The 57,671-nt window shown below is 51.7% G+C and carries 53 protein-coding genes and 1 tRNA gene (2 of these 54 cut by a window edge); 20 read left to right on the plus strand and 34 right to left on the minus strand.

Going from position 1 to position 57,671, the window contains the following annotated elements:
* Positions 1-130: the 5' portion of a lipid-A-disaccharide synthase N-terminal domain-containing protein gene (locus DWU99_RS18020; RefSeq protein ID WP_115479478.1), read on the minus strand. Its footprint begins 203 nt before the window's first position; 130 of the gene's 333 nt are visible here — the first part of the coding sequence; it begins with the start codon at positions 128-130; its stop codon lies off the left edge, out of view.
* Positions 131-264: 134 nt separating this feature from the next.
* On the opposite strand from DWU99_RS18020, the gene DWU99_RS18025 reads away from it, so the two are divergent.
* Positions 265-339, plus strand: a tRNA-Val gene (locus DWU99_RS18025).
* 14 nt (positions 340-353) lie between these two features.
* Here the strand turns inward: DWU99_RS18025 and DWU99_RS18030 are convergent.
* Both DWU99_RS18030 and DWU99_RS18035 read right to left on the minus strand, forming a co-directional pair.
* Complete coding sequence (locus DWU99_RS18030) at positions 354-533, minus strand: hypothetical protein (protein WP_115479479.1); 180 nt, start codon at positions 531-533, stop codon at positions 354-356.
* Positions 534-1,259, minus strand: coding sequence for a hypothetical protein (locus DWU99_RS18035; protein WP_147292963.1), 726 nt, complete (start codon positions 1,257-1,259; stop codon positions 534-536).
* 339 nt (positions 1,260-1,598) lie between these two features.
* On the opposite strand from DWU99_RS18035, the gene DWU99_RS18040 reads away from it, so the two are divergent.
* Positions 1,599-2,495, plus strand: coding sequence for a hypothetical protein (locus DWU99_RS18040; RefSeq protein WP_115479481.1), 897 nt, complete (start codon positions 1,599-1,601; stop codon positions 2,493-2,495).
* Between the two features lie 404 nt (positions 2,496-2,899).
* Positions 2,900-3,322 carry an H-NS histone family protein gene (locus tag DWU99_RS18045; protein ID WP_115479482.1) on the plus strand — a complete coding sequence of 141 codons (423 nt, stop codon included), beginning with the start codon at positions 2,900-2,902 and terminating at the stop codon, positions 3,320-3,322.
* 272 nt (positions 3,323-3,594) lie between these two features.
* Here DWU99_RS18045 and DWU99_RS18050 read toward each other — a convergent pair whose 3' ends face one another.
* The 3 genes from DWU99_RS18050 to DWU99_RS18060 form a co-directional block, all read right to left on the minus strand.
* Entirely contained in the window at positions 3,595-4,341 is a 747-nt protein-coding gene (locus tag DWU99_RS18050; RefSeq protein ID WP_115479483.1) for an SDR family NAD(P)-dependent oxidoreductase, read from the minus strand.
* A 40-nt stretch (positions 4,342-4,381) separates the two neighbouring features.
* Complete coding sequence (locus tag DWU99_RS18055; protein WP_115479484.1) at positions 4,382-4,780, minus strand: DUF427 domain-containing protein; 399 nt, start codon at positions 4,778-4,780, stop codon at positions 4,382-4,384.
* 249 nt (positions 4,781-5,029) lie between these two features.
* On the minus strand, positions 5,030-5,878 hold the full coding sequence (locus DWU99_RS18060; RefSeq protein ID WP_115479485.1) for an alpha/beta fold hydrolase: 849 nt from the start codon (positions 5,876-5,878) through the stop codon (positions 5,030-5,032).
* Positions 5,879-6,304: 426 nt separating this feature from the next.
* On the opposite strand from DWU99_RS18060, the gene DWU99_RS18070 reads away from it, so the two are divergent.
* From DWU99_RS18070 to DWU99_RS18080, 3 genes are all read left to right on the plus strand, one after another.
* Positions 6,305-6,586, plus strand: a complete 282-nt coding sequence (locus DWU99_RS18070) for a hypothetical protein (protein ID WP_115479486.1) — start codon at positions 6,305-6,307, stop codon at positions 6,584-6,586.
* A 750-nt stretch (positions 6,587-7,336) separates the two neighbouring features.
* The gene (locus DWU99_RS18075) at positions 7,337-7,951 is read left to right on the plus strand and encodes a hypothetical protein (RefSeq protein ID WP_115479487.1); all 615 of its coding nucleotides are present in this window, start codon (positions 7,337-7,339) and stop codon (positions 7,949-7,951) included.
* Positions 7,952-8,059: 108 nt separating this feature from the next.
* Entirely contained in the window at positions 8,060-8,974 is a 915-nt protein-coding gene (locus tag DWU99_RS18080; RefSeq protein WP_115479488.1) for a hypothetical protein, read from the plus strand.
* A 56-nt stretch (positions 8,975-9,030) separates the two neighbouring features.
* Here the strand turns inward: DWU99_RS18080 and DWU99_RS18085 are convergent, their stop codons facing one another.
* The 3 genes from DWU99_RS18085 to DWU99_RS18095 are packed head-to-tail and all read right to left on the minus strand — an operon-like array spanning position 9,031 to position 10,571.
* Entirely contained in the window at positions 9,031-10,014 is a 984-nt protein-coding gene (locus DWU99_RS18085; protein WP_115479489.1) for a reverse transcriptase family protein, read from the minus strand.
* Positions 9,989-10,285 carry a helix-turn-helix domain-containing protein gene (locus tag DWU99_RS21465; protein WP_115479490.1) on the minus strand — a complete coding sequence of 99 codons (297 nt, stop codon included), beginning with the start codon at positions 10,283-10,285 and terminating at the stop codon, positions 9,989-9,991. The genes DWU99_RS18085 and DWU99_RS21465 overlap by 26 nt, the downstream gene beginning before the upstream one ends.
* A gap of 52 nt (positions 10,286-10,337) precedes the next feature.
* Positions 10,338-10,571 (minus strand): hypothetical protein, encoded by a 234-nt coding sequence (locus DWU99_RS18095; RefSeq protein ID WP_115479491.1) that lies wholly within the window; start codon positions 10,569-10,571, stop codon positions 10,338-10,340.
* A gap of 1,354 nt (positions 10,572-11,925) precedes the next feature.
* Between DWU99_RS18095 and DWU99_RS18100 the strand changes: the two genes are divergently transcribed.
* The 6 genes from DWU99_RS18100 (at position 11,926) to DWU99_RS18125 (ending at position 16,391) form a co-directional block, all read left to right on the plus strand.
* Positions 11,926-12,492: a recombinase family protein gene (locus tag DWU99_RS18100; protein WP_115479492.1), complete on the plus strand. Its 567-nt coding sequence runs from the start codon at positions 11,926-11,928 to the stop codon at positions 12,490-12,492.
* A gap of 92 nt (positions 12,493-12,584) precedes the next feature.
* Positions 12,585-13,505 (plus strand): restriction endonuclease, encoded by a 921-nt coding sequence (locus DWU99_RS18105; protein WP_115479493.1) that lies wholly within the window; start codon positions 12,585-12,587, stop codon positions 13,503-13,505.
* A gap of 105 nt (positions 13,506-13,610) precedes the next feature.
* A complete protein-coding gene (locus tag DWU99_RS20865; RefSeq protein ID WP_147292964.1) occupies positions 13,611-14,156 on the plus strand; it encodes a hypothetical protein in 546 nt (181 codons plus the stop codon).
* 26 nt (positions 14,157-14,182) lie between these two features.
* Positions 14,183-14,599, plus strand: a complete 417-nt coding sequence (locus DWU99_RS18115; protein WP_147292965.1) for a DUF6896 domain-containing protein — start codon at positions 14,183-14,185, stop codon at positions 14,597-14,599.
* 94 nt (positions 14,600-14,693) lie between these two features.
* Positions 14,694-15,161 carry a PDDEXK-like family protein gene (locus tag DWU99_RS18120; protein WP_115479496.1) on the plus strand — a complete coding sequence of 156 codons (468 nt, stop codon included), beginning with the start codon at positions 14,694-14,696 and terminating at the stop codon, positions 15,159-15,161.
* Between the two features lie 141 nt (positions 15,162-15,302).
* Positions 15,303-16,391, plus strand: a complete 1,089-nt coding sequence (locus tag DWU99_RS18125) for an RES family NAD+ phosphorylase (RefSeq protein WP_158543350.1) — start codon at positions 15,303-15,305, stop codon at positions 16,389-16,391.
* 127 nt (positions 16,392-16,518) lie between these two features.
* On the opposite strand, the gene DWU99_RS18130 is transcribed toward DWU99_RS18125, so the two are convergent.
* Genes DWU99_RS18130 through DWU99_RS18140 form a run of 3 tightly spaced genes read right to left on the minus strand, consistent with a single transcriptional unit; the run spans position 16,519 to position 18,381 of the window.
* Positions 16,519-17,349 (minus strand): energy transducer TonB, encoded by an 831-nt coding sequence (locus DWU99_RS18130; RefSeq protein ID WP_233511208.1) that lies wholly within the window; start codon positions 17,347-17,349, stop codon positions 16,519-16,521.
* Positions 17,350-17,384: 35 nt separating this feature from the next.
* Positions 17,385-17,888, minus strand: a complete 504-nt coding sequence (locus DWU99_RS18135; RefSeq protein WP_115479498.1) for a hypothetical protein — start codon at positions 17,886-17,888, stop codon at positions 17,385-17,387.
* Between the two features lie 43 nt (positions 17,889-17,931).
* Positions 17,932-18,381 (minus strand): hypothetical protein, encoded by a 450-nt coding sequence (locus DWU99_RS18140; RefSeq protein WP_115479499.1) that lies wholly within the window; start codon positions 18,379-18,381, stop codon positions 17,932-17,934.
* 434 nt (positions 18,382-18,815) lie between these two features.
* Here DWU99_RS18140 and DWU99_RS18145 point away from each other — a divergent pair, with 434 nt between their 5' ends.
* The 4 genes from DWU99_RS18145 (at position 18,816) to DWU99_RS20870 (ending at position 22,270) form a co-directional block, all read left to right on the plus strand.
* On the plus strand, positions 18,816-19,106 hold the full coding sequence (locus DWU99_RS18145; protein WP_115479598.1) for a helix-turn-helix domain-containing protein: 291 nt from the start codon (positions 18,816-18,818) through the stop codon (positions 19,104-19,106).
* Between the two features lie 1,098 nt (positions 19,107-20,204).
* Positions 20,205-20,516, plus strand: coding sequence for a helix-turn-helix transcriptional regulator (locus tag DWU99_RS21470; protein WP_115479500.1), 312 nt, complete (start codon positions 20,205-20,207; stop codon positions 20,514-20,516).
* 175 nt (positions 20,517-20,691) lie between these two features.
* Complete coding sequence (locus DWU99_RS18155) at positions 20,692-21,471, plus strand: hypothetical protein (protein ID WP_115479501.1); 780 nt, start codon at positions 20,692-20,694, stop codon at positions 21,469-21,471.
* Between the two features lie 151 nt (positions 21,472-21,622).
* Positions 21,623-22,270 (plus strand): hypothetical protein, encoded by a 648-nt coding sequence (locus tag DWU99_RS20870; RefSeq protein ID WP_147292966.1) that lies wholly within the window; start codon positions 21,623-21,625, stop codon positions 22,268-22,270.
* Between the two features lie 517 nt (positions 22,271-22,787).
* Here DWU99_RS20870 and DWU99_RS21365 read toward each other — a convergent pair.
* Entirely contained in the window at positions 22,788-22,922 is a 135-nt protein-coding gene (locus tag DWU99_RS21365) for a hypothetical protein (RefSeq protein WP_267897545.1), read from the minus strand.
* Positions 22,923-23,129: 207 nt separating this feature from the next.
* Between DWU99_RS21365 and DWU99_RS18165 the strand changes: the two genes are divergently transcribed.
* A complete protein-coding gene (locus DWU99_RS18165; protein WP_147292967.1) occupies positions 23,130-23,789 on the plus strand; it encodes a DUF6988 family protein in 660 nt (219 codons plus the stop codon).
* Positions 23,790-23,918: 129 nt separating this feature from the next.
* Here the strand turns inward: DWU99_RS18165 and DWU99_RS18170 are convergent, their stop codons facing one another.
* The 9 genes from DWU99_RS18170 to DWU99_RS18215 form a co-directional block, all read right to left on the minus strand.
* A complete protein-coding gene (locus DWU99_RS18170; protein ID WP_115479504.1) occupies positions 23,919-24,731 on the minus strand; it encodes a DUF6602 domain-containing protein in 813 nt (270 codons plus the stop codon).
* Positions 24,732-24,899: 168 nt separating this feature from the next.
* Positions 24,900-25,166, minus strand: coding sequence for a hypothetical protein (locus tag DWU99_RS18175; protein ID WP_147292968.1), 267 nt, complete (start codon positions 25,164-25,166; stop codon positions 24,900-24,902).
* A gap of 142 nt (positions 25,167-25,308) precedes the next feature.
* Positions 25,309-26,349, minus strand: coding sequence for a phosphate ABC transporter substrate-binding protein PstS (gene pstS, locus DWU99_RS18180; protein ID WP_115479506.1), 1,041 nt, complete (start codon positions 26,347-26,349; stop codon positions 25,309-25,311).
* Positions 26,350-27,064: 715 nt separating this feature from the next.
* Positions 27,065-27,760, minus strand: coding sequence for a sulfotransferase family protein (locus DWU99_RS18190; protein ID WP_115479508.1), 696 nt, complete (start codon positions 27,758-27,760; stop codon positions 27,065-27,067).
* Between the two features lie 420 nt (positions 27,761-28,180).
* On the minus strand, positions 28,181-28,924 hold the full coding sequence (locus DWU99_RS18195) for an alpha/beta fold hydrolase (RefSeq protein ID WP_199535858.1): 744 nt from the start codon (positions 28,922-28,924) through the stop codon (positions 28,181-28,183).
* A gap of 190 nt (positions 28,925-29,114) precedes the next feature.
* Positions 29,115-30,500, minus strand: coding sequence for an NAD(P)(+) transhydrogenase (Re/Si-specific) subunit beta (locus tag DWU99_RS18200; RefSeq protein ID WP_115479510.1), 1,386 nt, complete (start codon positions 30,498-30,500; stop codon positions 29,115-29,117).
* The gene (locus DWU99_RS18205) at positions 30,497-30,823 is read right to left on the minus strand and encodes an NAD(P) transhydrogenase subunit alpha part 2 (RefSeq protein WP_115479511.1); all 327 of its coding nucleotides are present in this window, start codon (positions 30,821-30,823) and stop codon (positions 30,497-30,499) included. Before DWU99_RS18205 ends, DWU99_RS18200 begins: the two co-directional genes overlap by 4 nt.
* Positions 30,820-31,953, minus strand: a complete 1,134-nt coding sequence (locus DWU99_RS18210) for a Rossmann-fold NAD(P)-binding domain-containing protein (RefSeq protein ID WP_199535859.1) — start codon at positions 31,951-31,953, stop codon at positions 30,820-30,822. Before DWU99_RS18210 ends, DWU99_RS18205 begins: the two co-directional genes overlap by 4 nt.
* A gap of 290 nt (positions 31,954-32,243) precedes the next feature.
* The gene (locus DWU99_RS18215) at positions 32,244-32,984 is read right to left on the minus strand and encodes an SDR family NAD(P)-dependent oxidoreductase (RefSeq protein ID WP_115479513.1); all 741 of its coding nucleotides are present in this window, start codon (positions 32,982-32,984) and stop codon (positions 32,244-32,246) included.
* Positions 32,985-33,361: 377 nt separating this feature from the next.
* On the opposite strand from DWU99_RS18215, the gene DWU99_RS18220 reads away from it, so the two are divergent.
* The gene (locus tag DWU99_RS18220; protein WP_115479514.1) at positions 33,362-34,273 is read left to right on the plus strand and encodes a LysR substrate-binding domain-containing protein; all 912 of its coding nucleotides are present in this window, start codon (positions 33,362-33,364) and stop codon (positions 34,271-34,273) included.
* Between the two features lie 323 nt (positions 34,274-34,596).
* Here the strand turns inward: DWU99_RS18220 and DWU99_RS18225 are convergent, their stop codons facing one another.
* The 12 genes from DWU99_RS18225 to DWU99_RS18280 all read right to left on the minus strand — a co-directional run bounded on the left by DWU99_RS18225 (position 34,597) and on the right by DWU99_RS18280 (position 54,217).
* The gene (locus tag DWU99_RS18225; protein WP_115479515.1) at positions 34,597-35,721 is read right to left on the minus strand and encodes an acyltransferase family protein; all 1,125 of its coding nucleotides are present in this window, start codon (positions 35,719-35,721) and stop codon (positions 34,597-34,599) included.
* Between the two features lie 71 nt (positions 35,722-35,792).
* Positions 35,793-37,142 carry an ABC transporter ATP-binding protein gene (locus DWU99_RS18230; RefSeq protein WP_115479516.1) on the minus strand — a complete coding sequence of 450 codons (1,350 nt, stop codon included), beginning with the start codon at positions 37,140-37,142 and terminating at the stop codon, positions 35,793-35,795.
* Positions 37,135-38,121: a glycosyltransferase family 2 protein gene (locus DWU99_RS18235; RefSeq protein ID WP_115479517.1), complete on the minus strand. Its 987-nt coding sequence runs from the start codon at positions 38,119-38,121 to the stop codon at positions 37,135-37,137. The genes DWU99_RS18230 and DWU99_RS18235 overlap by 8 nt, the downstream gene beginning before the upstream one ends.
* Complete coding sequence (locus DWU99_RS18240; RefSeq protein ID WP_325048480.1) at positions 38,118-38,564, minus strand: GtrA family protein; 447 nt, start codon at positions 38,562-38,564, stop codon at positions 38,118-38,120. Before DWU99_RS18240 ends, DWU99_RS18235 begins: the two co-directional genes overlap by 4 nt.
* Positions 38,528-40,951 (minus strand): hypothetical protein, encoded by a 2,424-nt coding sequence (locus DWU99_RS18245; RefSeq protein ID WP_147292969.1) that lies wholly within the window; start codon positions 40,949-40,951, stop codon positions 38,528-38,530. Before DWU99_RS18245 ends, DWU99_RS18240 begins: the two co-directional genes overlap by 37 nt.
* Before the next feature lie 80 nt (positions 40,952-41,031).
* Positions 41,032-42,216, minus strand: coding sequence for a non-hydrolyzing UDP-N-acetylglucosamine 2-epimerase (gene wecB / locus DWU99_RS18250; RefSeq protein ID WP_115479520.1), 1,185 nt, complete (start codon positions 42,214-42,216; stop codon positions 41,032-41,034).
* Positions 42,217-42,266: 50 nt separating this feature from the next.
* Complete coding sequence (locus tag DWU99_RS18255) at positions 42,267-45,641, minus strand: glycosyltransferase (protein ID WP_158543352.1); 3,375 nt, start codon at positions 45,639-45,641, stop codon at positions 42,267-42,269.
* Between the two features lie 156 nt (positions 45,642-45,797).
* Complete coding sequence (locus DWU99_RS18260) at positions 45,798-46,631, minus strand: ABC transporter permease (RefSeq protein ID WP_147292970.1); 834 nt, start codon at positions 46,629-46,631, stop codon at positions 45,798-45,800.
* Between the two features lie 137 nt (positions 46,632-46,768).
* Positions 46,769-47,521 (minus strand): sulfotransferase family 2 domain-containing protein, encoded by a 753-nt coding sequence (locus DWU99_RS18265; protein WP_115479523.1) that lies wholly within the window; start codon positions 47,519-47,521, stop codon positions 46,769-46,771.
* 248 nt (positions 47,522-47,769) lie between these two features.
* On the minus strand, positions 47,770-50,157 hold the full coding sequence (locus DWU99_RS18270) for a S53 family peptidase (protein WP_115479524.1): 2,388 nt from the start codon (positions 50,155-50,157) through the stop codon (positions 47,770-47,772).
* Between the two features lie 100 nt (positions 50,158-50,257).
* Positions 50,258-52,639 carry a S53 family peptidase gene (locus DWU99_RS18275; RefSeq protein ID WP_115479525.1) on the minus strand — a complete coding sequence of 794 codons (2,382 nt, stop codon included), beginning with the start codon at positions 52,637-52,639 and terminating at the stop codon, positions 50,258-50,260.
* Between the two features lie 447 nt (positions 52,640-53,086).
* A complete protein-coding gene (locus DWU99_RS18280; protein WP_115479526.1) occupies positions 53,087-54,217 on the minus strand; it encodes a helix-turn-helix domain-containing protein in 1,131 nt (376 codons plus the stop codon).
* Between the two features lie 838 nt (positions 54,218-55,055).
* Here DWU99_RS18280 and DWU99_RS18285 point away from each other — a divergent pair.
* Both DWU99_RS18285 and egtB read left to right on the plus strand, forming a co-directional pair.
* Positions 55,056-55,463: a hypothetical protein gene (locus DWU99_RS18285; RefSeq protein WP_233511209.1), complete on the plus strand. Its 408-nt coding sequence runs from the start codon at positions 55,056-55,058 to the stop codon at positions 55,461-55,463.
* A gap of 355 nt (positions 55,464-55,818) precedes the next feature.
* A protein-coding gene (gene egtB, locus DWU99_RS18290) for an ergothioneine biosynthesis protein EgtB (RefSeq protein WP_199535860.1) crosses the window boundary here: on the plus strand, positions 55,819-57,671 show its 5' portion. Its footprint extends 493 nt past the window's final position; only the first 1,853 of its 2,346 coding nucleotides appear in the window; it begins with the start codon at positions 55,819-55,821; its stop codon lies beyond the right edge, outside the window.

Raw genomic sequence — 57,671 nt, forward strand, 5'->3', positions numbered from 1 at the left:
TGCGCGTGTAGTAAAGCTGCACGAACCAACGGCCGGTGAACATCAGCGTGCCCAGGTAGCCGACAGCCTTCCACGGGGTCAGGTGGAACTGTTGCAGGGACTGCAGGATATGCGCGAGATCGAAGTGCATGGGGAAGGACTGCTCGGCGGGGGTTAACGGGACATTGTAACCACCCCTTACCAACGGGGTTGCCTAGCGAACGCCGGAATCCCTCAAGAGGTTGACCAATGCCCCGCCAATCCGTATAGTTTCGCGTTCCCGGCGGGCGGTTAGCTCAGCGGTAGAGCACTGCCTTCACACGGCAGGTGTCACAAGTTCGATCCTTGTACCGCCCACCAACGAATTCAACGACTTAGGCATTTTCCAGCGACATCGAAAATGCCGAGTACGGAAAAAATACGGAAAACCGCCCTGTAAAAAATGGCGGTTTTTTTGTTGGCCCGCAGATGAGGCTTTCGGCCATAAGCGCCCTCTGATACGCCAGATCGCTCAGAAGATATTCGCGTACATGCAACGCATGGGCATCACCCATCTATGCCGGCTCCAGGTCGAGCTGGTCAATATCGATAGAAACCAACAAAGGTTCGGAAACCTTATGATTGTCCGCACCACGCGGAAAGATCAGGCGTCGGTGAGGTATTAAAATGCCATTGTGATCGTGATAGCTGTCGACGTATTGCGCACCCACCGCGCCTCCGAGCACGTCGACCGCATAGTCATGCCGGCGCAGTAATCCGTCGGGCCCAAAGTAGCTAATTTGCTCGCGAGTGTGAGTAGCGATGTAGTCCGGAAATGTGACCTTCAACCGTCGCCACAATTCCCCCTCTTCGAACCAGGGCTCGATCTCCTCCGTTTGAACGTCAGGATACGTATAGAGAAACGGCTGAGTGAGATACGTCCACAGCGCGTAAGCATCGAAGTAGGCAGCATGAAAGACATCCCACGGCGTTTCATTCGTGTGCCCGGCAAATGCGTCCCGAGGTGCATCTCTAACCTGCAGGAGTTCCCCTGCATCGGTTTCCAGCGTCAGTCTATGCGGCGTGAACTGTATCCGATGATTCTGGCTACCCACTCCACTCAATATCGCACGCTGCGTATGTGTGTCAGCTAGATATCGGGAATCGGCAAACAAGCCGCTTTGCCCTTTGAAATCCCACAGCGCACCACCCACGGATAGACGCACCGATACACTTCGATAGGCATTCCATCGATCGAGTCCGCCATGGGCTGTAATGGCTGTCTTGAGTAGATCGTTCATATCTCTCTCTTTTGCGCGCTTAGCGGTTAACGTATTACAATTATGATCACAATCGTTTTGTTGATCATGACGGTTTACGTCCATCCACGTCAATTGCGTTTACCATTGTCTTATGAGGCAATGGTGAAAAGCGCTCCAAAATGAGGAGAGTGAGTTACGGAAGTTTCTAGACTGCAGGTCGTCGAAAATCGACAGGCCAACTGACCATTCGTTTACGACCCCAACTACGAGCGGATTTGGACTCAGGTCTAGTCAGGGCTTTATTAGGCTAGGCTGCGGATATCCTGCTCAGAACCGTAAAGCCAAACTTTGGCTCGATTGCTTATCAGAAGGGGAAGAATGAGCAACTATCTTTTTAAGATAACCGCCGCTGCAATTTGTCTAATCTGGGTAAGCTTGGTTTATTCGCAGCAGTCCTCGGGCGACGTTGTAGCAAAGTTAGCCGAGGATGCCGCTACAAACATCTGTGGAGAGGTTCCTGACTCCGGGTGGAAAGCGGGAGCTGAGCTATCTTCATCTGCGAGCATCGATCCAAACCTATCCCGCTTTATCAACAAAATAATTAAAGCCAACGTCGCCGGGACAGCGAAACTGGGGGGAGATGGATACTTTGGGCCCCTTCAAGTCGACTTAGCCAAGGTTCGAGCGGATACGCAGAACTGCAAGGTTGAAATCGCTATGAAATTGATCGAATACGTTGAAAAAACTCAGGCGGCTGCAAACGTTCCCAAAGAGGAAAGAATTCAAGCAAGTGAGCTGCACCTCGTTCCCGTTGAGCCAACTTATCCATCTATGAAGGCAGAGACCTACGCTAGAAGGTGGTTAACCTTGATTGAGGAAAGAGAATTTCACGCCGCATATGAACTCTACGACCCCGCCATTAACTCGATAGTTACCGAAAAGGAATGGGAGGAGCAGGCTAGCAAATCCTTTCAAGGTTGCCTTCCGGCTCTTAGCCGCAACATTGACATGAACGATACTGGTGAGGGTCCCAGCGTATCTCAGCCGGGACAGAACGAATGGTACATTGCGTTCAAGACTATCTTTAAAGGAGGAAAGACATATGTAAACGGCGACGAAAGCAACGAAAAAGTTGGTCTAGTGCTCATAAATGGAAAATGGGGAATCAGGGACTACAGCAACGCTTGTATGCAAGCCGGCAGTGAGAAGGAGCGTGCTTCCTCGGAGGTAAAGCCGCAACCTCCATTACCTGAGCCTGTCACCGTTGAGCATTAAGTACGCGGAGTTCTGCCCGAGTTATTTTCGAGCATGCCAAAACATTATGGCTCCAAGCCTTAAATCGGCGCTACGCGCCACCTATATACCTCGATCTACCAAACGAATTTCGTCGGTGAACCGGAACACCATCCGGAACGTCATACGTTATCTGAGTAATCTCGCTCAGCAGACGCCGGTCCAGAAGAATTTTCAGAATGAGAGCGGCTGTGTCTGGTGTAGGAATAATGCGATTGTTCCCATCGAAGGGAATACTCCAGTTCCGCGTAGCATTACGGTCTATCGTATGTCCCCTTGGTTGACTGGACTTACGTGAGATAGACCGGACCTGTACCATCGTTTCGCAACCGCTCAACGCTGTCCAGCTTTCCCCAAGCGACCGAAATTCATTATCAGGACCATCCATGGCAATAGATCTGAAATCCCTCTCCCCAAAAGAGCTTCAATCGCTCATCGCCAACGCCGAATCCCAGATGCAGGAAGCACGGGCCAACCAAGTTCACACGATCAGGGAAAAGATAGATGCCATACTCAAAAGTAGCGAACTGACCCTGGCTGATGTCTACCCGGCCCGCACTACGGGTAAAAGGGGGCCTAAGGCTGGCAAGGGTTCCGTAGCTCCTAAGTATCGGAACCCTGAGAACCCTTCGGAAACCTGGACAGGGCGTGGTCGGTCTCCGCTTTGGTACACAGCGGCCCTCAAGAAGCGCGGTGTGACCGTAGAGAGCCTGCTGATTGGCGGGGCACCGAAGGCCGCTGCCAAGACAGCCAAGAAGACCCCACAGAAGACCGCTAAGAAGGCAACTCGTAAAAAGGTCCGCCGTTAAACAGCGTCATTTTCGAACGGATGCCCCCAGGTTTCCCTCGGGGTCTCTTTGTTGTATTGCGTGCAGAGAAGGCTTGCAAAAGATTATCTCAGCGGAAAAATGAAGATGCGTGCGAAGAAATGAGCGGCCATGGCTTCCGAGCAATGGCTCGCACTCTATTGGATGAAATTCTTCCACTGGCTCATCGTTGGATTGGCTGTATTGATGCCCAAGGTGGCTGGGGGCGGAGCCGCGGATTTATTCGTATTTACAGTAGACATCTTCGCTTCCCTTTAGAGCCTCGACCCGCCATCCACCCGGAGAGTGTCGCCGGTGACCCAGCGCGCATCGTCTGACGCAAGAAAGGTGACCGCGCCTGCGATGTCATCGGGCTGTGCTACACGCTTGAGCGCTTGCATCCCCAGTGTCACCTCCCTTCCCTCTTTGGTCTTGGTGAAATTGGACATGTCTGTTTCCACCACGCCCGGCGCGATGGCGTTGACACGGATGCCGCGCTCTCCTAGCGACGCGGCAAAATGCTTGACCAACGTATCCACAGCACCTTTGGTCGCCGCATATGCGGATAGATTGGCAACGGCGGCGTGCGCGGCGAGCGATGAGGTGAAGATGATGTTGCTGCCCTTGCACATTGCGGGCAGCAACTGTTGGATCAGGAAATACGGCGCGCGCACATTGACGGCAAAGAGCCGGTCGAAGTCCTCAACAGTGGTCTCTTCAATCGATGCTGCTTTCGAGATACCTGCATTGGCGACAAGAATGTCGAGCCGAGCGCCGATGATGCTACGAACACGCTTGGCCAGTTCCTTCGGGCCATCCGGCACGCTCAAATCAGCGCCCACTTTCTCGGCTCGGCCGCCTGATTGGCGGATCTCATCCACCACGGCATCGGCATCCTTCTGCGCGCTGCTGTAGTGGACCAAGATTTGGGCACCGGCTTTGGCGAGTGCAAGTGCAGCGGCCCTGCCGATGCCACGTGACGCGCCTGTGACTAGGGCGGTTTTACCGCTGAGGTTGCTCATGAGGTTTCTCCGTTCGTATAGGAATTGAGTACAAGAAATGTCAGTGGTCGAGCTCTTCAATCGCCTCGACGCGATCCGGATAAAACGCAACGTGATCCTTGATCCGTGCGACAGCGTCATAGGGGTGCTCGTACGTCCATACCGCATTTGCGGCGTGCTCTCCGCCGACCGGCACGCTGAAGTAAGCGCATTCACCTTTGTAGGGACAGTAGGTGGCGTGGTTCGTGCGCTCCAGCAGCGTCATGTCCACATCCTGGCGAGGAATGTATTGAACTGCCGCGTAACTGGCCTCTTTCAGCGTCAGCGCGTTGAGTGTGTCGGCGACAACGCAGCCTGCGACTCTCACCACAACGCGTTGTGAGTTGCGTTCGATCGTGATGGGATGATCCGGTCCAGGTACTTTGATCGTCCTGGCGGTAGAAGATGGGGCCTGTGTCATTGTCGTATCTCCTTAAAGGATGGCGAAGGGAGTGCCGCCCTGCTTTGTAAAGCGATAACAAGGAACGGGGCGGAGTGAAGCTTGCCGTGAGTTGCTTCAGCACGGTCATTACCTGTGCGGGATGTCTTGGCGACCGGGACGCTACCTGCAACTGACTTTCGATATCACTGAGAGCAACCCACCACCCTTGTCACGGCCTTATTGCAATCAGAGCGCCGGAATCAACGCGAGCAAACGCCCCTGCGAGAATTATTTGGCATCAAGGAAGATCTTGGTGTGCCGAACAAACAGCTCGGGGTACTGATGGTGGGCTCCGTGGTTGGCATCCGGATATAGGATGAGCTGCGCGTTAGGGGCGTGCTGCTGTATCAGGTAGGAGTTGATGGTGGGGATGATGATGTCGTTGTTGCCATTGACGACCAGAGTCGGCTGATACAGCTCCTTCAGATGGGTGTAGGTTTCGTCCTTCTCCGCGCCATAGGCACCAATCGCGGTGGCTTGGGCTTGGACCGTCTCCGTCGAGACTGCCGCGTCGCGATCCTTACGGGCCATCATGCGTGCCAGATAGGCGCGGCCGGCGGCTTGGCTGGCCTCGGATGGAGTGAACAGGATCGGCAGCCACATCTCCTCCTGGTGTTCGTACTTTTCGAAGAAGAGGGCCCGCGTTTCCGGCGGCATCTCCCCGATGCCCACGCCACCGCGCGGCCCCGTGCCGACCAGGACCAGCCGGCGCACGAGCTTGGGCCGGTCGAAAGCCAGCTGCTGGCCCACTAGGCCGCCCATCGAATGGGCCAGCACGTCGATCGTCTTAAGGCCAAGGGCGTCAATGAATGCCGCTGCGTCGCGTGCGGCCTGTCGAATCGTGTCCGGGGTGGTGCCGGTGGAGGAAGCAACCCCGGCGTTGTTGAAGAGAATGACTTCACGGTCAACAGCGAACGCGTCCGTCAGCGCGGAGTCGTGGTCATCGAGGTTGCCCATGAAGTGCTGGAAGAAGACCAGGGGTACGCCACTCTTGGCACCGAAGCGGCGGTAGGCGAACCGGATCCCATTGGCGTCGATGAACTCAGTTGGGACTGTGTCGTGTGTGTAGTTGGTCATGTCAGAACTCTCAAGGGAAGGGTTTAGCGCAAATCAAACCGTGCGAGGGGAAACCTTTGGGGCACCGCTGCCGATCCGGGCCCCCTCGCCAGTGCGAAAAATTTAATCGTCTGCAACGCGCCTGGAAAAGACTTTGTAAGCTGGTGCCCCATGCCCAACAGGCATGGGAGGAGAAAAGAACCCGTGGAACTGCGCTATCTCCGTACTTCGTCGTAGTCACCGAAACGGGTAGCCTGACGGTGGTCGCCGAACGTCGACTGCACACGTCCCAGCCATCGCTGAGTCGGTAGATCAAGGACCTAGAAGATCAGGTCGGTGTGGACTTACTGATCTGTGGCGCGCACGGAGTAACGCTTATTCATCTCTTTGGCCACATTGGTCAGCGGCAGCGCATTTTCTGCGTCCTGTTCTTTACTCACGCAGGCCATGAAGGAACAAGCTCAACAGGCTTCCACAAAGGGAGATGCCGAGGGAGCATTGGAGTATGCGGCGATGACCGGTGACATCGCTGGTGTCCGTTCTGCTGCGAACACCGTTAAGCGGAAGGACGCATCGGATGCAGGAAGTTTGAGTGCCCAAAAAGCGCTGAACAAAGCGCTCTACGATGCGGCGATGACTAGCCAGGTATCGACCATGCAAGCCCTTGTCGATGTGGGCGCAAGTGTGAAGGCCGCCAATGCGTCCGCACTCATTGGTGCGGCCGAGTGAGGTCAAATCGAGAGCATGCGCACCTTGGTGAAGCTGGGTGCAGATGTGTCTCAACGCGCAGACGTCGAATCGCAAGCTAATGTGCCGAGCGAGCAGAAGAACCGGAATACATTGCAGGCGGCCTGCAACCCATCGGAGGTGGCGATGCCAGTAGCGTTACCTGCGATGTCGCAGAAGCTGCGTCCCACCATGAGGTCGGAAGCGCAATCCCTAGCGTGTTCTGAGCAAAATCCATCTCACCGCCAATGGGCGTTTGCTCAAGCATAGTTCCCAAGAGGAGACCCTAGTGACAATATAAATTACTGATTTTATTATTAAACAAACAATGCTACGCATAGTACATACTCAAAAACATACACAACGAAACTCGTCGATCGACCCAAATCGCTAATACGTGACCTCGACGGAATCCCCTTTTCGCGCAACGTGAGTCCCTACTAGGGCATAGAATTGATTTAGCCCCTTCGTCAGGCTAGCAAGCGGCTTTGAGCAGGTTTTGAGGCTTGATCTTGCCCATGCCCCCCCCTTTTACTTCAATACCACTAGTTGGCCATCAGCGCACGGAAAAGCAGCCCAGTATCATGGTTGTGCGACCTTCGATGAACTTCTTGGAAAACTCAAAGAGATTGAAAGTGTCTTAGGGGCCAGAGACAGACTTTAGTTCCTGCCGCCGCCGAAGGGATTTGCTAAATGCAGTTCGATGCCGAGATATAAACGACACCAACAATAATGATTTAGGGGGAGACCAAAGTGAGCGAAGAAAAAGATATCAATGAAGAAATTGAGCGTCTGAGGAAAGAACTCGAGCGAAAGGAACGAAATCAGCGCGCCGCGAGACTTCGAGCAGCGACTACTACCATGTTCGTAGCTATAGCGGGTCTTGTTCTTTCCACATCGCTCTTATTTGGTACGTTGAAAAATAAACCTCTACGCATCCCAGCCGAACCCAACACAGATTCCCTCAACACTTTGCGAGCTAACCTCGCAATGCTGCAGGATAGAGTTGCAAAGCTGGATCAACTTACAAAGGCAGCATATTTAACGGCACCGTCCGCGGATACTTCGACTGAGCAGAGACGTCTAGCCGCTGAAGTAGTATCTCTAAATGATCGCATGACCAAGATTGAGGATGCTATTTCAGAGAGCCCAGAGAAAGCCCTCTCAATTCCATTGCTACGTAAAGATGTTGAAGACACTTCAAAGCGGTTAGGAGACTATCGAGACGCCACTCGTGCGGACATTGATCGCCTGTACGAGTTACAGAAATGGATACTTGGCGGTATAGGAGTGTTTCTCCTCACTGCTATAGGCTGGGCTGCATCTATGATTTATAAATCCCTTCCGGGCAATAAAAGTGACATCTGATCCGGTTTACCCATAATTTCGAGACCTTGAACCCGCAAGAACCCGAACGACCAACGCTCGCAGAATATTGTTCAAAATCGCCGTGATCACCCGAGGAATGCAGATAGCATGGAACGCATTTACAACGTCTTCCTCTTCTTCGAAAACGACATCTGCTCCATAGTCAGCTATTTCGCTCACGATCACGTCGGCAGCGACTCGGACGGCGTGGCAATGCTTAAAACGTCCGTGAATCGTGACCTCCTAAACGCTGTGAAGGTTACTTTGAAAACGCCATTCACACGTGATGAATTTCATGCAAAGTGCCGCCTCGGGATAGGTCACCACCTATATGACGAAGCATTCGCCGCGCTAGGAGCGAGCGCATCACCACTATTTGTTACTACCCCAGTAGTCAACGGAACTCTATTCTTCAATCACCCCATAGAACACGGCGATATCGACATTTACGACCTCGCCCCAAAGGAAGGAAAAAATCGCCAAATGGTCGATTGGCTGGTGAAATATGCAACCCCAAAGGGGATAGAGCTTTCTCAACTTATCCATGATGACTACTTTCAATCCATCAAACTCACCTTCAATGCAGGACTCTATGTGTCCGCTATGAAGCTACTTGTATCTTGCATAGACAGCATTGCTTATATCGAATATGGAAATGAAAAGAAGTTCACGCCGTTTACAAAATGGTTAGACACCTATGCAGATCTCCTGCCGCTTGGCATTACATCAGCCGAACTATGGGAGCTCCGTAACGGCATCCTTCACATGACCAATATCAATTCCTCAAAAGTTCGCGACAATAAAATTAGACGCATTTCGTTTCGAGTGGGCGGCCCTCCAGATTACCCTAGAGAATCGGACGGCGTTTATTACTTTGACTTCTTGGACCTAATTAGAGCCTTCGCGGATGCACAGGCTCGCTGGCTAGCCAGCTATAACGCCAACACCGAAAAATTCGCCAAATTTGTAGAGCGCTACGATGAGACTATCTCTGATAGTCGCATCTCACTGACCCGGCTTTGATCTAGCAGGGCATGCTTCAACAATCGTCACATTGGAGCCTCACGCCCCCTTCAAACCTACTTATCATGAAGTGCAAGAGTAGTCAGCAGCTTAATCCGGACACGCAAGGCTCGGATTCTATTTTTCAACTCGTTTCCTTGCACGACATGCAATTGAGCTAACCTCGCCACTCTTCCCGACACGCTGTTCAACTTTGCCATAAGCTCCTTCGGCATATTGACTTGAGCCACTTCAAGCTCGAGTTGATGCACCGCTGCGCGGATTGCCTTGCGCTCTCCCAAGGATAAAGCGGCCCGCTTGTTGACCATGAGCTTAGTTGCTCTCATCGGTGCGTGGGCTCGCTGGATTTCCTGCTTCTTTCGCTTCGGCCTAAGTCCGTTCGCAGCCATAAGGCCATAGACTTTTCCGATGCATTCGCTCAATTGCTCCTTATCGAGCCCCTCCCTCGAAGATACAGTCACATCATCAACATATCTTGAGTAGACGATCCCGCGACTTTTAAGATCTTCATAGAGCCGCCACTCTTGCTTCCAAAAAACTAAGTTAGCTAGATATGAGCTAGTAATAGCTCCTTGAGGAAGGGAACCATCCTTAGTGCAAAGGGAGGTCAGCAGTCGCGAAACTTCTGGTGCAAAGTTAAAGAACCCTTGCCATATTGAGTAGACCACGTCGGCCGTCACGCTGGGAAAAAAGTCTTTGATGTCTTCGCAAACTACAATCTTCGCCCCTGCATGGAAGGAGGCGTTCTTAATCGCATCCTTGCCCTTGAGGCTGCCAGTCAAGTAATCTGGAAATGAAACGTGTGCAAAGACGCGAAGCTTGAGCCTTTCATGCACGAGCTTGAGAGGATAAAGCGCATCATATGGCTGCCTTACGGAACCATCTGGCTTAAGGATAGGATTCGCGAGGCGATATAGGTTATTTGAGTTCGCTGCCAACGCCTTTAAGGCGCTGGGCGATACAGCCAATACCTTGGACAGACTGGCACATGACTGGACGGGGCTGTATTTGTAATTAGGCCGACTTGCTAGCTGGACCATTGAGTAAATCCAGCGCGGTTACGGCCAAACGACCTGCGAGCTCTTGATCAATACCCTTAAGCTCCCCCCGCTCAGCACCAAGGAAGAATAAAATCTCGACTGGCACTCGCAGTGCGCTCGCGATCTTCTCGATAGTCGACAGGGTCGGATCTCTCTTGGAATTCTCCACCATGGAGAGATAAGAGACAGAACATCCAGCCACTTTAGCCAGCTCAGCCAGACTAAGCTTCCGCTTAGTCCGGCACATTTGGATTGCACTGCCCAAGTTCACTTTGTATCTCCAAACATGAAAGGCTTGTTGCGTCTTATCGGCCCCATCCTCATCAGCGCATCAGATCAGTGATATTTGTCACTACACGAATCACCTTTCCAATCAGTTCCAGCACACGATCCCCCCAATCCAGCGCGGCGAGACATTTCGAACGTTTTCCTTCCTGTTCTAGTGCAGCAACTACTGTGTTGATTTCTTCGATTACGCTAGTGTCGAGTTGGCCTCGGTAGGCATCGCGTAGCTCTATGAGCAAACGGACGCTGCTTTCCTTGATATGGCTATCCATATGGATAACTCCTTCAACGGGCAACATTACCCGCCGTCGTTAGCAATGAGCCGGAAGGAGCCAACCCGACACAACAAGCCAATCACCATTTCTAACGCTTCAGAACGCCGTCGCCGTCTCAAACCGCTACGAACCACGTTCTTAGGACGAAGGACTGCAACTCATCCCTGCCTGCGAAATAGCTTCACCAATGGATCGTGAAGCGCCCGAAGTACCAACCGGGCCGATTAGCTAGCTCTTTGCTACCAATAAAGAAGTCAGTGCCCATCAAATAGAGCCCGACCGCGCGGTAACGCTCGGCCTTGGAAAGAACATTATCCTTTCAGGAGCAACTTGTCAATAATTTTCACTGACAGTGAAATTTCTTTGGAATGCCTTGGCGCCTGACCCGCCCCCTGAAGCAAAAAAGGGGTGCCGACGAAATGTCGACACCCCTTCCTAGCTTTACCTGTTTCAAGGCTTCTTATGGTATGGGGTCTGGGACAGAGCAGATGCCGCCGCCCTCTTATCCAACTTGCTGGACTTGGGGTTGGACAACACCTTGCTTGCCGCCGAGGCCGCCTTACGACCCGTCTGTTTAGGATTTTTACGAATTGGCATAGTGATCTCCGTGGAAATCAATTTAGACGCGTCAACCCGCCAACCACCAGCACCCGGTCTGGCGCCCCCAATGGGGGGGCGCCAGTTTCTCCGTCAGGAGCTCGGGGGAGAGCGGAAATGTGCGCATACGTGCTCCAGACGCTCAAGGCGACGGCGCAAGTAAGCGTGCACAAACACGCTCTTGTTGCTGGTAGTCATAAAGTCGACTCCGTAAAAAGCAACACGGAAACCAGCGCTACGGATTCGTGGACATAAACAAATGGTTGATAAGTTAGTAAACCATTTGTTGACAACATTCGGCGCAGTGTTGCATTCTTCCAATCGCGTAGTACTAGGAAGTGCAACTTTCTTACGCTGAATTTTGGTACATCCACTGATTCCGCCTAGCTGAACTCGCTCCCGTGCCGGAGTTTCGTTCAGTGCTGGACCTAACACAGCACCTTAACAGGAAGTGTGAACTTTCTGTGGTGGGTTTGTGCCCATATTCACGTTAATGAAAAGTCGTAGGGATGTAAAGTCCCTCCGGCTTTTTTTTTGCGTCTGGGCATCCCCTACCCCTATCGCTGGGGTTCAGCAGGATCGCCGCACCCAAGATAGCGGCCTTAGGACGGTCACACCTTCTGTGCCATCGCAGCCTCCTTTTGGCCGATAGCCGACAACCCCTTCCAAAATGTATAGGTTCCGATAGCCCCTCGAAGGGCTACCAAAACTCCTATCAAATTGATATTATCAAATCATCTAAAGAGATTTGATAATGACTACTGCTGTAGTTGGGTATGCCCGGGGCAGTACTACGGGTCAATCGTTAGACGTCCAGCTCGACAAGCTCAAGGCGTACGGCTGCACACGGGTCTTCGCAGAAAAGAGATCCGGCAGGCAGGCAGATAGCCGCCCGGAGCTTCAGAGCTGCCTAGCATTCCTTCGAGAGGGGGATACGCTGGTTATCTCGAGGCTAGACCGTATGGCTCGTTCTATTCTCGACCTAGCCAAGATCGTCGATCAGTTCAAAAAGAAAGGTATCGCCCTGAAGGTCCTCGACCAAGCAATTGATACGGGCACATCTGAGGGCATGCTGATGTTTAGCTTGCTCGGGGCATTTGCTCAGTTCGAAAACGATATTAGGGCCGAGAGACAGATGGATGGTATTACGAAGGCCAAGGAGAAAGGAGTCGCATTTGGCCGTAAACGCGCACTCACACCTGAGCAATGCGAACGGATCAAGATTCTCCGTGCTGAAGAAAATTTCTCAGTCCCTCAGTTGGCAGACCGATTCAATGTAGGAGCAGCCACGGTATATCGTGCCCTGCAAAGCTCGGTCTAGCTGGCGAGCATCAAAAGCTGACAACGTTGGACCCGTGTTGGTAGGTTGAGAACACTTCCTACGTCACCCCTGCTAATTGGATCAACGTTCCAATGACCAAACGTCTTGCTCCCGCAGCCATCGTTGCACTCAAAGAGGCGCTATGCGCGGTCTATTGGTACAAGGCGGATCTTCGTAGCTTTTTACAGCAATGCCTAAGTAATCCTATTGTCCTCGCGAGATTGAACTGGGATAGCTATAAACGACAAATTGTTTCCGATTTGGTCGATCTTCTGGTGACCAATCAAGAATCCCACTTGGGAGACTTAACCCGCCTGTGCAGCGAAGTCTGCGGGATCTCAAGCTTCGAGCACCTTCTACAGCTTGAGGGCGGGGTACAAAAGTCCGAGCGCGCGAAGGCAGCAGTATCACAACTTCGCACGCTTCTCACACCTCACCAAGAAGCTCAAAAACAGGCCGATGAAATCGTCGAGCGCCAAAAGCGAGCGTCTGAAAAGCTACGCGCAAATGTCGCAGTTAGGCAGAAGCTAGAAGATATCAAAAGCCGCTACATGGCTCTGGTGGTCTCTCAAAACGTTCAAGCTCGTGGATATGAGCTTGAGCGCATCATGTACGACCTATTTGAACTATTCGACCTAGATCCCAAGGCTTCATTCCGCAACACCGGTGAACAAATAGACGGAGCATTTTCTCTGGACGGCACCGACTACTTATTCGAAGCGAAGTGGCAGCAGCAACTTGTAAACACGTCTGAGCTTGATGCCTTCGCTGGAAAGGTACGCCGAAAACTTGAGAACACGTTAGGCGCCTTTCTTTCCATTAACGGGTTTTCACAAGACGGTGTAACTCTTCACTCAGCCAGCGGAGCGGTGATGCTTCTCATGGATGGTGCCGATTTGATGGCGATCCTTGAAGAACGCATTGACTTCATAAGTTTGCTACTTAGAAAAAAGCGCCACGCTGCTCAGACCGGCAACATCTATCTGCAATTCCACCAGATGGCTTCTGCATAGAGTTATGATCCGCGCTGGCACGGATAGCATGCCCTCTTGCCGAAAAGTTGCTTTCCAGCGAATTCCAATCTCTCGGTCAAATTTTCACCTACAGGGGTTTTATACATGCAGTTCGATGTCGCTGGCCCGTTCGAAATTGCTCGCCATGGAAAGAAGCGAAACATAACTAAGGAATCCCTCCCTCAACTGTTACTTGATCTCGAAGAGTGGGAACAAGGACTCTCTGAGTCGTGCGGATGTTATGTCTTTGGCAAACGTGCAGGCAGTGGAATAACGCCATGGTATGTAGGGCAGGCGTGTAGACGGCCGATGCTCAAAGAAGCACTCAATTCCGACAACTTAGCCAAGTACAACCGTGTTCTTGATGACGACAAGGGTACGCCATTGCTCTTCGTCATTCCGGCGCGCACGCCAACCGGCAAGTTGCGGCGGCGTCCAGAAAACAGTGGTTTGTCTTCGCTCGACTTTCTAGAACGTTGGCTGATCGCAGCAGCAATAGAAAAGAACCCCGAGTTGATTAATAACAGGGAAACTAAGTTCCTTCGTGAACTGCACGTAGTAGGGATCTTCAATGCGAAACAGGGTGAGAACACCGCAGCGTCCAATAACCTAAGAAAGGCGCTTTGGCGGGAACATAAACGACTACCCTAGGGTTCATCTGGCCCATGCAAGTGACTATGGACTCACGTCTTCTAAACCTAGTCCGCGAGTATCAATTTGCGGCAAAGGCAGCGATAGACCTGATGGTCCAATCAGGTATCTCGTTGCCATCAAGTAATCGCGCTTGGTCGATGAATGACGTGCCCAATATCGGCGTACTTGCACGAGGCATTCGTTATCGAAAGCATGGCTACGGCTGCGAAGTATTTTTACCGGACATCGCGATCGATTTCGACTTTGGCGACCACGGAGAGTACGACGGGTTTGATCTATGGCGTATCCGTATCTTTGCCGGGGAGCGACTCACCCAATTTGGGATTTCGTCCGGGGAGGAGCTTGACGGACTGTTCAAAGAGGCCGTGCGAACGGGTGCCCTAGTCCAATCTAATGGCACGCTCTACTACCTTCGTCACCGTCCTTTCGGGATCATCTGAACTGCCTTCAAGAACGGGTTCGTACAGATGTTCAAGGTCACAGTAGGTAGCTAGATGGCGGAAATGCACGGGCCACACAACGGGGGAGGCAGGGATGAGCATTTCTTTCAGGCATAGCGCGGGCTTCGGCAAACGAATCGAGTACTGGATTGTGGGACTAATGCTCAAGAGTGGTTTGGATGTTTACCTGCCGCTGGTCGATGACGATGCAATCGATGCAGTAATAAAGCGTCCAGATGGCTCTTTCATCGAAGTGCAGATAAAAGCTCGATCCAAGACTGCAAACTTTGGCGATGGGGCACTGTTTGCCGCAATAACGCACGATTCCAGACCGAACTATTGGTTCATCTTTTACTCCGAGCGTATGGACAAGTTATGGGTATTGTCCTCCGAAGAGTTCATTGCCGAGGCTTCGCAGAACAAAAACGGAAAAAATATTGGAAAGCGCAGTATTTGGTTCAATGGTCGTCGAAAGAACGTTCAGACCGGCGAGCCAGAAGAGTATGCCAAGGAGCGATATTCAAAATACGAGTGCCCCGACTTTTCTCGTCTACTTGAGTGAGAAAAGCGAATACAATTTCAGTCAGATTGAAAATATCACTATCACCACGGAGCTGCGTCGGAGTCAAAAATGGATCTTCACTCGGAAGATAACGTTACTGAGCCGCTTTGTAGCGAATGCTTCGCGAACTACGGACTCCGCATGGAGGCACAGGAGCTATCCAAAACTCCTGTCAGAGATAACTGTAAGTATTGCGGTGCGTCCACGGGTTACGTGATTGACCCACAAGTTGCTGAAGAATTAATGCACAAATTCTTCGTGCGCGGGTCAATTCCTCCGGAGGTAGGTGGCCCTGCACCTATTTTCCAATTCAATAGGTACCATCATGTAGGGGAGGTTACCTTCGCTACCGAGTTAGACAGTGATTTGGAGCGCCTTAGCACCCTACTTGGCGTTGGACTTTTTCACTACGGCCCACCGCTTTGGAGGCTTGGGTATACAAACTATTACCAAACTCTTCGTGGTCACTCAGGCGTGCCTATCCAAGGCGAAGAACGTGAACGGATCTTCCACGACATCATTCGCAGGTGCGGCGCAACGGATCTGGAACCTGAGAAAGATCTGATCTTCCGAGTTAGAAAAGGTGAAGGACTTGCTCCTGCCCTTGCGTCCGAGTTTGATTCGCCGCCGATAGGAAAGGATACGTCTGGAAGATATGAAAGTCCGGGTTTCCCAATTTTCTACGGCGCAGATGATGTCGAGACGTGTCTGCACGAATCGAGGGTGACACTCTCAGATTCGATAGCAGTTGCAACATTCAGTCCTTCCAAGGAGTTAAAGGTACTGGATCTTGATGACGGCATCGACGATTCGTCAGCATCAAACCCGTTCGATAGAGTGGACATCCTCTTACGCAGGCTGGCATATGCCGGCAAACACGACTACGACTTGTGCCGAGAGCTAGCGGCTATGATCTACGCGCAGGGGTACGACGGGTTTTTCTTTACCAGCTACTTTGGACAGGCACACAAAAAACGACTACGAAATATTGCGCTGTTTGGGCACCCTGTCTCTGACGGAAAGCTTTTGCTAAAGTCGGTTAATCGAGTTCGATTGCTTCACGTAGGGTACGAGTTCGAATTTGGACCGCATAACGACACAGCTTTGCCAATCGACAAAGAGAAAATTGATGCTTTGGCAGAAAAAATGGTAGATGGGTCGATCAGTCCCAGTGAAGCTGCAAAAGCCTTGAATGATCTTATAGGTCACAAGTCATCTGGTCCTCGCTGATTTGGATAGCGTCATTTGTACGCCCCCGCCTATTGACCTTGAACCCGCTGTCTTGGTGAGCCGGAAATCAGGAACCTCGAAAAAACTCAAACTTGAAACTATCCTAGGCTGATCACGTTTCCTGCGGTCATTGTTGTGGAACTAGTGGCTGCGGTTTCTTTTGAAGATCGAAATTTACGGGTACTTGAAACGCAGCTATCGCGGGTTCATTGGTTCCTGCGCATACAACAGGACCAAAGGACCAACGCGAAGCCGCCTCGAGCGCGGCCCGGTCTAGCTCACGATAGCCGCTGCTTTCATAAACTTTAGCGTCTCGTATAGTGCCGTCCGAGTTCAAAAGGATTTGCAGTTTGGTCGTGCCCACATGACGCTGTCTGAGCGATTGAGGTGGCATCGCTGGAGCGGGCGTGGAGCGACGGACAATCACAGGTTTGCAATGTGGCGGGTTTGCGTCAACTACTGCCTTTGACAGGTTTGGATTGTCGCCAGACAAATTGCCTATTGTTTCATTGCGCTGTTCTTCAATCGTCTGATCCAAACTCTCATTACCACTGATATTCAATGTGGTCGATGTCTGGCCCTGTGTAGCCGTCACATCCACATAAATGGTGTGATGGGGTCCCGGCTGGCAATCGACGCCTATAAACTTGCAGCGGTTTTGATTCGCGAAAATCTGGGCGGCTTCGTCTGGATTTTTCGGGCTCAGCCATTCAAGGGCAAATTGCCCTGTCACGTGGTAGGCGGACTCGCCGTTATTCTGCAACACAGGAGTGACTGTGAGCTGTTCCTCGTGAAGGTCATGGAAGTCCATGCCAAACTTCGCCGAAGCCTGTGCAATCACCTGTGCCTTTACAGAGGCTATGTCTGATGCGTCTGATGGACATGAAAAAAGAAGTGTTCCACCGATTACGATAAAGTAACCGGCAGCATTCACGGCCCTACTCTTCAGAGATTTCATCTGGCTTCCCCTGTGATGCTTGCTTCTACTGAAAATTAGATATCGACCTTGGAAACGAGCTTGCTCTTTTGAAGGTCGCCCATCATTCTGGCCAGCTGCTTTGGTGACCCGATATCCCCATTTTCAGAGCAGACCAATGTGGTCGATGATTCCGGCGCATACACCCGGATAACTCGTTCTTCATTGGGCTGCATAACTGCACGATGGAGATCTAGTACCTGATCTACGGAATGGATAAGGCGATCATTCCCATCAAAACCTCCACAACTTGTCTGCCCAACAGCGCGCGGCTCATCGGATGAAAAGTTTTTGATTGTGCAGTCGAAGCCAGAACCGCCTACGAAGCTTCCTTGGTACTTACAAGAGTCGAATCGGGCTACGCCGATGGAAATAAGGTGCGAGGGACCATCGTGGCTGAAGAGAGAGTTATAGCCATATGCCAAGGCTTGGTATCCGTAATACAGCACCGCAACGGCGGTCATGCTTCCCATAAGCCATAGCTGCCAGCGTGGAATTGGTTTGCGAGTCGTCATGTTCATGCAGAAATACCGTTCCTATGGATGCTAACGTCGGTTCATCAGGCTATTCAGGCGTGACTGTTCCATCATCGAGCACGTACTTACCGTGATCCGATACGAGATCGGCGTTGACAGCGAAGTGGAGTTGATCGCCCTGCTTCAAACCGAAGCCAAGACCGCGAACGAATTGCTGTAACTGAAGGATGGAGCCGAGATCATCCCCATGAATGTTCTGTTTGATCTCGCCAAGGATGTCGTTGCCACTCTTCGTCAAGGTAACGGTTGCATTGGCCTTGACTTGGAAGTGCTTTGTATCCGCTACCTGCGATTTATCGATCGAAAGCACGGTGATACTTTCAAGTTTGAACGTATCTGGAGGCAAGTTCATGCCATTGACGGTGACGTGGTCAATGATGGGTTGCGTCAATGCTTGTTGGATATCGCTAGTGGACGGCGTTTGAGCACACGCAGATAACGTAACGATGGCCACAGCGAGGCCGATCTTTCGAGACATATGTCCCCCTGCTGGACATTTCTTAGTGGCTGAAGGCTACTAGTGACTCCGTAGGCCGATGGACTCACCCATAAATGCGGACTTCCGACTGGTGCTTGCACTTAAAACAGTGAAAGTAGCCCGCCGTGAGAATTGATCCCGGACCGGGCTTAGTGGAGATGTTCGTGCTGGAATCTAAGTAACCGCAGTTTTCGCACTTTTTCTTCCAGTGAACGTTCCTGCCGTCTTCCCGTACAATCACCGCACCTGTTGCTCCTGCCATGTCCGCTCCCGATCAAAATTAATCACTAAGGAATACTTAGCTTTAGCCAATACTAAGCATTCCTTAGTATGCGGTCAACCTCGCGACTTGCAGGCTTACTCCCGGACTAATTACGGGAAGTAATGTGCCGCAGCACCGTGAAAAACGCGGAGCACTTACAGCCACCGGTATCGTGGCGAAGCGGCTTCGTCAGGCTCGTGAGACATCTGGCTTGTCTCAGAAGGAGCTTGGCATCAGAGCTGGAATGGACCCATTCGTGGCATCGCCACGGATCAATCAGTACGAACGGGACAAGCACATACCAAATCCAATGGTTCTGGCTCAGCTCGGATTGGTCCTTGATGTGCCGTTACCATACTTCTATGCAGTGGAAGACGACTTGGCTTCCGCCATTGTTGCCTTTCATCGGTCATCCGTGGCTCGGCGTAAGCATGCACTAGAAGTTCTGGGGCACCACCTTTGAGTGTAATTTCAAGCTAGCACAATTTCCTTGCGCGTCGGACTGAAGAACATGGAAGAAAGGCCTCTTTGCCTCTGTCATATTTATGATGTGTTTTTACGGCCGTAAATTTTGACACCTTCCCGACCGGCAAGGAGACTGCGCTAGATGTTGGGAGCGCTTGCTCTGCAGAAATCTTTCTAAAGATTGCTCTGATGCTTCTTCGCTATATAGCGCCCACTTTGATGAGCCATTGGCGCACATATTGCTCACTTTTCTCGCGTTTCCATTTAGCTCTTAGGCTCTCCGCCTGACACCCATCCCATAGGCTCGTTTTTACGTCAGCATAGTCGAGCTTCGGAAAGATAAAAGACGTCTTCCCCCAACTCCACTTAGAAGTACCCGAATCCCCCATACAATAACTTGCTGCCACTAGGTCTGAAGTAACACCACGTATATGTACACCGTCAATTTTGCTGATAGCCATAGTCTTGCCATCAGTGAACTTCAAATTTCTCGCACCGACCTGATATCCCTTCTGGATCGCTAAAAATTACCCCTCCTTGTCATCGCATAGCGTTTCTTTAATAAGAATGTGGAAGTGGCAGCTCTTATCGAATTTTCTTTCGCAGCACGAGCAAAGACGTCCACGCCTCCCCTCCAGCGCCACTTCCATCGCGCGCATCTTCTCTATCGCCAAGTAACTCGTGGGAGGCTAGCGTCGATCAGCACTCTCGCTGTTGCTCTTAGTGACAGCACATCTAATTGCCGCGATTCCGCGTTCCCATCGCCGGTGTTCCGATGATGAATTTCTCCGTCACTCTGCTACGCGCTAGCACGCGGTTGAGTGGATGGTCGATCTATATCTGCCATTTCTAGACACTCACCGACGCCCTTGTACCTAGGCCGCAGCGCCACGGGCCAAAGTCGGCAATTTGATCAACCGAGAAAAGCGTTACCGCGAAGTCTGGTCAGGTAACTCGCCCATTAATTCACGAATAAATCCAGTATCAACGAATAATAATAATTATATTTAGTCATGTTTTTATCAACAAAATCAAAATCTTGCTTAATTACTTTGAAATCGCGATAATGGGTGCACTGTAATGTATAGGAGACAAAATGACAGAACAGACAAACCAATTCAATAATAGATTGATCAGAGCCAATGAGGTCCGATACCTTCTTGGATTAACCCGAACCACCTTTTATAGGCTGCGCCGCAACGGCGTCATTCCTCGTCCGATATATATAGGTCGAGGAGCCTATTGGCTCCTAGGTGAAATCGAAGCAGTTATAGCTTCGTTCTTGGAAGAACGAAATTTACACAATGAGGATCTCTCTACTTCCTCATCGGTGCCTAGCAGACAAAGACGTCCTCAGCTTGTACATGGTCGATCTCGACAAAGAAAAGGAGGTCATATAAGCAGCTAGTACACATACCTACCCATATACATAAATAAGGTCAAATCTATAGATGAAGCCGGGGTCGTGCTCGCCAACACTAGGATCTAGAAAAATTATACAGATCATCAGTTCCATTAGCATGGCAACTTTCTATAACTATGGAAAAATAAAATGATGAATTAAATAACAAGGAATTTTAATTATGAGAAGTTTTAATACATACCCATTATATAAAGAAACAAAAACAAATAATGGTAAAGACAGAAGTGACGTTAAATTATATAACTTACGTAAGCGCTACCATACGAAGGCTCTCATAGAGCAATTTGGTCCATATAGGTTCTTTATAACCTTATCCTTCAATCTTGAGCTCTCGAGAAGAAAGGCTCACGAATACGGCGAAAAATTCGCTCGAAGGCTCATCAAAAAGATCGTCCATAAGCGCTGGCAGTCCAAAGGACTTCTACCCTTGACTGGCATCGTGATCTTCGAAACGGCGGACGTCATTCGTAATAGCACGCGCAAGAATGGTGGTTGGCATCTGCACTTTTTGGTGCACGACTATCCATCACTTCCCAAAGACGATAAGCAAGCCTTAAAAGTCATGACCGATGCCTACTGGACGTCGGCAGAGAGATTGTGGCTGCGAGGTGTCAAAAGAAAAAAGCGTAAACCAATGGACATGCAACTTGTTACAAAAACAAGAGTGCGTCTTGAGAATGGAGATGGAGATATTAAAAAAGCCAAACAGAAAGCTAAAGAGGAAGATCGAAAGAAAGTTCAGCTGGTAACAGATCTAAAGGGCTTGTGCGAATACCTAAGCAAAGAAGCCTGGAAGCCCGAATGGGATTGGGTAGACCGCTTTCTGTATCTCGGCTCTCAAGGGATACAGAGTGAGCCTGATCAGAACCCAGCTCAGAAGTTAGTTTCATTACCTCGCGTGAAGCCGCTGGAGCTATTTCCTGTCCCTCCTAGTGGCTAGGTATAGCCATTGCGGGGTGAGCTCCGTGTGCCGTTTATAACGGTTACACGGCCTAGCTTCGATATACAGACGTTAAACGAATTCGCCAACTCATTTTAGGCGAATGGATAACTTATTGACTAAAAAATACCCAACATAGGAAACATATATTATGAACAATCAAATTAAAAAACTTATTCCCAATGCACGCATTACATGCGTCGAAACCGATCTAAAGTCTTTACTTAGTACGCAAATACATGACCCCGAAAATGAGATCTCTCGACATGGTCCGTACTTAATTCGCGTTGACATTAAATTCCAATCACCATCAGAACATAGACTAGTAAATTTTCTCCAGCACTTAGTCAGCTCGATACACAACCAAGCATGTGAATCTTACGATATCCGTCTTGGGTTTTTCCAAGGGCATCTAATTGTCCAAGATCCAGCAAGGGATGGCACCTTCCCTACTGGGACTTACCTTATCCAGCTGTGGGTCAAGGATCATCCAATATTTTACAGTGACGAGCATCGTGAAAACGCTCAAGTCGCGGCAAGCATGTTTGAGAGTTGCATTGAAAACGCCTTCTACGATCTTAACCAAGGTTCATCGCTCTGGCATGAAGGGATCGGGCTCCACGTTCAGACATTTGAGAAAACCAATTCTTGGCTAAGCTATCAGGTTGAGGCGGCCGCATTGGGTACGCAGATCGGGATGCATGCTTGCTTCGTTGGCCCTGATCTTTTCCAAGTATGCTCAATGGAGCCACTACTCATCTCACCCATAAGTGAAGCGTCGATTTCTCCATCGCGCTAACTGAAGCGACAGCTTGTATGCACGAGGGATGGCTGCTTTCACTTCTACCAAAGTGAAGGCAAACTCGAGCCGGCTCATTCCGCGAGGATCAGCCGGCCTGATGCTCGCCTTCTCGCGAACTGCTAATGACATCTATCGTTTGTAGTCGATTACTTTATGACTAGCTGCCACAAGATGCGGCGAGTATTGCCCTTTCCTTACACGTTAGCTGCCGTCTAACTCGATGTTCAAATCGTAACAGGTGGCGCCCCCATCATTTTGCCAGGTGCCACTGTAGCTCAGCGAGCTATCACCACTGCTTTGAGTCAAAGAGAGGCTAGCGTTAACCTTGCTTCCCCGGACTTTAAAGGGGCCTCTTCCTATGTACAGTGCACCATACTTTTTAGTTGAGCGTTGCCCGAGAATCCCCTCTAGATCTGAGTCACGACAAGAAAATTCGAGAACTACCTCGAGGTCTTCCACTATCCAGCTGGTGACATTGCCTACCCAATGTTCCTCATAGTCTTTGTCAGTGTAATCAAGCCGCAATTTCCCAGGCACCATCGAAATCTCCGTAAAGTGCTTTGTTGAACCCACCTGTCATAACGCGGTAAGCCTTGCTCTCCACATCTTGAATCAGACAAACATTACGCTGGAATTTTTTCGCTGACATCCCATTTCCTATTCAAGGACGGGGCTCGAATGACATATATCTGTCGATGAGAGATATTCGTCGTTAACTTCAACTGTTAGGCCAACAGCGCCAATCTATATATTCCAATAGTCCTCTATCATCTGTGAAATGCTCAGCAAAAGCAGTCCGGTCAACTTTGTGGACGCGTCACCCGTCTACATCGCTGGGCAAAATACGGGGGGTAGCGTGCAAGAAGATGTAGATGTGTTTTTAAGCGCCTGTGAGCGCGCCGATGAATTGGCTGTATGGGCGGCAAACCAACTACATGGACGAGAGGGTCAACCAGGTTTGCGCAATAAGCTAGCGGCCGCAGCTCTCGGGCTGGCGATCGATCTACATGCGACGATGGTTATGCTCGCTAAAAAAGGCGCTTTTAGCGCCATATTCTGTCTCGCAAGATCCATTCTAGAGAGCTATGTAACGGGCTTCTGGCTTTTATATATTGCAAGCGATCAGCAAATAGAGAGCTTCAATAAAGGCAAGACCAGCATCAAGCACAAGCGAGTCTTGATGAATGAAGTCATCGGGCATAAAGCATCGAGAATTACCGACTATAAGCTAAAGGAACTGACAGGACTTTTAGATGGACTTACACATGGCGGTATAAAGCACTTAGCGATGAGGCTTTCCGGCAATTTCTCTGGTGCGATCTACAAGCACCGCTACGTCGCCGGCTTGCTCGACTTGAGCTCATGGATAGCCTGTATGGCAGCAGTTGACGTGATGGTTAAGATCATGGCCGAAAGCGAGCTAGCGGCGTCAATGCATGACAAAGGAAACGAGATATTTTTGCGCAACCGAACGGACAGCGAGTTACCTTACACTTCAAAAGCGCGCCATCGCTGAGATGGCGAACATCAACGTGTTTCGCAATCGACCACCATTGGTTGAATGACGACAAAACTTGCCGCATGGTTCAGTAGTTGAGTTTCCCTCGCTTTGGTCTCTTGCTTAGAGTTTCCAAAAATAGCATCTCTATTTCGAAAGAAGCTCAGCGATTGGCCGCAGTGGATAAAGTGTTGCTATCTGCCTGCAGAATGTTTGATATCGCAAATTGTTTCCACCATCTAAGTTCAGCTTGGCTACTAAAGCAAAGTAAAGCCATAGCAGTCCAAGGCCTGCTTTAGCATCGTCTGGGCCATCTGGCCTGCATAGCTGATAACGGTTTACATTACGATACTGTAAGAAATCGATAGTCGGATTATCGAATTCAAAATAATCAAGGTCACCAGCAATTATGAGACCACGGTCAAGCAGGAGGATATAGTCTGCGAAAGGAGATCCTGCAGCCGCCAACGTAGAACTTAAGCGCTCAAACTGGGTGTCCGCACATTCACCACATACAATGAATGACAGCGGATCCTCTTGATGTGGCTGACCACTGGACACGCCCGCGCTATGTAGCTTTGCTCGCATCTCCAACCAAGCTACCTTACATTTCTGGATTTGCTTAATCGCCCCAGGTAGATCATCGGCCGAATTCTTCACTTGGCCGATGATGGATACGCACGTGTAAGGCACATAATGTTGATCTTGTGCGGCCGGATCTAGTCGAAATGCTTCTTTGTCTTCATATATAAGCACGTCAACTTCGGGGCTACATTGCGAATCAGCTCCATAAAAGTAACCGCTGGCCACTTTACTCGTAGATGGCAAGCTCTCCTCCAAAAGAGCTCTCAGACTCTCCTCAAGCGGACTTCCACTGGCCTTGATATTTCCCGACCGGTGTAAGGCACGCCCTGCAGAGATGCTCGCCAGCATCTTCGCAGCCTTCAGCTCAAACTGCATCGGCAGATTTAGCGCTCCCACTTTGCTGGTCCTATTCAATTATTTGGCGATCACTCAGAGGCACGAAAATCCGAATGGTGGTCTGCCCTATGATACCCATGATGTGTCACGGCCACGCATCATTTCTTTGTCACTTTTCTGCAAGCCACCAATTTTCGTTGTCGCGTTTTACTCAAGATTTCGCAAGTTCAAAATATCGCGGAATCGTTCATGCATCCCAACTCCATTGGAAGTCAGGCCATGAATGCGCGCTCCAGTTTTGTCCAAGTCGTCACACTTAATCATGCCGTCATGCCGTAACTGTTGAAGCATGAGCAAAGAAACCTTCATTAGGTGCTTGTCAACTTCACGATGCCCGGTGAACTCAAGCTTTGTGAACTCCATCACTGGAACAGGCTCATGAATATTGCGCAAGAAGTCTAGTATGCGCATCATGATCTTTGCTCCTCTCATGTCCGTCATTACTTCCCCCAACGATGTACTGATGCAGCTACCTAGCGTGTACGCACATCTTGCTTGTTAGTTCAGGTAATCGACCAAATGTGGATATGTACCATTTGAGGCCAGAGGTCGATAGTTAGAAATTCCGCGCCCAGTAAGCTTTGACTTGCTGAACCAGCGCGGGTGACAACGGTGCATAGTCAAGCGCCATAGCTTGTGGCTGACCGTAATTCAAAGACCATTGGAAGAAATCGCATACCGTTTTGGTGCGCGGGGCGTCATTGGGCTTCTTACGCATGATGATGAATGTCGTAGCAGTAATGGGGTACGCGTTTGCGCCAGGCGCATCGGTAATTACCAAATTGAAGTCTTTGGCTGTGGACCAGCCGGCTGTTTCTGCTGCGGCTTGGAAACTTGCGGCGTTGGGTGCAATGAAACGCCCTTCCCTGTTCTGGACTAGGCCGTAACCTAACTTGCCTTGTACGGCGTATGCGTATTCGACATAGCCAATCGCACCGGGCACCTGCTTTACATAGGCCGTTACGCCTTCGCTACCTTTGGCGCCAAGACCAACTGGCCATGCCACCGATGCGCCCTCACCAATTCTCACCTTCCATGCCAGGCTGACCTTCGTCAGGTAATTTGTCCAATTGAAGGTTGTGCCCGAACCATCAGATCGGTGTACGACGACGATGTGCAAGGCTGGAAGATTCACGCCGGTATTTACGGCGGCAATCTCGGGATCATTCCACATCGTGACCTTGCCCAAGAAAATATCGGCCAATAGCGCGCCAGTGAACTTGAGCTGGCCCGGCTGCGCGTGGGGCACATTGATCACGGGCACAACGCCACCGATGACGAATGGAAATTGCCCTAAGCCAAAAGCCGCTAATTCTCGAGCGTTCATGGGAATGTCGCTGGCGCCGAAATCGACGAACTTCTTTTTTATCTGAGCCAAACCGCCCGTGGAGCCGATCGATTGATAATACACTTTAACGCCGTATTTCTCATTGTAAGCGGCAGACCATCGCATGAGGATGGGATTGACAAAGGTGGAGCCGGCGCCAGTCACTTCGGTGTCGGTAGTTGTGCTGGCCGCGAAAGCCGGGAGGCCTAACGACATACTGATGGACGTGCCGAGTAGTGCGCGCTTAGCTAGGGTCGTAAAATTCCGCATGGCAGGTCCCCTGTGGATAGTCAATCGCTAACATTTCTCAAGGCAATTCATCATCGAAAAATATGTTTTCACCGCCACGGCCTCATAACGTTGCTGACCGAATGGGCCACATCCGGTTCGTGACCTACCTATTTTTTGCGCTTCATACCAATGGCCGCCGCACGGTGCAACTTAAAAAAACGCATTAGGGCGTGTTCTCTTCTTTGGCTTTCATTAGGTCAACCAGTTTTTTGCGCGAGTGGAAGGCGTCCTTTTCTGACGTGAAGCGGGGTGATACCGGCTCCGATCCGCAAAATCTGATCGTGTAATCATAAAATCTGGTCCCGACGACTATCTTTGCGGGTCCAATGTTGGCAATAAGGTCAGTGTTATACGCAGTACCCGCCTCTTCAAAAATAGCCATCTGTGCACCTTCTGTTTGTCTATATCAGAATCTTATGTTCACTAGCAGAAATCATCCCGATCGGCATTCTCCATCTGCACATTTTTATTGTCTTTCATCGTCAAAGAGCGCTTCCAACTTGTGCTTCTCTTGACACTCCACCGCGTCTTGAGGGAGTCATGTAACGAGAATGGCTTATTTTCCATGTCCAAAATCCTGACGTCAGGAACCTATAGAGCCAATTAAGCTGAGCATGTGGTTATCTAGCGTCGCTTCTATGTATAAGCTCAGCGCCTTGTCGTCCGATCAAGCCAAACAGGGGTATCCTCTATCTCATTGCAAACCAAGCGTCGAAATGCGCCTCATTAAACGCATCTTTAGTGCCCTCTCATAGAGGGCAATATCGATAGCGTGAAAGTTTTGTACCTCACGTAAGAAGCCCCTGTCCAACTGAGCACTCAAATTTCTGCTCAGCGACGCATTCCGAGGATCCAGCTGAAGACCAGAAGATAGATAGCTACTACTAAAATCACGAACATCATCTTCTAGAAATTCGCTTATGCCTATGAAGTCAAAATCTTCTAAGGTAAACCCCCACAAGTACTGCGCATAGATGTTCTGGAACACTTCACTCAGACAGAATTCTTCGAGAGTCCAGTTCTCTTCAACGATTTTTCGATGATAGAAAGCCGACGTGCTTTTATCATAAGTTCGTTGCCAATAGTTGTAATGCGATAGCAGGCGCTCAATTGGATCCCTTAGCCATGTGACGAAGATCGAACCGCGTCTTTTTTTGAGAGCCAGATATTTCACCGGTAGAAAATGACCATGTACGCATTCAATATCACCGAGGCCAAATCTCGCTATGACGTGCCCTAAACGTAAAGCCGCCCGGCGCCTCTGCCAAGTCGGCTTACTTAGACCAGTGTCATGGTAGTCGTCCTTGTAACGGCCGATAAAATGTGTTCGCAGAGCATTTCCAAAACTGGTTCCAGCCGTCTTTGGAAGATGAAGGGACACTATGATCATGAAATGCCAATCCGTATCGCTACCGCCATTGATCAATGGAGACGTCAAATAAATATGCGTAAGGATGCGCGGATTAACAGGTAGGTCAAAGTAAAAGCAGCCTTTCCTAGCATCCAAACGTGCTGAAGTCACTACGCATGGGCAGTGCTCGCGAAAAATTTCAATACGAGGTCAACGCAGAATCGCCATACAAGACCTGCACTTGATAGATGCAAGTCCAAGGGCTGATCATCGCTAGATGATTACTCGATTGAATGACGCAAAAGTATCATCGTGAACAGATAACTTGAGCAATAGAAGTTGTTGACGGATGTCTCTCATAGAGAGACATCCGTCATGTATTCATCAAGCTTATACGGAGAGCAACGATCATATCCTGCAGCAAACCAGGCCATGCGGCAATGCCGCTCATACGTAGCGTTACGAGCAAAGAAACTTCAGCACTTCGGCGGCGAAATCGCATGCATACTGGAATAAAAACGCATGACCGGCGTCGGGATACAGAATTAACTTTGCGTCCCGTGCCACTTGAACAATAGCAAAGCTGTGCTCGGCGGGAATCATGACGTCGGAGATACCGTTGGCGACGAGTACAGGCAGCGAAAGCTCCGCGAGACGTGCTCTCGATGCACCATCGCCGCTCCACCAAGCGACGGTTGCCTCTCTTTGGCGACGAGCCGCCTCATTCGTTACCATTTCGCGTTCGCCAAATCGGATGCGGCTAAAATGCCGCTCAGCAGCTGATAAGCCAGCCTGACTCTCCGTGAAGAGTAGGAAGCGAGCATCTTCGCGAGGTATAGCCGTCTTGGCGGTAATCTCTGCAACACGCGGGTGTGGAGGTGGACCATCGGGGCCACCAGGACCGGAACCCGCGATGACAAGTCGACGAACTCGTTCAGGCCAGTTCAATGTAACCGTTTGAGCTACATAACCACCGAGCGACCACCCGAGTAGGTCGACTTTGTCTATTTTCAATGCATCCAGTAGAGCAGGAACAATCTCAGCCATACCCGATACAGTACTTGGGGTCTCACCCTCAGACTCTCCGATTCCAATGCTGTCAAAACGAATGACGCGACGGGCACCAACGAGGCGAAAGATCAATTCTGGATCCCAGTCGTCCATCGTTCCTCGGAAACGCTGGCAGAGCAGCAGCGGCGCCAAGTCTGCATCGCCGTCGAACCTCACAGCAAGCCGACCAAATCGGGTCTCGACAGTCCCGGAGCGCGTTGTGATTTCCCATCTCATCGACGAATCACCGCGTCAACATAATCGAACAGGAAGGAGGTACGACCCGAAAGCAAAGGGCCACCTGAATAAGCTTCAAACGCATCCCCACGGCATACCGCTTAAGTCATGCATTCTTGACCTCAATACCGAGCTCAAGCAACGACTGCTTTGCGTCACCAAACAGCATCGATGTTTTTGAGTCGACAAACAGGTCGTTCTCGATGCCGGAGAACCCAGTGCCACGACCCCGCTTCATAACGATCACACTCTTGGCATCCAGCACATTGAGAATGGGCATGCCAAAAATTGGTGACGCTGGGTTAGTCCGCGCAGCTGGATTAACGACATCGTTCGCACCAACCACCAACACGACGTCGGTCTCCCTAAATCGCTCATTGATATCGTCCATATCAACAAGCTTGTCGTAAGGGACACCTGCTTCAGCGAGAAGTACGTTCATATGCCCTGGCATACGGCCTGCGACCGGGTGAATAGCAAAGCGGACATCTCCGCCACGCTTCTCGATCAAATTGGCCAATTCACGCGCTTGATGCTGCGCCTGCGCCACGGCAAGACCGTAGCCAGGTACGAGGACGACGTTGTCCGCGTAAGCCATTCGAAGGGCCGCATCTTCAGCTGAGATCGTCGACATTTCGCCCTTAGCGCTCGATCCCGACGTTGCAGCAGTAGGCGCCGCGCCGAACGCACCAAACAGAACATTCGAAAAAGAGCGGTTCATCGCCTTGCTCATGGCGATCGATAGAATCAATCCAGATAGACCGTCGAGTGCACCGGCGATAATGAGGATGTTGTTGTCGATAGCAAAGCCAGTAGCCACGGCAGCAAGGCCCGCATAGGAATTGAGTAAGCTCACTACGACGGGCATATCCGCACCGCCAATGGGGAGCACAAGCAATACCCCGACGCATAGACTGATGACGAGCATCAATCCTGCGGCGGAAAGGCTTGTTGGATGGACGATGAGCCAAGCGAACGCCGCCACCCCAATAGTGAGTACGCTCAAGTTGAATGCGTTCTGAAATCGAAATGTGATGGGCCTTCCGGGAAGAATTTCTTGCAATTTTCCGAATGCCATCACGCTCCCGGTTACGGTCAAGCCACCCAGCAGGACTTCAAATCCCAGTGCGATCACTTGGCCGCGAGCCAGTTCTCCGAGGTGAAGGCTATGGAGATATTCACCGACGCCAACCAACGTTGCCGCCAGAGCGCCGAATGCATGACTCAACGCAATACGTTGAGGCATCGCAGTCATTGGTACCCACATGCCAAGGGGATAACCAACAACAGCACCGACGACGGCGCCCACCACGATCCATTCGTACGAAACGATGCGTGCGTGGAACAAGGTTGCAGCGATTGCGGCCGCCATGCCGAGTGCAGCAAGTTGTATGCCGCGCCTAGCACTTTCCGGGCGTCCCAGTGCTCGCAACGCAGCAATGAACAAGAATGCCGCCAGCAGATAAGCCAATTGAATGATGGTGGCACTCATGACTTTGCGGCGCTCCGCTCACTAGCCCCAGTTTTCGGCGAAGGCGCACGCTTGAACATCGCAAGCATACGATCGGTGATAAGAAAGCCACCCACGACGTTCGCCATCGCGCAGGCCACTGCAACCGTACCAAGCAGCGTGGCGAGAAGGCCATAATTGGCCCCAGCGAGGACAAGCGATGCGACCAGAGAAATACCCGAAATCGCGTTCGTCGCTGCCATCAGTGGGGTGTGCAGCAATGGCGGAATGCGACTAATAGTCTGAAAGCCAACAAAGCCGGCGAGTAAGAAGACAAAAAGCTGCATAATGGTAACCGTATTCATCGCGGTACCTCTTCAGCAACGATAGGTTTAGACGCAACTACTCGCCCACCGAGTAGGGCCGATGTGATCTCGTCATCCGGGCGCAACGACAATCGTCCCTCACTGTCCAGGAGGTGTTGTAGAAGTGCGCGCACATTACCGCTAAATAGGCGGCTAGCATCTCCTGCAATCCTGTTCGCCATGTGCACAGCGCCAACGATCGTCACACTTGCAAACTTGACGATTTCGTCGGGCAACGTTCGTGTCGTATTGCCTCCCGCCTCGGCCGCGAGATCGACGATGACAGATCCTGGCAACATCGCTTGCATTGCCTCATCATCGATCAGAATTGGCGCACGCTGCGAAGGTACTTGAGCGCTAGTTATCACCAGCTGCATGTCTATGAGTGTCGGAGCGAGTGCCCGACGAAGGATGGCCTGTTCGACGTCCGATTGCCGCGTTGCGTATCCCCCTGCCGAGTCGTTGGACTTGTCGATATCGGGAAAGACAAACTTGGCACCTAAACTTTCGACTTGTTCCCGCGCAATCGCACGGACGTCGAAGCCGTGCGTCATCGCTCCAAGCCGTCGAGCAGTAGCGATGGCCTGAAGGCCGGCTACGCCAGCACCGAGCGCAATCATCTTTGCGGGTTTCAGTCCTCCGGCTGCTGTCGACATCATGGGCAAGATAACGTCTAGATGGCTAGCCCCCTCTAGAACCGCCGCGTAACCTGCTATCGCAGCTTGAGAGGAAAGCACATCCATGGTCTGCGCGCGGGAGATTCGGGGCACACGCTCAAGGCCCAAATGGACCACACTGTGCCGCACTAGCTGCGTTGCCAGATGATCATCGTAAGCTCCCAATGAGATGAGCACTGAGGTGGGCCGCAGAGCGCCCACGGTCAGCGGCGCCCTGACCGTGATCACAACACTGGCCCCAGCGATCGCAGCCTCTCGTTCGACTAGTTCGGCGCCAGCGTCGGCGTAGTGTTCGTCGGTAAACCCCGCCGCCAATCCCGCCCCGCGTTCCACGAGAACTCTTAGCGATCCGCCGAGTCGGCGCACGTCGGAAGGCACCAAGCCTACCCTTCGCTCACCGGCGTGTTGCTCACCGAGTACCGCGATTGATTCGAGCGTCTTCAGTTGACTCACTGGCGTTCTCCGATGCATGAGATCTGAACATCTCAGATCTACACACGTCATGTCTGACTTGTCACATCCACTCACAATGGTGAGTACAGCGCGGATTTTTTGAATCGCCCAATAAGCAGAAGCCAACTCTTGAGCAAAGCGAAAGCGATGCGAGGACAGCGTCTCGCGGTTAGATATGACTCCGTTGGGTCACAGATGGAGAGCCGAATCAATCAGTTCATCGACTCTCCATCGCACCCCTGCATGGATGCCTCATTCCTCAGATCGGTAGGTCAAGTGCGAACGTTGGTTCAGGCATTCATGCCGCCATCGACGGTAAGGTTTGCTCCGGTAACGTACGAGGCCTCTGGACTGGCAATGAACGACACCATTGCGGCAATCTCATCAACGTGCCCATAGCGGTCGAGCGCGGTAATCGCCTTTTGCGGTACCGCCCAATCACCAGAAGCAGGATTCAGGTCCGTATCGATCGGCCCCGGCTGGACGTTGTTGACCGTGATGCCACGAGTCCCTACCTCTCTGGACAGTGCTTGGGTGAACATCTTCACGGCTCCCTTCGTGGCCGCGTAGGGCACCAGTCCCGGCGTAACGACACGCTCGCCCACCGCCGAACCGACCATGATGATGCGACCACCATTCCCCATATGCTTCAACGCAGCTTGGGTCGTGGCAAACACTCCACGAATGTTGATGTCGACCACACGGTCCATCTCTTCCTGCGTTGCCTCTTCAAACGGTTTCGGCATAGCGGTGCCAGCATTGTTCACCAGCACATCCAGCCGGCCGAAGGTAGCGACGACGTTTTCAACCGCGTTTTTGACTGCCTCGACATCCGCGGCGTCAGCCTGGATCGCGATAGCCTTTCCACCCATGGATTCAATCGCTTGCACCACAGCCAAGGCCGCAGTGGAGTCCTTCGCATATGTAATCGCCACGCTCGCGCCATCTGCGGCCAGACGTTTCGCAATGGCTGCCCCAATACCCCGTGAACCACCGGTAACAAGTGCTATTTTTTTGGTTAACTTAGTCATGTAATTTCCTATAGTTCTCTGTGAAAGATTCACTGCACCACTGATTTAATGGATGATCCAAATCACTGTTATCTCGCTGATAGCTTTTAGAGCGAGGCCTCGCCGACCTCATCATGGCAATCTGCAACGCCTGCCTTTGCGCCCTTCCTTGGAGACGGCGGCGTCTCAACCTAATGTCCGTAAAGGCCTCGGCAATCAGGGGGCGGACTTGCTATTGCGTTACTCTTGAAGACAGATCGATGCCCATAATTTCCCTAATAACAGTGGCTTGTCATATCTGTCGACAGCCCCATTTCTGTGGCGACTATAGGCCCCTGTAGAACACTCGAAAAAGACTTTGTAAGCTGGGGGGCATACCTTTCAGGCATGGAATTAAGATGGAGTTGAGACACCTTCGATATTTCGTCGCCGTGGTGGAAGAAGGCAGCCTGACAACGGCCGCGGAGAACCGCCTCCATACCTCACAGCCGTCACTCAGTCGGCAGATTCGCGACTTGGAGTTAGAAGTCGAAGCGGATCTACTGTTTCGCAGCGTTCATGGGGTCGAATTGACCGCAGCTGGCAAGGTTTTTCTTGACCACGCTCGACTGGCACTCGCACAAGTCGACGCCGCTGTGCTAGCAGCACGTAGGGCTGCACAGCCAACAAAAAAAACGTTCTCCATTGGCTTCCAAACAGGCCACGAAATGAACTGGTTGCCGCGCGCCATGCATGTGCTGCGTGATGAGTTGCTGAATATCCAGGTCACGATCCAAAGCGACTACTCGCCGGACCTTGCCGACGCACTCATCCACGGTCGGCTCGATGTTGCGTTCCTGCGTGTTGAGCCGACTTTCGACCTATGTTACGAAGTAATAGATCATGAGCCACTGATCGTACTGATGCCAAGCGACCATCCCCTTACCAATCATGAAACCATTCGCCCCCAAGAGTTCATCGGCGAAATCTTCATCGGCGGCTCGAATAAAGCCACCGTGCTACGCGCAGTGACCGAAGACTATCTGAAGCGCTGCGGGCTCGACATCAAACTAGATCATGGAGTGGACAACCTCGCGATGGCTATATCCCTAGTTGCGTCCACTCGCGGGCTGGCACTTATGCCAGCCTATGCGGAGAATCTGTTGCCTTGGTCTGTGGTCAGCCGTCCGCTGGAAGGTGAAGCTCCAATGATCGATCTGGCCGTAGGTTACAGCGACGCAAACAAATCACCGATTCTGAAGCTATTCCTCTCAAGGCTTGAGGAACTGAAGGAACTAAAGGTACTAACGCTTCCCCCAAAAAAGAATTGAATGTGGGGGTGAGCAAACATCGATTCTGATCTACGACAGGATAACGTTAATTGGCCCATGCCATGGTCGATGGGTTGCCTTCGATCAACCGTTAGACGTGTGGGTCCAGCAAGCCGGCGTGAACTGGCGAGCCAAAGCTCTTGAAGTTCATTACATTGCTTGTTTTGGTACGTGCAAGGCACTCCGCTACACGGCCGCCTCTTAGCTCTCGATGAAGAGTCATGCTTAATTCGTTGTCAAAGAGCGAACTACACATCCTCAATAATGATGAACATCAAAACTCGCTTTTGCCCCGTTACCGCGGCGTCTCTATCGACGCTCACTTACATCGCCTGTGTTCTCAAGCTGTTCCTCCGTGAGACTAGTCCTCGTAGCTTTCTAGATAATTCTTTTAGGCGGAGAGCTGGCTTTTCGATGAAGTGCCAGGATGCAATAGCAATGGGAATGGTGAGCGCGAGGCCGAGCAAGGCATTGAGGAGTACTGGTAAGTTGGGAAAAAGATCTTCCACCACCTGTTGCATCGGAAATCCCCAAAGATAAATCCCGTAGGAATAGTCGCCGAAGCGATTAAAGCCACGCCAAGCGGTGTTGTAAGCGAACCAGAATACGAATTGGATTTCGCAGAAACCAAATAGCCATGGATATGCCGTGGTATTACGAAATAAGAAGGTCAAGGCGCAGACCACAAGGAACAAGCGACCATCTACCGGAATCCAGTCGCGATTCACGTAACAGAGCGCGCCGCATGCAAAAAGGGCCGCCAAACGAAGATATTGGCTCATTGGTACAAGCGGGACCGAATCAGGATTGTGCATGGCGTAGATAAAGATGCCGATGATTACGACGTTACTGAGCCAGCGACGCGCCAGAACACTGATGACACCCAGGCAAGCCACCCAAAGATACATGCGCACTTCGGCCGGCAAGGTCCAAATCGATCCATTTACCGCAGTTTCTCTAGGATGTGAATTGAATACTCCGGGCAGCCAGTACGAAAGACCAGTGACAAACTTCAAATTTGTTACGACATAGTTACGTGTTGCTTGCGAGGAAATGTAAGCATTCAGCGGCAAGTTGGTAAATATTGGCCCCAAAACGAAGGCCATCAAAACTAAGCAAGCAACATAGGCTGGAATGATGCGAAGAAAACGTGCCCAAATGAAGTCGAGAACTTTAGAGTTCCGTATATAGCTGCCAGCAATAAGAAATCCGCTAGTTATGAAAAATAGATCTACAGCGATGGATCCTGAGTAACCCCACCATCCCAAATCCGCGAAAAGGTCCGGCGGGCCTTCCATTCCGGAAATGGCTGGTGCGTGGCCATAAATCACTAGAGACGCGGCAATGAGGCGAAGCAACAAGAAATTGTCCTCGCCCTGAGCGATTCCCATTTGGAGGGACTTCGCCCTCACGCGAAAGATCGAGCCAAGGATGGGCACGATCCGCATGGCCTAATAGTTCCATTCGTTGGTGAGCCATAGACTCGGTACCGAATCGTCGGTCCACATCCTTTGATCGCTCAAAGTACTCCGATCACCCTCTGCATCATGGTGTCAACGTTGACCCTAGCCTGGAGATCGGCAATGCCCTGTGCCGCCCCTGTGTCGCCGAGCACTACCATCAACATTACGTCGGTACGCCGATCTAGCACTACGATGGTCTGACCGTATTCGTCGTACTGCGAAATGCCAAATGTCAGTAGATATTGCTTGGGCAATAGGTGCGCATGAAACGTCCACCGTGCCACAACGACACTGCCGGCGTCGTAATGGAGAAGCTCACCGCTTTCGAGAAAAGAATTGGTGCTATAGACCAACTCGCCTTCCATTGTGCGTAACTTCATACCCAAGATCACGCGATTTACGGATTCTGTGCACACATACTTAACTAGCATCTCGACCGTTTGTCCGGGTGTCAGCGCGGGTACGCCCGACCGCCCTACCAGATAAGCGTCCGCGACCAACGCTTTTCCATTGCCTACGCGAATTTCATCTCGGTTGTAACCATCACGAATCGACAGGACATCTTCGGCGCCCAAAGTCAGTAAATTGGCAGCGGCGCGCTCCGAGGTTTCAACGCGCCCATTAGATAAGATCGGATTGGGCTCTTCATTTGCAATGTGAGAGCCGAAAAGTCGCTTCATGTAGTCAGTGACGGCACCGCGCACCGGTCCATCATAGACTTTGTGAGCAGCATCGATCACAACACCCCGATCGCAGAGCCGCTCCACCACATCGGTGGAATGGGTCACCAATAAAAGCGTGCTGCCATCCTCCTGCAACTCCTGGATCCGCCTGTGGCATTTGCGCTGGAAATAAGCATCACCCACGGATAACGCCTCGTCCACGATCAACACTTCCGGCTTCACTGCCACGGCTACCGCAAATGCCAGTCGCACAAACATGCCACTGGAGTAAGTCTTGACCGGTTCCTTTACGAAATCGCCAATCTCGGCAAAGGCAAGGATCGAATCCATGGCCGCGTCTACCTGCGCACGTGTCATTCCCAAAAGACCCGCCTTGAAATACACGTTCTCCAATCCGGTAAATTCCGGATTGAATCCCGCGCCAAGCTCAAGTAATCCTGCTACGCGTGCATTCACTTCCAGTTCGCCGGTAGTGGGCGGAAACAGGCCACACAGCATCTGCAATAGCGTCGACTTTCCAGCCCCATTCCGCCCGATAATGCCAATCGTTTCACCTGGCCAGACCTCAAGATCCACATCACGTAACGCCCAAAATTCCTTAACGTGCCGTTTGATACCAAGAGCCTGTAGCAAGCGATGATGCGGCTGGTCATAACTGATGTAGCGCTTGCCAATTCCCCGTGCACGAATAAGGGGGCGAGACAATGACAACTTCTTAGACATCTGGGCGCCCTCCGTTCAAAAATGGATGCACGGGCCGGCTAGGTTCAGCTGCGACGTCGAAGTTCAACCATGAAACAATGAATTGAATGCCGACAACTAAGGGAAGCGCTGCCAGCATGACTGTCCCCGCGGTAGCAGGTGTGTTATCGACAATCGATGCCCACCAGTGCCACGCTCCAAACATCAGCCCAAATAGCACGAGCGGACATCCAATAAGTAATTCGACTGAGGCTGCCGAAAAGCCACGGACAAAATAGCTATACACAATACGCCGAGCCAAGTTGCGAAAATTTCCTCGCAGGAAGGGACCGATAGCACTAAGCGGATGCAAACTTGACGGCTCTCCCGCGTAAGCTGCAGGCATTGGCATTTCCACAACGACAGCACGCAGTTGGTTCAACTGATAAAGCAAATCAGATTCGAAGAAATAGCGCTGTGCCACGGTGCTGAAATCTAATTCCGCCAACATCCAATGATGGATCGCGGTAAATCCGTTCGTTGGGTCGAAAAGCTGCCAGTAGCCTGACGAAAGCTTGGTCAGAAATGAGAGACCTGCATTGCCGATAAGCCGAAGCCTCGGCATACCGGCTGTATCTGCAAGATGATAAAAGCGATTGCCCTTTGCATAGTCAGCGCGCCCTTTAAGAATCGGCTCAACCAGCCTTGCAATCAGGCCAGGATCCATTTGCCCATCGCCATCGAGTTTCACCACCACTTTGGCAGGGAGAGCAAGTGCGATCGCATACCCCGTCATGACCGCACCGCCTACTCCACGGTTCTCCTCATGGCGCAACACCGTTATTCGCGGATCCTGGCAGCGTGCCTCAACAACATCGCCGGTGTGTTCTGGGCAGGCATCATCCACGACGATGATCCATCCCACTTCCGGACCTATACCTTGAATAACGCCAAGGATCTGCGCGCTGACGCGATAGCACGGGATAACGACCGCGACGCTTGATGATGAGATCTTATTCATGGCGATCGATAGACCCAGTGCCGAGACACCGCAAAGCTAATCGCCGCCAATACAGTCTCAACTAGAGGCTTGCCAAGCCACGCCGCATGCAAGCTCAAATGACTCGTCAGCTCGCCGATCAACCCAGTGCTCAGTGCAGTCATCACGAGCCACAGGACCACATAACGAAAGAGATGATGCCTGCTTACGCGTATCGAAAAGGTCCATAGGCCATTTGCTAAAAAACCAACCAAGGCTCCTACGACGCGCGCCACTATATTAGCCACGGGAGTGTATAGGCCCAACGCTGTCAGCAACACGAAAACCATCCAGTCAATAAGGACTAAAAGGATACCGATGAGCAAGAAGCTCGCCCCTTGGCGTAGCAGTGGAGGCCTGCTCCCAACTGAACCGAATAAGATCTGCTTCATCTTCTTATCCAATCCATAAAGTGACCTCGCCATTGCGCGGCCAAGTCGCGCTCGGCCATCAGATCATTTCGTGCACTAGCAGTTGCGTGGACTAAGCTCAAATGAGGATCGCCGGAATGCGATGGGACCGCCGTTATGGTGAGTCCAATTGCCTTCGATGGTTTGGACGTCTCAAGTGAAGCGTCGGCTAACCCACTTGGCCCGCATAGGATCGATTCATAGTTTGCCCAAGGTAAGTCACCCTCTTGCACTACATACCAACCAATCACGATCGGGACGCCTGTCACGGCACATCTAAGCTCCAATGTCGCATTCAGCAAGATGGTGTTCGTTGGCAAAGGTAACGAATCAATTTTAGCGATAACGACGTGAGGGGACGCCGGAGCAGCGGTGCCGACGTGCTCGCGATGCAGGGTCCAGAGTTCAAAATCGCCAACACTCGAAATCGCTACGCCGTGAGATTTTTCTAGAGCTGCGTCGAGCGCTGGCCTGTGATCGTCTTTATGCACGATGGCAAGATTGGCGCCAGTTCGGTCAAACACTCTCAACCATTGCTCGCCCTGAGGATCGTCATTGGCTTTCCAGGCCAACCGTACAAGCTCGTTGTCGTACCAGCTTGTAACAAACGCCGTACCTGCCAGCTCTGCAGCGTACGGATATCGACGGTCAACCAAGAGTGTGCGTGCGGATGACCCGTAGTTGCGGCGAATAATGTCGGCTAGCTGGCGTATCGGCGCATAAGTACTGATGACGAATGCCCTCCCATGTACCAATAAATCCGCTAGCACCCCATCGCGCAACTGCCAGCTTCCGTTGGCAACGAAAGCCAGATTGACCAGAATGAGTAGAAAAAATGCAACGGATACCGAGGTGGCGCCACGCTGTTTGCGAACCATCGGAGGAGCGCCACAAAGCATGACCGGAGTAAGCAGCGCTATTGCTGGTTGCGTGTATCTGACATATTGAATCTCAACCAGTGGCAGCACGAATGCGGCAATGGCAACTAGTGCAAGCGGTCTTGCGCGCGGTGCCGTGATCGCGATCAGCATGCTGCCCAGTAGCGCAAGTGGCGTAAAACCGATTGATCCGTCAAATCCTTCAGAGAAGTGGGAGGTATGGAAGATCAGATCCCACAGGGTGTAAGCGTGAAGGCCGGTCTGGTAAGTCGTATCGCGAAAATTGACAGATAGGTAGTACGGCGAATGGAAATGGCCGTTGAATAATGGAAGAACCGGATTGCCCGTCAGTAGATACCCAAAGCTATAACTGGATCCGGCGACAGCCAGCGCTAACAGCGTTGCGGTGAATGCCATCCGCCAGGGCAAATGCCCTCGCCACCGCCAAAGCAGCCATAACGCAAGTGGGCCGGCGGCCAGAAAATTGCTGGTTTTCAACCCGATCAGCAAACCAAATAGTAATGCCGCTCCAAGCATACACCGGCGATCCGGCAAGGTTGTGCGCTGTATTAGCCATGCAAGGGCAACCACTACCGCTGCCGTCGGACCCTCGGTTTGCATACCCGTAAGGGTGTCGGCAGTCAACGGTGCACTCGCATAAAGAGCAACAATCAACCAACGCGATGAAGGTCCCAGTTCCAGGGCTTCACCCAACTTCCACAGCATCACTGTGGTCAGCATCAACCACAGCACATCGACGGCACCACGTGCTTCGGCGCCCGCGACAAGCTGAGCGATACCTTGAATAACATCACCGGCCCAAGGAGCGACCGCCCATAGCTGTGAACCAGCATCCATGCGGTAATAGCTAAGTGTCTCGAGCTGGTAAGGAAGCCCGAGGTGATAAGCCAGATCATCAAAGTGGATGGTTGGAATCCAAGCGCAGGTCGAAACAACGCCAATTGTGGTCACCGCTACTGATGCCATCCAGGGTGCACCGTCGACTGCCCCGGTCCACGACCGTAGCAATGGTCTAATGGTTGCTACGATAGCAGGCCAGCGGTAGAGGCTAATTCCAATTAAGACCAGAATATACGTTGCGCGCGTGTGAATCGGGAAAGGCAACAACCATCCTGCTATCCCCGCAATGAAGGCCAATCCAACTAACACCGTCAAAGGAGCAGGTATCTTATAGGTCGTTGAAACAACAAGACTGCCTATGCCCATTGCCGCGAGGGCGATTAGCAGGACCGAAATCAGTGCTGCGATCCCCACGAAGCAGGCAAGTGCAAAGATCCAACACATTGCCAGCCCGGTTGCGAGGCGGCATTTAAGAAGGAATCTGAGACCACAAGCAAAGACAAGTGAAACCAGCGCTAAGCCGATAAGAAATCCAGTTGCCAGATATGGGATCGATACCCATGTCCTTAAAAATAAAAATCCGCACGCAACAAGAAGAAAACCAGTCCAGAAAAAAAACTGCGATGCGAAGCGACTGAATATCAACGTCCCTACCGATGACATGTTCGTCACTAACTTGGAATGCTGTATGTGCCTGAGCCACTCGAATTCGGCCCCACACCTAACTAACAGCGAATTTATTCTCATGCTTGGACAACATGTTCGCGTCTAGCTGGATGACCATCCGTCAACACACTTCCGATACGACTAGCCGAAGTTTCTCGTAAAAGTGAATTGCGCAACACGCTTACAATTCGTCGCGATGCTTGACCGTCACCATAGGGTGACACTCCACGTGCCATCGCACGGTAGGCCGTGGAGTCATCGAGCAAACGAGAGGCTTCCTCTACAATGCGCACCGCATCCGTGCCGACCAACCTTACGACACCCGCTTCGACTGCCTCCGGCCGCTCCGTCTCCGAACGCAATACCAGCACAGGCTTGCCAAGCGCCGGCGCTTCCTCCTGCACGCCACCCGAATCGGTAAGAATCAGGTAGGCACGTTTCTGCGCTTCGACGAAAGGCGCATAGTCCAAGGGATCACATAGGTAGATACGTGGATGATCGCCAAGAATGGCTCGGACCGCTGTACTAATGTTTGGATTGGGATGTACAGGATAGAGTACCTCGACATCGGGATATCGATTCACCAATGTACGGATTGCTCTACATATGGCGCGGATCGGTGCCCCGAAGTTTTCCCGCCGATGCGCCGTCACCAATATCAACCGCCTGTTCGGATTTAGAGGAATATTCAGAGGCCAGTCGGAACAAGCTGTGTCTAGCAACGTATCAATGACCGTATTGCCGGTCAGATGTATGTGCGCATCATCGATACCCTCTCGCAATAAGTTTTCCATCGCGTTTACAGTAGGTACGAAATGCCATTTGGCTAGCCGCCCTGCAACAAGCCGGTTCATCTCTTCAGGAAATGGGCTATGTAGATCGTGCGTGCGTAGTCCAGCTTCGATATGCCCAAACGGGATGTGCCGATAGAACGCCACTAAAGCAGCGGTCATCACTGTGGTCGTATCACCCTGTGCAAGCACCACATCCGGCGATAGCTCGGCAAGATTTGCATCCAATGCCGCAATCAATCGCTCCGTCAGCTCCGACAATCCCTGATTGGCGCGCATGATATTCAGGTCCACATCTACCTTAATACCGAACAGCTTCAACACCTGATCTAACAACGCGCGGTGCTGCGCCGTCGTCATGACGGTTACGCGGGCCCAAGGCTCACATTTGAGCGCCTTAATTACCGGCGCCATCTTGATGCCTTCAGGACGCGTGCCGACAATGCAAAGAATGTGCTTACGAACGCTCATGGTCGCATGGATTCCCACTTTTCAAATCAACAATGGTTTAGATGTGATGCCTAACCATAGCGATACCTATGAGGCTCCCAATCCCCCCATTTGGCTTCGTAGATAGCCTTGTTTCGATCAAATAGCGCTTGCCGCGTCTCGTGCCTTAGCGTGTTAAACGATGCTGAAAGGTGATGATGGATAAACACGTCATCAGCGCAAGCAATCGTCCAACCAGCCTCCTCCACTCGGCGGCAATAATCATCGTCTTCAAAATAGCCTAGACCGAAGGCTTCATCCAAGGGACCGATCTCTTCATACACCGCGCGGCGAAGCATCACACAGAAGAATGCTGCAGTACGAAGCGGCGTGAGCTGACCTGCGTGGCGCAGAGTGTAGTCAGCAGCGACATCAAGCATGGATTCCATGGTGTCGTAACTGATGTCGATACGTGCCTCGTTGCCGATGTTATTAGTCACCGGACCAACTATCCCGAGTGTCTCGGACCGATCCAGATGCGCCAGGAGCGTAGCAATCCAACCGGGGGTGACGTACGTATCGTTATTAAGAAGTACCAAGTAATCTCCGGAAGCCGCGACGAGGCCCTGATTATTGGCCGCCGAAAATCCGCGATTGTCCTTATTCAAGATCAGTTTTCTGTCACGACCTCCGGTCGACCACGTTGTTAACCATACCGGCGTGTCGTCCTCTGATGCGTTATCCACCACAATGATCTCAAGATTGGCGTAGTCGCTATACCGCTCAATACTGTCAAGACACGCCTTAGTTAACTCGAGGTTGTTGTAGGTCACAACGATTACACTGATTTGCGGTTGAGGCAGCGTGGCGAGACCACCGACCAGATCGTTAATACGATGCGTCCACGTTTGTCCGGCTGCGAACTGTTGACGTTCTTCGATGAGCGCCGGATCGAGCTCAGTAAAGAGCGCCTTGTCTACCTGATCCAGGAACGTGGCATGGTCGTGGCCTGTGCGTACTAAGTCACCGAACTGATGCATTTCCGGCAACGATATAGATACGACTTCCTTACCGGCGCACAGATATTCGTACACCTTGACTGGATTTGTCGCCAAGGTCAGTGGAATGACCTGAAAAGGTAGCAGGCATACGTCGAAGCTGGCGAGATAAAAAGGCAACGTCGCGTAAGGTACCTCTCCGATGAATTCAACATTGCTCAGGTGACGAAGGTGCTGCCTCGCTCCTGCCGTGTCGTTGCCAACCATCAACAACAAACAATCAGGGAACCGCATTGCCACCTTCGCTAGCAAGTCAAGATCGATCCATTCGGCAATCGCGCCGTAGTAGCCAATGATCTTGCGCCCTTGTTTATCTTTGTATCGAAGCTCTGGCTCCACAGCGAAATGCTCGTACTGGCACGCATTACGGATCATCAATCGGTGGGGGTTATAGTCGCTCGTTTCGGTGTAGAGCCAATCTGACGTCACTACAAGCAGATGCGCCGCGCGCATCAGATCAATCTCCCAGTTGAGAAAATCGGGGCTACTGGTGCTGAAGCCGCCATGGTGATCCATACAGTCATAGACGAGCTGCTGGTTCGGAAGAACGCGAGAGGTACCCAGCCAGAATGGATGCTCTACCAATGAAAGGCATGCGCGACTGCGTGTCCATGTCAGTAGCTGACTGACGCTTTCGCGCAGCTGTTTCTGCGCATACAAGTCGGGCGATTTGTAGTAGATAGGCGGACTTCCTTTCAGGTGAAGCTGCACGCGGAATAAGCGACCGGTCTCGTCGAGCGGTTCAACGCTGAAGCCAGGCTCCTGTCGATCCACAAAGTTATTGGAGATATAAAAGACACGATGCCCCCTCGCGGCGAATTCACGCGCAAGATGCTGAGGTCGTTGAATCCTATAGTTCCAATCAATTAGTGCCCAGACGAATACGTCGCGCATACCTGTCGCACTCGGCGCCAAATGCACGCTTGGCACCGATACAGTTGGCCGGGTAATCGCTCGCGCTCGTGCTTTGATTCGCCGAAGCTGATGTCGTGCCCGACCTGCAGCGATATGATCGGCCTTACCAAGAAGACCGTATCCACGTAATAGATACATCAACGCGCGCATAGGCCACGTCCAGCGCCAACTTCGACTTCTAGTGATTTGATCGATTTGGCGCTCGAGCTCTTCCATAAATCCCTCACGTTGAGAGACATCCGTTCGAGACTCAGCCAACTCTTCTTGCAATTTACCAATGGTCAGTTCGCGCTCTTCTCGCAACTCAGACAACTCGGTCCTCCACTGCTCGATGGCAAGATCGCGTTCCTCGCGCGCCACAAACAAATCGGTTTGCAGCTGCTCAATAACCAGAGCACACTCCTCCCGCGCACGCACCTCATCTGCGAGGTAACCATTGGCGTCGTCTAAAAGCCTGCTGGCCTCGGCCAATGCCTTCTTATGCGTTGCCTCTGCTTGCGCCAGACAAACTTCCACAGCTCGAGCTTGAGCCGCCAAATGTGCCGCCTCTACCGCTTCCAGGTGGCGCGCCCCTTCAACTCGTACCTTTTGGCGCGCTTCTTCTATACGAATAGGCTGCTTTGTTCGTTCGTGCAGCCACATGGCGGTCATTACATTGGTTACAACATCTGCCGACGGCGCAATGCGAATGTCGTAAATTTCATTCCAAGGAAGTGGAACGAAGCCAATGATCCCAAGCGAATCCCGGTCCAATACAGCAATTACTGCGCTAGTGAATTCACCAATGTCGCTCGCCACGCAATTCCTGGAGCGACTGAGGCCAACATATACATGATTCGCACCCACTGCCAGACCACGTGTATAGCCAGGCAAGGCAATCTTCTGCGAAAGCGTGAAGTCCAAGTTGTAGATGTGAATCTCTCGATCTTCGGAGTTGCACAACCACAACTTCTCATCCACAACCACCAAAGAATGCGGCTGCGACAGACCTTCGATGAGAGATACATCGCTGCGCACGTCAACAACTCGGCCCGCTAGCTTGGTATGCCCCTTGTAACCACGATGCTCGACGAACCGTCCGAACAGGGAAGCAATTAAACGCCCGTTGTAAACATTTATGCTGTTCACGTGCGCACTATCTGGTTTTTCGCCAAAGCGCCAACTTTCGAGCAACTGGTATGACTTATCCAGATGCACTACTTCATTGGTTTCTGTGAAAACCGCATAGATGCCGTCGGAACCCACCATGACGTCATGAAGATCGAGGTGATTCGGTGATATAGACGAACTATCAAACATTCCTCCACGGACCGCGCGAAGCGTTCGGCTCTCATCACCCTGTACGCACCAGATTAGACCATCGTCAGTGAGCGCCAATCCTGTTGTCTCCTCGTCATCCAGTGGCATCAATACGTGCCGATGGACATACAACAGGCCACCGCCGTTTGGCCCGGAGACAAATAGCGGATCAGGAATATTCAATGTAGTTCGCATGATGCACCTCCGCACAAACATCGCCTCGTCGCAGCGTGTCGAATCCATGACCTATGGCAGTCAATCTGCACGCATAAGGCATGGTCCAAAACGCCACGATGACCAAACAGATTTCAGACCGGCACGCCAAAACGAGATCGCCGTGATGTACCGTCTTTACAAGACATCTATGAATCCTCCCCGCGTTCGCTGGAACCAAACATAAGCCAGCCAACAAACAATGAAGCAGCCAGCGACATAGACTGCTAACCCGAACCAGTCGGGCCCTCGGTTCCAAAGCAGCACATTGCGCGCCTGCTCGATCAAGAAGGTCAACGGATTGAGCACCATCAACGAACGCATTCCAGGCGAAACATGATCCAGCGGAAAGAACACCGGTGACGTGTAGAGCAACGCGATGGTGATCAAACTAGTCGCCTGGCCCACATCCCGCACGTAGACACCGAGTGATGCAAATAGCCATCCCATGGCCGTCGAGAGCAAAGCGAGCGGCATAAGAACCGCAGGGAACAGCAGAAAAGTAGAAGCGACGTGTCCACTAAAGATAAGCGAAAAGGCAGCTAGAACCGCAAGACTCGCAAGAGCGTGATACGTCGCCGTCAGGCTCGACACCCACGGCAATATTTCTAGTGGAAAAACTACTTTAGTAACGTAGCTGGCGTTATCAGTCACTAAACGAGTTCCTTGCGTGATGCAATCGGCAAGAAACGTATAAATAATTAGCCCTGCAAACAACGCCGTTGCATATTGCCCTTTTCCACCGACTTCCATTGACGGCCAGCGAACGTGAAAGACTTCGGTAAAGAACAACGTGTAGACTCCAAGGACAAACATCGGGCTAATGAAGGACCAAGCCAGACCGATCAGCGATCCCTTATATCGAGCCAAGAGATCCCTTCGTGACAGCTGGTAGATGAGCTCGCGATTTACCCAGGCACTCTTCACGAGTGATGGCATGGTTGCCGTATGTCTGTACGTCAGCGAATTCACGAATTCACCTCGAATAATGTCGAGAACGATGGATGACCATCGCTCGGCGCCTATAGACACTGAGTCATAGGCGAAAAAAGTGTCACTCAGGTAAACACTGATTTTTCCAAAGCCTTACCCGTTCTTTGCGGCAAGCATCAATGAACTGATTGATAATCATCAAGTCGCATAAATGTTTGGATTAGATCGTGCTTCCTTTGTTTTGAAGGTTGAAGTCGAAGTCTTGACTGCCGCAAGTCCAGTGCTCGTTGATAAAGCCGAACGTCGGCTGCGTGAAAGTCTCGAACTCGATCCAAGAATGCTTTGTCCGCGTAATCACGCTGACTTACGTATCCCGTTTCATTGAGATGAAGAGGTTCAAGATCGGTAGATAAGAAGCACTTACTAAAATCACGAAGATCCTCTTCGTAGCGCTCACTGATTCCAATAAACGAAAAATGCTCTAAAGGAAATTCCCACAAATATTGGGTATATATATTTCGAAACTTCTCACTCATACAGAACTTCTCTAGCGTCCATCCATGCTCGATCACATGCCTATGGTGAGGTGACGAAGTCGCTTCATCGTAGCTTTTCTGCCAAAAGTAATAGTGCGAAAGCAACCGTTGCACCGGGTCCCTCATCCACGTCACAAACTTCAAGTCACACCGAGCGCTTAGTTGCAGATATTTCACCGGCAAAAAGTGGCCGTGCACGCAGTCAACATTCCATAGTCCATGTTCAGCAATGACGCATCCTGATGACAGCGCGGTAGCGCGCCGCTCCTCCTGAGGCCTGCTTATACCCCCATCGCTGTAGTCACTTCGGTAGCGATCACCAAAATGCGTTCGCAACGATGCACCGAAACTTGTTCCGGCGGTCTTGGGTAAATGTAGGGAAATGATCGCCATGGATAATCTGCCATCAAAGTCACTGTTATCGCCACATAACGAACGTCAATTGCGTAAAGCAGCGGCGATGACCATCCATGGTGAGTAACGTGAGTACTTTAAAAAAAGCCCTCGACGGGACACGTTCCGCCGAGGGCTACACGGCCTAGAAGCTACATCCGCCCGGGTACGGGGGGGGGAAGTAGGAGGACACAGCATCTCGACAATGTTCAAAGTTTCCAGCGTGCTTACACTTTTCTTTTGCATCGTTACGGCGACGCCACCGCTGGTGTAGCGACATTGTCGAACGTACGCCACGCGATCAGCAGGTTCGTTGCATTGACCGAACCCAGACCCGATGTGAAACTCCAACCAGGCTGAGCCGCATACGCTTTGTCGCTTACCCCATATGAAGTTGGCGAAGCGTCGATGGCAGTCAGCCCTATTGATCCGGGTCCGCCTGCTCCTTCGAAGTTGTTGAATTGACCATAGAAATAGCAGTTGGGAGTTAAGATGGCTGAAGGAGGATTGGTCAACGGGGTATTGGTCAGCTGAATACACTGAGTGGAATTTGACCCCCTCGTGACGTTGTGGAATACACAGCTAGCCGTACCCTTAGCACCGTTGTCGGCGTTGCATGCAGCCAAGCTAGATGGTGTCAGCCCACTGGGACCGCCGTACTCCTGCGCGGCTAACGCATACAGCGTGGGTGCAGCGTTACCTTGATCCACCGGCAATCCGCGAGCTTGAAGACCTTGATCAATCAGCGCTTGGATACCTGCAAACATAGGAGTGGACAATGACGTTCCACCGTCAAGTTCCATTGGGGTACTGAACCCCGAAACGCAAGGGAACGCACTGGTGCACGTGATCGCCCAGGTATAACCGCCATAGGAGCCTGCAAAGAGTGCAACGTCGGGTAGATCGCGCGATTTATCGTTCGCGGCGTTGTATACCTGCGTTTGCCATGACGGTTTCGCATCTGCAGTGGAGGGGCCTCCGCTCCCCCCCTCAGAGGAAATATAAAAAGCTTCAGGGTCCCATTTGAAGTTAGCTTGGCAGAACGCGACAGCACTGCTGTAGCCCGCTGCCTTCGCGGCCACGCCGTTGCCACACGACTCGTTCCATGGAATTTCCGGCACATAAGACAGCGCCGATCCACCCACTGCGCTCGGCGTAGGAGCAAAGTATTGACTGGTTGTGCCATCAAGCACATCGGCGAGATCGGTACCGCCTACGCCAGTATCGTGCGGCGAAGTGGCAAGCGCATTGGCGTCAAGGCCTGCACCAAGAATCACAGAGCCGTTGAAACTCGGATTAGTACCCGAATCGCCAGTGGAGACGAATACGGAAATGCCCTCCGCGTCAGCCTGTGCCCACATCAAGTCAATCGCCGTTTTTGACGCGCTGTCTACGAGGCCACTGTTCTCACCAAAGCCATAGCTGGCGCTGATGATATCGGGCCGTGTAGTGCCGTTGATCAGGTTCGTTGCTGCGATGAACACACCACCGAAGAAGTTAGTGGTCATAGGAGCCAACGCCGCACTGTAGTCAGAGCAAGTGGCCACCTCGATGTTTGCTCCCGGAGCAATTGCCGTGGACCACTCTGCGTCTAACAGCGTCTCCGGGTAATCGTCATACGTAGTGACGCCAAAGGGGTCCCAAACGGCACTCGGATCTAAACAGTTGGTGGGCCCGCTGGTGGGCGCTGGATTGAACTGTCGGAATGTCCCGCCATATTTGGCTAGATTAAATGCCCAAATGAAGTTGTCCCAATCGGCTGGCACCATATCCCCATCCTCGACGACAGCAATGGTGATGCCACTCCCTGTCACACCATTATTGCGAATTGTCTTGATGCCATACATGGTCGCCATATCATTGGGCACGAGACCACGTACCCCACCTTGGAACGAAACCGCCTGGGCGATGCCTTTCGGAGCCGCCGCCGCAGCTGCATCAATTTTCGGCACAAAGCCCTTCTTCGAGGCACTCCATTGTGCGAGCTCGGGCTTCTTGACCAACGCCGTCGGATGGGAGTCATGCAAACCCATCACACCAGCTATCACTGACTGCAGCGCAACGGGAACGCTAATGTCACCAGCGTTCGCCAGGTGCTTGACGTTATCGATTGTGTAGATCGTTTCTTGCGTGTGGAACGCATGATTCACCTGCGCCACCGTGCCACTGAAATCAATCTGCGCCTTATTGGGATAAACGCTGTTGACGGTAAATCCCTGCGAGACCAACCATGCTGTTACGGCGGCAACATCACCATCGACAACACCGAAGCTATCGCCAAACTGTTGCGGTGTCAGCCAGTGATCGAACTGAGCCGATTTAGGATTGTGCTGCTTAGCGATGAGTGCCTCCATCGCCGTTTGACGTGCAGCACTTGGTTTGAGCACAAGCTGCATGTGGCTCATAGCGACGGAGCCATCCAATGGGCTACTCGATGACGCCAGATCTACGATCGCCAAGTGGGTTTTTGGAATGGTAACTACATTGTAGTTATCGACTGTCTGCGTGACGCGAGGCGCTTCGTTGGTACTGACAGCGGCGAGCTGCGTATCCGCCGAAGCGGCCAGCAATACACTAGGCGCACTCGCCAGCACCGCGGCAATGGCTGCACTGAGGATGAAATATCGATGCTTCATGATGAAATCCTATAAAATTGTTCAATTAAGCCGATGGCAGGACCGCCACATCACTTTCGCGAATAGAAGCGCTATTCACGTGGCTACATCTCGATATCCATCAAGGCGTAGAGGTTGGTGCTGGTGATGCGTCGTCGAATGCACGCCATGCGATTAGCAGGTTCGTAGCGTTGACAGAGCCAAGTCCTGAAGTAAAGCTCCAACCCGGCTGAGCTCCATAGGCTTTATTACCTGCGCCGTACGAAGTAGGCGACGTATCGGCGGAAGTAAGACCGATCGTTGCGTTCGTAAACAAGCCAAGGTAGTTAACTGAACCATAGTTGTAGCAGTTGGTGACTTGTAGAAAATTGAAGAGCGAAACGCACTGAGTGGAGTTCGAGCCCCTCGTAACGTTATGGAACACACAACCAGCCGTACCCTTAGCACCGTTGTCGGCGTTGCATGCAGCCAAGCTAGATGGTGTCAGCCCACTGGAACCGCCGTACTCTTGCGCGGCTAACGCATAGAGCGTCGGCGCAGCGTTACCTTGATCCACCGGCAATCCGCGAGCCTGAAGGCCTTGATCCATCAGCGCTTGGATACCCGCAAACATCGGTGAGGACAGCGAGGTGCCTCCTACCAATTCCATTTGTGTAGTGAAGCCTGGAGCACACGGAAAGGCATTGGTACAGACGATCACCCAGGTATAACCGCCATAGGAAGCCGCAAACAGTGCTACGTCCGGCAGGTCGCGTGACTGATCCCGAGCGGCGTTGTATACCTGCCGCTGCCATGCAGGCTTTGCATCCGTCGAGGACGGCCCGCCACTTCCCGCTTCGGAGGTCGCATAGAAGCCATCAGGGTCGTGCTTCAAATACACCTGGCAAAACGCGAGCACACTGCTGTAGCCCGCGGCTTTTGCAGCCACGCCATTGCCGCACGACTCGTTCCATGGAATTTCCGGCACATAAGACAGCGCGGATCCACCCACTACGCTCGGCGTCGGCGCAAAGTATTGACTCGTCGTTCCGTCAAGTACATCGGCGAGATCAGTGCCACCGACGCCAGTGTCATGCGGTGAGCTGGCGAACGCATTGGCATCAAGGGCACTCAGATCGGTTGGCGAACGCAATCCGTTGATTACGCTACCGTTGTAACTTGGGTTGGTACCTGAATCACCGGAAGATACGAACACGGAAATGCCCTCCGCATCCGCCTGCGCCCACATCAAATCAATCGCCGTTTTGCTCGCACTGTCTACGGCATGCTCACCAAAGCCATAACTGGCGCTGATAACGTCGGGCCGCGTGCTGCCGTTGATAAGGTTTGTCGCCGCAATGAATGTGCCGCCAAAAAAGTTCGTGCTCGTAGCGCCAAGTCCCGCCGTGTAGGAAGAGCAGACCGCCACTTCAATGTTCGCACCCGGAGCAATTGCCGTAGCCCACTCAGCATCGAGAACCGTTTCAAGAAAGTCCGGGTTGTAAAACGGAGTACCTTTAAAGGGTGCAAGGACAACATCCGGGTCGAGGCAGTTGGTGACGCCGCTAGGAGGTGCAGGATTGAACTGTTGGAATGTTCCGCCATATTTGGCTAAATTAAACTCGTTGACGAAGTTGGTCCAATCCGTCGCCACCATCGGGTATTCCTCAACGACTGCAATGGTGATTCCCTTCCCAGTCACACCATTATTTCGGATCGTATTGATACCATACATAGTCGCCATGTCATTGGGCACGAGACCACGCACGCCATGAGCTGAAATCGCCTGGCCAATACCCTTTGGTGCCGTGGTCGCGGTTGCATCAACTTTCGGCACAAAGGCTTTCTTCGAAGCATCCCATTGCGCAATCTGAGGCTTCTTGACCAACGGCCTCGGTTGGGAGTCATGTAAACCCATCACACCAGCAATCACTGACTGCAGCGCAACGGGAACGCTAATGTCACCAGCGTTCGCAAGGTGCTTGACGTTATCGATCGTGTAGATATTTTCTTGCGTGTGGAACGCATGATTCACCTGCGCCACCGTACCACTGAAATCAATCTGCGCCTTATTGGGATACACGCTGTTGACGGTAAATCCCTGTGAGGCTAACCATGCCGTTACAGCGGCGACATCGCCATCGACAACACCGAAGCTATCGCCAAACTGTTGCGGAGTCAGCCAGTGATCGAACTGAACCGACTTAGGATCGTGCTGCTTAGTGATGAGTGCCTCCATCGCTGCCTGACGTGCAGCACTTGGCTTGAGCACAAGCTGCATGTGGCTCATAGCGACGGAGCCATCCAATGGGCTACTCGATGACGCCAGGTCTACGATGGCCAAGTGGGTTTTTGGAATGGTAACTACATGGTCGTTGTCGACAGTCTGCGTGATACGAGGCGCTTCCGTCGTACTGATGCCAACAAAAGCCGTGTCACTGGCCGTGTTCGCCAGCGAGTGGGCCGATACCCCGATAAGCGCTGCAGCAATGGATGCTCGCAGCATGAGTTGAATGTTATTCATGAACTACCCCTCAAACCAAGATTTAGAATTTGTCTTTGGCAATACCATTGACACACATATCAAGGAACATTGGCCTCAAGATGCCTTGCATAGCGTCCTACACGACGTCACGGCAGATGGCTGAGAATCATCCGGCTTCGCGATGTGGATATTTCGAGCACGTCGAGCACAGCCCATCGTCTCGGTGATATTCAACCGAGCACCAGAAATCTCCATGCAACATCAACACTTCTCCGCGGAGCGAAGATCCACTTCGCACCGAACGATATTCTTCTCGGACATCAACAACCTGCCCCTTACAGGTTGGTTTGCACTTTACTCATCTGTGCTTTAAGTACCGGTTTCCGTCGCGGATACTTAACTTCTCGAGCACAGTATCGGTATTGCAGTTAGAAGTAATCAATAGAAGATGCTGATTGATTTCTACCATTGGGAAACGTATGCCACTCACGCGCTCGAAGGCTCTGAATCAGAAATCTCCACGGCACCAACTGTTTGCAACAAACCATTTGGATAAACTTCTAAGGCGGCACGCCAGCCCAGCTGAAAACGCGTGCGCGTTCCGAACGACTTCATAAGCTCAGCAAGGCGTCGGTTGAGCGTCGTCATGGACATGCCTGCCTCAGTGGCAATTTTCTTGTCGTTGAGGCCCGCGGCAAGCAAGGGGATGAGCTGCTCGGTAGCAGCCATCAATCGTGTAGTGGAACTTCCTACCTCCAATTTCCCAGTTCGTGTAAGAACGATCGGCGTCGACCTTTCCCAAATGAGCTCGAAAAGCAAGCAGAGCGCATCTAACAGCGATGATGTTCGAATCAAAAGCATTGGTCCGCTTAGATCTTTAGTATTCAATGAGATCAGACCAACACGCCGATCCGCGACCAGCATCTTGAACGGCAAGCTCGAGAAAGTCCGAGCCTCCTCGCCCATACTGATGTCTATACGCATCCTGTCCAAAGCACCTGGGAGCTCAAGAAAGCCAGCGTCGGCAATACTTCGAACATGTAAGCCAGCCGGAATTTCCTCCAGGTTTACGTTGGGTAGCAATATGGGGGCAAGATGAAAGTTCAATATTTCATGCTGCACCGTTTGGTATAACTGCGTAAGAATAAGACCAAGCGCACTGACGCTTGTAACAAGCTCAACAAACTGCTCGTGCGACGACCCGTTGGTTACAGCATGACTACTTAGTTCGGGTATTATCAAACGTGCTCGCTCAAGGATCGCTTGGTGCTGATGCACCAATGCTTCGATAGCGATCTCCGGCGGCGCGGCGATGTAACGTGGTGGTTGCACAGGCGAGTGTGTTGCCAACCCTTTGATCTCGATACAATCGAGTAGCTGCTTGGCTTGACGAGGCGACAAGGATAGGTGGTTTGCGATGTCCTCCGCAGTGGACATGCGGTGAGTCAACAAGAGGCGATAAACGCGCTCTTCCATTTCGCTGATACCAAGAGCCTGCAACGGTCTTGGAATGGTTGGTTCGGCTCGCATTTGCATTTCATTCATCCAACGCCCACTTGTTTTCAAGTCATTCAGCGACGATGGAAAAATTGAAAGAACGAGCTCCTGCATTGTCATTTCAACTCATCGAACTGAATGCTCCCCCTTCCTTTCCGAGATTGCCCGCAACACTCCATGATCCTTCGATACGCTCGAGGAACCATCTTTCGGAGGGACAATCCGGTCCGGCTTAAACAATGTTGGTCACAATCGTCTTTATGTGCTCACTTTAGTCAGCTGTCAAGCCCCCTCTCTTTTTCGCGAGGGCGCGACGCTCAGCGACCGCCAGCGAGTGCTCTCTTTAACTGGTCTCCGACTCTTCGAATCAAGCATCCGGTCACTCGATGCAATCCGCAGCAGAAATTGTTGCTAGTGACGAAAGCAAAGCTGGTCGCTCGGGTCAAAAGCAATAACGTCATTCTGCCGGCTCTGAACTCGGTCCATAACGCTCCAACTGGCTGCCATCAGGCTCGTCGCTTCCCGACATCAGCAATTGCGGTTTATCTCGTCCGCCGACTCAATTACCTGGGTTCACGATTCACTGTAGGCCGCCGTAGAGCGCGTGAACAAGACTTTGTAAGTAGGACAGTCATGCCTTTCAGGCATTGAACTATGACGAGCTGAGGTACCCGAGGTGTCTCGAGGCTATGGCGAGCGATGACCACCTGTGCAGCCCCTCATGTTTTCGCAAGCCCACCCCAGATATCTACAGGTCACGCTCATCGGACGATCATTGATGAGGTGAGTAAGTTGTTGCGGCTGGCAGCCGCGCAGTGTCTAAGCACCCTAAGCGTCTTAGCTCGAATTCCCCTTTTACTCGAAGACGGCTGGCACGAAAAATTGTGGCACATAGAGCACGCTTGATCTTGACGAATTTCAATCATGACTAAAATTCGTCAACGCTTTAGGGCTGCGCGTGCTTACCGCATATGTTATCTACCATATCGATTTTCTTTGCCTTCGGCAGAACGCAACTTGTGATTTCTTTGATGGCTTTGGTTCGGGTGGCATCGTGGATACCACGCTTCGTTGTATAAAACTTCAGTCAGCACGGATGGAGCCGCTCAGCATCGCGCGGTGGTTGGGAGTAGTCATTGGTGCCATCGCAGGCACTACCAACGGAGTAGCCTTGGCGTTCACCGGAGCGGAAATCGGACTGCTCGCCGGTGCCATCGGCCCGATGACGGGCGTGGTTATCGAGGGGATTGCGGGCGGTTGCGCCGGCCGCGTGACGAGTTTCAAGCCAGGAGCCACCCTCGACAGAAATATCCTGCACAACCTGCATCGCCGCGATTGCCGTCACACGTTAAGCGATAGGTCGTGATCCACCATTTCTTTCACTTTTTGTTCCCAACACGGCATATCGCCTAGGACCTTTACGCGGTCGAGCAACTTGTTCTCCTTAGTAGATATCAGCGCTTTCACCATAGCCCGAGCCATGAAGGATGAACTTGAACTCGAATAGGATTTTCCAAGCGTTGATCAGTGGCACCGAATGATTTCGCAAAGGCCGTCTGTAGAACGCGAGCTCAGAATATTTGACGTTTACCATGACCGTTTTGGCTCACGCACGTCGCTCTGAACAAAACTCACAAAATCGTAGAGTAACTTTCAGATTACTCGAACTGCGATGAATTCAATTGGCATAGACGCCACCAGTTCCACAGCGATCGCGAGCCTTGAATTCAACACTCGTTGCGGAGATAGAAATTATGCTCGACACACCAACTAACGATGGCTTAACCGAACACGAAAGCAATAGAGAGTTGACTACACCGTCGCAGAATGACTCCTTGTATGGACAAGAATTCGGCAATGAGCTGCAGACGGAAACGCCTGCACGACTCAATCACACGTCTATTGCTTCGCCAACACAGGGGGTTCACCAGGACCTACTGACTCGTTATAACCATCTCAGGGATCACACTGAGGAGCTCGTGTCGAAACTAGAGATCGAAGACATGGTCGTTCAATCCATGTCCGATGCCAGCCCCACTGCTTGGCACCTCGCTCACACAACCTGGTTCTTCGAAACATTCGTCCTTCTTCCATATAAAGCCAATTACCATTTATTTGACCCAAGCATTGCTTATCTTTTCAATTCTTACCACGAAACTTTAGGGCCTCGCCATCCTCGAGCTCGGCGAGGCCTAATTACGCGCCCCTCTGTCAAGGCGATCATGGCCTACCGCCAGTATGTGGATGCACATATGCGCGAACTTTTATGCACAGAACGAACTGCCAACCCAAAAGCAGTTGTAGAGCTTGGCATAGCGCATGAAGAACAGCATCAAGAGTTGCTTCTGATGGACATTCTTCATCTATTCGCGCAGTCGCCAAGCAAGCCTGTCTACGATGAACACGGGGATGCAGAACAGTCACTATTACCCAGTAAGTTCATTTCGATCGCTGGGGGATTGATCAGCATAGGCACAACGGACAGCGACTTTCATTTTGATAATGAAGGTCCGGCACACAAGGTCTGGATAGAACCTTATGAGATCAGTGATCAGTTGGTTACCAACGGCGAATGGTTAGAATTCATGCGCGCCGATGGATATCGCCGTGTCGAACTTTGGCTAGCCGATGGTTGGGCTATCAATCAGGTCGAAGGCTGGGAGGCTCCGATGTATTGGGAGCACCACGTGGATGGATGGTATCAAATGACGCTGCGAGGATTATTGCCGATCGACGAGGATGCCGCCGTCGGCCATATTAGCTACTACGAAGCTTCAGCATATGCGCTATGGCGTGAGATGCGGCTTCCCACAGAAGCCGAATGGGAGCATGCCGCAAAGAAAGGTCTATTGCGGCAAGTCGATAACGTTGGGTGGCAATGGACGCAAAGCGCTTATCACCCCTACCCTGGTTTTCGAGCCGCAGATAATGCGATCGGAGAATACAACGGCAAGTTCATGGTTGGTCAGATGGTTCTGCGTGGCGGGGCTCATGCGACTCCTTCAAAACATACCCGATTGTCCTACCGAAATTTCTATCGTCCAGAGCAGCGATGGATGTTTTCAGGAGTTCGCCTGGCGAAGGATAGTTGCTCACTCGCCGATAGTCCTGAGAAGAACACGACACAATTCGCGCGTGACCTTATCAGCGGACTATCAGGTCAACCTAAAGTCACATCACCCAAGTACTTCTACGATGCGAGGGGTTCTGAACTCTTTGAAGCCATCTGCCGAACGCCAGAATACTATCCTACTCGGACGGAAATGATGCTGTTGCGTCAAAGCGTGGCGCAAATTGTTGCAGACATTCCCATGCATTCCGTTTTAGTAGAATTCGGAAGTGGGGCAAGCGAAAAGACGCGCCTTATTCTGGACGCCGCGCCACAACTATCGAGCTACATACCTATCGATGTGAGCGACGGTGCGCTGTCAAAAGCAACCATTCGCCTTAGAGAAGACTATCCTAACCTTCACATTTCCCCTCTTGTCGAAGACTTCACTAAAGATATCCAACTACCTCTATCAACCACTGGTAAGCCGATTGTCGCCTTTTTCCCCGGCTCGACAATTGGCAA

It is taken from the genome of Dyella psychrodurans (assembly GCF_003363265.1).
GTDB classification, from domain to species: domain Bacteria; phylum Pseudomonadota; class Gammaproteobacteria; order Xanthomonadales; family Rhodanobacteraceae; genus Dyella_B; species Dyella_B psychrodurans.

What these genes read in the sequence shown, in the direction of transcription:
- DWU99_RS18140 (WP_115479499.1), bottom strand. Translation starts at nt 18,381, where the DNA reads ATGTCTCGAAAGATCGGCCTCGCTGTGGCCATCGTTACGTTATCTGCG.
- DWU99_RS18125 (WP_158543350.1), top strand. Translation starts at nt 15,303, where the DNA reads ATGGAGGCACAGGAGCTATCCAAAACTCCTGTCAGAGATAACTGTAAG.
- DWU99_RS18115 (WP_147292965.1), top strand. Translation starts at nt 14,183, where the DNA reads ATGGACTCACGTCTTCTAAACCTAGTCCGCGAGTATCAATTTGCGGCA.
- DWU99_RS18230 (WP_115479516.1), bottom strand. Translation starts at nt 37,142, where the DNA reads ATGTCTAAGAAGTTGTCATTGTCTCGCCCCCTTATTCGTGCACGGGGA.
- DWU99_RS18070 (WP_115479486.1), top strand. Translation starts at nt 6,305, where the DNA reads ATGAAGGAACAAGCTCAACAGGCTTCCACAAAGGGAGATGCCGAGGGA.
- pstS (WP_115479506.1), bottom strand. Translation starts at nt 26,349, where the DNA reads ATGCGGAATTTTACGACCCTAGCTAAGCGCGCACTACTCGGCACGTCC.
- DWU99_RS18270 (WP_115479524.1), bottom strand. Translation starts at nt 50,157, where the DNA reads ATGAAGCATCGATATTTCATCCTCAGTGCAGCCATTGCCGCGGTGCTG.
- DWU99_RS18130 (WP_233511208.1), bottom strand. Translation starts at nt 17,349, where the DNA reads ATGAAATCTCTGAAGAGTAGGGCCGTGAATGCTGCCGGTTACTTTATC.
- DWU99_RS21470 (WP_115479500.1), top strand. Translation starts at nt 20,205, where the DNA reads ATGACAGAACAGACAAACCAATTCAATAATAGATTGATCAGAGCCAAT.
- DWU99_RS20865 (WP_147292964.1), top strand. Translation starts at nt 13,611, where the DNA reads ATGCAGTTCGATGTCGCTGGCCCGTTCGAAATTGCTCGCCATGGAAAG.
- DWU99_RS18205 (WP_115479511.1), bottom strand. Translation starts at nt 30,823, where the DNA reads ATGAATACGGTTACCATTATGCAGCTTTTTGTCTTCTTACTCGCCGGC.
- DWU99_RS18035 (WP_147292963.1), bottom strand. Translation starts at nt 1,259, where the DNA reads ATGAACGATCTACTCAAGACAGCCATTACAGCCCATGGCGGACTCGAT.
- DWU99_RS18225 (WP_115479515.1), bottom strand. Translation starts at nt 35,721, where the DNA reads ATGCGGATCGTGCCCATCCTTGGCTCGATCTTTCGCGTGAGGGCGAAG.
- DWU99_RS18220 (WP_115479514.1), top strand. Translation starts at nt 33,362, where the DNA reads ATGGAGTTGAGACACCTTCGATATTTCGTCGCCGTGGTGGAAGAAGGC.
- DWU99_RS18055 (WP_115479484.1), bottom strand. Translation starts at nt 4,780, where the DNA reads ATGACACAGGCCCCATCTTCTACCGCCAGGACGATCAAAGTACCTGGA.
- DWU99_RS18040 (WP_115479481.1), top strand. Translation starts at nt 1,599, where the DNA reads ATGAGCAACTATCTTTTTAAGATAACCGCCGCTGCAATTTGTCTAATC.
- DWU99_RS18030 (WP_115479479.1), bottom strand. Translation starts at nt 533, where the DNA reads ATGGGTGATGCCCATGCGTTGCATGTACGCGAATATCTTCTGAGCGAT.
- DWU99_RS18135 (WP_115479498.1), bottom strand. Translation starts at nt 17,888, where the DNA reads ATGAACATGACGACTCGCAAACCAATTCCACGCTGGCAGCTATGGCTT.
- DWU99_RS18095 (WP_115479491.1), bottom strand. Translation starts at nt 10,571, where the DNA reads ATGGATAGCCATATCAAGGAAAGCAGCGTCCGTTTGCTCATAGAGCTA.
- DWU99_RS18175 (WP_147292968.1), bottom strand. Translation starts at nt 25,166, where the DNA reads ATGATGCGCATACTAGACTTCTTGCGCAATATTCATGAGCCTGTTCCA.
- DWU99_RS18255 (WP_158543352.1), bottom strand. Translation starts at nt 45,641, where the DNA reads ATGCGAACTACATTGAATATTCCTGATCCGCTATTTGTCTCCGGGCCA.
- wecB (WP_115479520.1), bottom strand. Translation starts at nt 42,216, where the DNA reads ATGAGCGTTCGTAAGCACATTCTTTGCATTGTCGGCACGCGTCCTGAA.
- DWU99_RS18200 (WP_115479510.1), bottom strand. Translation starts at nt 30,500, where the DNA reads ATGAGTGCCACCATCATTCAATTGGCTTATCTGCTGGCGGCATTCTTG.
- DWU99_RS21365 (WP_267897545.1), bottom strand. Translation starts at nt 22,922, where the DNA reads ATGTCAGCGAAAAAATTCCAGCGTAATGTTTGTCTGATTCAAGATGTG.
- DWU99_RS18265 (WP_115479523.1), bottom strand. Translation starts at nt 47,521, where the DNA reads ATGGCGATCATTTCCCTACATTTACCCAAGACCGCCGGAACAAGTTTC.
- DWU99_RS18280 (WP_115479526.1), bottom strand. Translation starts at nt 54,217, where the DNA reads ATGACAATGCAGGAGCTCGTTCTTTCAATTTTTCCATCGTCGCTGAAT.
- DWU99_RS18240 (WP_325048480.1), bottom strand. Translation starts at nt 38,564, where the DNA reads ATGGCGAGGTCACTTTATGGATTGGATAAGAAGATGAAGCAGATCTTA.
- DWU99_RS20870 (WP_147292966.1), top strand. Translation starts at nt 21,623, where the DNA reads ATGAACAATCAAATTAAAAAACTTATTCCCAATGCACGCATTACATGC.
- DWU99_RS18100 (WP_115479492.1), top strand. Translation starts at nt 11,926, where the DNA reads ATGACTACTGCTGTAGTTGGGTATGCCCGGGGCAGTACTACGGGTCAA.
- DWU99_RS18105 (WP_115479493.1), top strand. Translation starts at nt 12,585, where the DNA reads ATGACCAAACGTCTTGCTCCCGCAGCCATCGTTGCACTCAAAGAGGCG.
- DWU99_RS18080 (WP_115479488.1), top strand. Translation starts at nt 8,060, where the DNA reads ATGGAACGCATTTACAACGTCTTCCTCTTCTTCGAAAACGACATCTGC.
- DWU99_RS18085 (WP_115479489.1), bottom strand. Translation starts at nt 10,014, where the DNA reads ATGGTCCAGCTAGCAAGTCGGCCTAATTACAAATACAGCCCCGTCCAG.
- DWU99_RS18170 (WP_115479504.1), bottom strand. Translation starts at nt 24,731, where the DNA reads ATGCAGTTTGAGCTGAAGGCTGCGAAGATGCTGGCGAGCATCTCTGCA.
- DWU99_RS18050 (WP_115479483.1), bottom strand. Translation starts at nt 4,341, where the DNA reads ATGAGCAACCTCAGCGGTAAAACCGCCCTAGTCACAGGCGCGTCACGT.
- DWU99_RS18155 (WP_115479501.1), top strand. Translation starts at nt 20,692, where the DNA reads ATGAGAAGTTTTAATACATACCCATTATATAAAGAAACAAAAACAAAT.
- DWU99_RS18120 (WP_115479496.1), top strand. Translation starts at nt 14,694, where the DNA reads ATGAGCATTTCTTTCAGGCATAGCGCGGGCTTCGGCAAACGAATCGAG.
- DWU99_RS18215 (WP_115479513.1), bottom strand. Translation starts at nt 32,984, where the DNA reads ATGACTAAGTTAACCAAAAAAATAGCACTTGTTACCGGTGGTTCACGG.
- DWU99_RS18235 (WP_115479517.1), bottom strand. Translation starts at nt 38,121, where the DNA reads ATGAATAAGATCTCATCATCAAGCGTCGCGGTCGTTATCCCGTGCTAT.
- DWU99_RS18045 (WP_115479482.1), top strand. Translation starts at nt 2,900, where the DNA reads ATGGCAATAGATCTGAAATCCCTCTCCCCAAAAGAGCTTCAATCGCTC.
- DWU99_RS18275 (WP_115479525.1), bottom strand. Translation starts at nt 52,639, where the DNA reads ATGAATAACATTCAACTCATGCTGCGAGCATCCATTGCTGCAGCGCTT.
- DWU99_RS18060 (WP_115479485.1), bottom strand. Translation starts at nt 5,878, where the DNA reads ATGACCAACTACACACACGACACAGTCCCAACTGAGTTCATCGACGCC.
- DWU99_RS18190 (WP_115479508.1), bottom strand. Translation starts at nt 27,760, where the DNA reads ATGATCATAGTGTCCCTTCATCTTCCAAAGACGGCTGGAACCAGTTTT.
- DWU99_RS18245 (WP_147292969.1), bottom strand. Translation starts at nt 40,951, where the DNA reads ATGTCATCGGTAGGGACGTTGATATTCAGTCGCTTCGCATCGCAGTTT.